The 57,514-nt window shown below is 70.1% G+C and carries 47 protein-coding genes and 1 riboswitch (2 of these 48 running past the window's edge); of the genes, 30 read left to right on the plus strand and 17 right to left on the minus strand.

Going from position 1 to position 57,514, the window contains the following annotated elements; translation table 11 throughout:
• The 3 genes from ACWFRJ_RS27740 to ACWFRJ_RS27750 form a co-directional block, all read left to right on the plus strand.
• Positions 1-974: the 3' portion of an MFS transporter gene (locus ACWFRJ_RS27740; protein WP_453536411.1), read on the plus strand. The gene continues 538 nt to the left of window position 1, outside the view; 974 of the gene's 1,512 nt are visible here — the last part of the coding sequence; its start codon lies beyond the left edge, outside the window; its stop codon occupies positions 972-974.
• 44 nt (positions 975-1,018) lie between these two features.
• Positions 1,019-1,375 (plus strand): YciI family protein, encoded by a 357-nt coding sequence (locus ACWFRJ_RS27745; RefSeq protein WP_453536713.1) that lies wholly within the window; start codon positions 1,019-1,021, stop codon positions 1,373-1,375.
• 122 nt (positions 1,376-1,497) lie between these two features.
• Positions 1,498-2,769, plus strand: coding sequence for an RNA polymerase sigma factor (locus ACWFRJ_RS27750; protein ID WP_453536716.1), 1,272 nt, complete (start codon positions 1,498-1,500; stop codon positions 2,767-2,769).
• Between the two features lie 42 nt (positions 2,770-2,811).
• On the opposite strand, the gene ACWFRJ_RS27755 is transcribed toward ACWFRJ_RS27750, so the two are convergent.
• Positions 2,812-4,020 carry a THUMP-like domain-containing protein gene (locus ACWFRJ_RS27755; RefSeq protein ID WP_453536414.1) on the minus strand — a complete coding sequence of 403 codons (1,209 nt, stop codon included), beginning with the start codon at positions 4,018-4,020 and terminating at the stop codon, positions 2,812-2,814.
• 91 nt (positions 4,021-4,111) lie between these two features.
• Between ACWFRJ_RS27755 and ACWFRJ_RS27760 the strand changes: the two genes are divergently transcribed.
• Positions 4,112-5,038 (plus strand): polysaccharide deacetylase family protein, encoded by a 927-nt coding sequence (locus tag ACWFRJ_RS27760; protein WP_453536417.1) that lies wholly within the window; start codon positions 4,112-4,114, stop codon positions 5,036-5,038.
• A gap of 22 nt (positions 5,039-5,060) precedes the next feature.
• On the opposite strand, the gene ACWFRJ_RS27765 is transcribed toward ACWFRJ_RS27760, so the two are convergent.
• The gene (locus ACWFRJ_RS27765; protein WP_453536420.1) at positions 5,061-5,309 is read right to left on the minus strand and encodes a hypothetical protein; all 249 of its coding nucleotides are present in this window, start codon (positions 5,307-5,309) and stop codon (positions 5,061-5,063) included.
• Between the two features lie 239 nt (positions 5,310-5,548).
• On the opposite strand from ACWFRJ_RS27765, the gene groES reads away from it, so the two are divergent.
• On the plus strand, positions 5,549-5,857 hold the full coding sequence (groES, locus tag ACWFRJ_RS27770; protein ID WP_006347174.1) for a co-chaperone GroES: 309 nt from the start codon (positions 5,549-5,551) through the stop codon (positions 5,855-5,857).
• Positions 5,858-5,992: 135 nt separating this feature from the next.
• Complete coding sequence (gene groL / locus ACWFRJ_RS27775) at positions 5,993-7,618, plus strand: chaperonin GroEL (protein WP_453536423.1); 1,626 nt, start codon at positions 5,993-5,995, stop codon at positions 7,616-7,618.
• Between the two features lie 71 nt (positions 7,619-7,689).
• Here the strand turns inward: groL and ACWFRJ_RS27780 are convergent, their stop codons facing one another.
• Both ACWFRJ_RS27780 and ACWFRJ_RS27785 read right to left on the minus strand, forming a co-directional pair.
• Complete coding sequence (locus ACWFRJ_RS27780; RefSeq protein WP_453536426.1) at positions 7,690-8,463, minus strand: SDR family NAD(P)-dependent oxidoreductase; 774 nt, start codon at positions 8,461-8,463, stop codon at positions 7,690-7,692.
• A gap of 9 nt (positions 8,464-8,472) precedes the next feature.
• Entirely contained in the window at positions 8,473-9,186 is a 714-nt protein-coding gene (locus ACWFRJ_RS27785; protein WP_453536429.1) for an MOSC domain-containing protein, read from the minus strand.
• A gap of 79 nt (positions 9,187-9,265) precedes the next feature.
• Here ACWFRJ_RS27785 and ACWFRJ_RS27790 point away from each other — a divergent pair, with 79 nt between their 5' ends.
• Positions 9,266-10,162 carry a LysR family transcriptional regulator gene (locus ACWFRJ_RS27790; protein WP_453536431.1) on the plus strand — a complete coding sequence of 299 codons (897 nt, stop codon included), beginning with the start codon at positions 9,266-9,268 and terminating at the stop codon, positions 10,160-10,162.
• 48 nt (positions 10,163-10,210) lie between these two features.
• On the opposite strand, the gene ACWFRJ_RS27795 is transcribed toward ACWFRJ_RS27790, so the two are convergent.
• Complete coding sequence (locus tag ACWFRJ_RS27795; protein ID WP_383275763.1) at positions 10,211-10,528, minus strand: WhiB family transcriptional regulator; 318 nt, start codon at positions 10,526-10,528, stop codon at positions 10,211-10,213.
• A gap of 389 nt (positions 10,529-10,917) precedes the next feature.
• Between ACWFRJ_RS27795 and ACWFRJ_RS27800 the strand changes: the two genes are divergently transcribed.
• The 4 genes from ACWFRJ_RS27800 (at position 10,918) to ACWFRJ_RS27815 (ending at position 15,356) form a co-directional block, all read left to right on the plus strand.
• The gene (locus ACWFRJ_RS27800) at positions 10,918-11,529 is read left to right on the plus strand and encodes a response regulator transcription factor (protein WP_003948568.1); all 612 of its coding nucleotides are present in this window, start codon (positions 10,918-10,920) and stop codon (positions 11,527-11,529) included.
• Positions 11,530-11,795: 266 nt separating this feature from the next.
• Positions 11,796-12,371: a sigma-70 family RNA polymerase sigma factor gene (locus ACWFRJ_RS27805; RefSeq protein WP_453536435.1), complete on the plus strand. Its 576-nt coding sequence runs from the start codon at positions 11,796-11,798 to the stop codon at positions 12,369-12,371.
• Between the two features lie 197 nt (positions 12,372-12,568).
• The gene (gene guaB, locus ACWFRJ_RS27810; RefSeq protein WP_453536437.1) at positions 12,569-14,074 is read left to right on the plus strand and encodes an IMP dehydrogenase; all 1,506 of its coding nucleotides are present in this window, start codon (positions 12,569-12,571) and stop codon (positions 14,072-14,074) included.
• A 157-nt stretch (positions 14,075-14,231) separates the two neighbouring features.
• A complete protein-coding gene (locus ACWFRJ_RS27815; RefSeq protein ID WP_383275772.1) occupies positions 14,232-15,356 on the plus strand; it encodes a GuaB3 family IMP dehydrogenase-related protein in 1,125 nt (374 codons plus the stop codon).
• Between the two features lie 76 nt (positions 15,357-15,432).
• On the opposite strand, the gene ACWFRJ_RS27820 is transcribed toward ACWFRJ_RS27815, so the two are convergent.
• Entirely contained in the window at positions 15,433-16,686 is a 1,254-nt protein-coding gene (locus ACWFRJ_RS27820) for a nucleotide sugar dehydrogenase (RefSeq protein WP_383275775.1), read from the minus strand.
• A 239-nt stretch (positions 16,687-16,925) separates the two neighbouring features.
• Between ACWFRJ_RS27820 and ACWFRJ_RS27825 the strand changes: the two genes are divergently transcribed.
• The 8 genes from ACWFRJ_RS27825 to ACWFRJ_RS27860 all read left to right on the plus strand — a co-directional run bounded on the left by ACWFRJ_RS27825 (position 16,926) and on the right by ACWFRJ_RS27860 (position 33,335).
• A complete protein-coding gene (locus tag ACWFRJ_RS27825) occupies positions 16,926-18,632 on the plus strand; it encodes a glycerol-3-phosphate dehydrogenase/oxidase (RefSeq protein ID WP_453536441.1) in 1,707 nt (568 codons plus the stop codon).
• A 314-nt stretch (positions 18,633-18,946) separates the two neighbouring features.
• Complete coding sequence (locus ACWFRJ_RS27830) at positions 18,947-21,043, plus strand: serine/threonine-protein kinase (RefSeq protein ID WP_453536444.1); 2,097 nt, start codon at positions 18,947-18,949, stop codon at positions 21,041-21,043.
• 146 nt (positions 21,044-21,189) lie between these two features.
• Positions 21,190-24,051, plus strand: a complete 2,862-nt coding sequence (locus tag ACWFRJ_RS27835) for a protein kinase (RefSeq protein ID WP_453536447.1) — start codon at positions 21,190-21,192, stop codon at positions 24,049-24,051.
• 289 nt (positions 24,052-24,340) lie between these two features.
• Entirely contained in the window at positions 24,341-26,041 is a 1,701-nt protein-coding gene (locus ACWFRJ_RS27840) for a serine/threonine-protein kinase (protein WP_453536719.1), read from the plus strand.
• Positions 26,042-26,144: 103 nt separating this feature from the next.
• Positions 26,145-27,788: a protein kinase domain-containing protein gene (locus ACWFRJ_RS27845; protein ID WP_453536450.1), complete on the plus strand. Its 1,644-nt coding sequence runs from the start codon at positions 26,145-26,147 to the stop codon at positions 27,786-27,788.
• 133 nt (positions 27,789-27,921) lie between these two features.
• Positions 27,922-29,652 (plus strand): serine/threonine-protein kinase, encoded by a 1,731-nt coding sequence (locus ACWFRJ_RS27850; RefSeq protein ID WP_453536453.1) that lies wholly within the window; start codon positions 27,922-27,924, stop codon positions 29,650-29,652.
• 166 nt (positions 29,653-29,818) lie between these two features.
• Positions 29,819-31,435: a succinic semialdehyde dehydrogenase gene (locus ACWFRJ_RS27855; protein ID WP_453536456.1), complete on the plus strand. Its 1,617-nt coding sequence runs from the start codon at positions 29,819-29,821 to the stop codon at positions 31,433-31,435.
• A 49-nt stretch (positions 31,436-31,484) separates the two neighbouring features.
• The gene (locus ACWFRJ_RS27860) at positions 31,485-33,335 is read left to right on the plus strand and encodes a GMC oxidoreductase (RefSeq protein WP_453536459.1); all 1,851 of its coding nucleotides are present in this window, start codon (positions 31,485-31,487) and stop codon (positions 33,333-33,335) included.
• A gap of 114 nt (positions 33,336-33,449) precedes the next feature.
• Here ACWFRJ_RS27860 and ACWFRJ_RS27865 read toward each other — a convergent pair whose 3' ends face one another.
• A complete protein-coding gene (locus ACWFRJ_RS27865; RefSeq protein ID WP_453536462.1) occupies positions 33,450-34,568 on the minus strand; it encodes an LPXTG cell wall anchor domain-containing protein in 1,119 nt (372 codons plus the stop codon).
• A 156-nt stretch (positions 34,569-34,724) separates the two neighbouring features.
• Between ACWFRJ_RS27865 and ACWFRJ_RS27870 the strand changes: the two genes are divergently transcribed.
• Positions 34,725-35,138, plus strand: coding sequence for a hypothetical protein (locus ACWFRJ_RS27870; RefSeq protein WP_453536464.1), 414 nt, complete (start codon positions 34,725-34,727; stop codon positions 35,136-35,138).
• A 733-nt stretch (positions 35,139-35,871) separates the two neighbouring features.
• On the opposite strand, the gene ACWFRJ_RS27875 is transcribed toward ACWFRJ_RS27870, so the two are convergent.
• Positions 35,872-36,159, minus strand: coding sequence for a chorismate mutase (locus tag ACWFRJ_RS27875; protein WP_361389652.1), 288 nt, complete (start codon positions 36,157-36,159; stop codon positions 35,872-35,874).
• 449 nt (positions 36,160-36,608) lie between these two features.
• On the opposite strand from ACWFRJ_RS27875, the gene guaA reads away from it, so the two are divergent.
• Complete coding sequence (guaA, locus tag ACWFRJ_RS27880) at positions 36,609-38,195, plus strand: glutamine-hydrolyzing GMP synthase (RefSeq protein ID WP_453536467.1); 1,587 nt, start codon at positions 36,609-36,611, stop codon at positions 38,193-38,195.
• 113 nt (positions 38,196-38,308) lie between these two features.
• Here the strand turns inward: guaA and ACWFRJ_RS27885 are convergent, their stop codons facing one another.
• On the minus strand, positions 38,309-38,788 hold the full coding sequence (locus tag ACWFRJ_RS27885) for a pyridoxamine 5'-phosphate oxidase family protein (protein WP_453536470.1): 480 nt from the start codon (positions 38,786-38,788) through the stop codon (positions 38,309-38,311).
• Positions 38,789-38,951: 163 nt separating this feature from the next.
• Here ACWFRJ_RS27885 and ACWFRJ_RS27890 point away from each other — a divergent pair, with 163 nt between their 5' ends.
• From ACWFRJ_RS27890 to ACWFRJ_RS27900, 3 genes are all read left to right on the plus strand, one after another.
• Positions 38,952-39,737: a class II aldolase/adducin family protein gene (locus tag ACWFRJ_RS27890; RefSeq protein ID WP_453536473.1), complete on the plus strand. Its 786-nt coding sequence runs from the start codon at positions 38,952-38,954 to the stop codon at positions 39,735-39,737.
• A 166-nt stretch (positions 39,738-39,903) separates the two neighbouring features.
• Complete coding sequence (locus ACWFRJ_RS27895) at positions 39,904-41,169, plus strand: hypothetical protein (RefSeq protein WP_453536722.1); 1,266 nt, start codon at positions 39,904-39,906, stop codon at positions 41,167-41,169.
• 132 nt (positions 41,170-41,301) lie between these two features.
• Positions 41,302-41,826: a DoxX family protein gene (locus tag ACWFRJ_RS27900; protein WP_453536476.1), complete on the plus strand. Its 525-nt coding sequence runs from the start codon at positions 41,302-41,304 to the stop codon at positions 41,824-41,826.
• A 60-nt stretch (positions 41,827-41,886) separates the two neighbouring features.
• Here the strand turns inward: ACWFRJ_RS27900 and ACWFRJ_RS27905 are convergent, their stop codons facing one another.
• The gene (locus tag ACWFRJ_RS27905) at positions 41,887-42,162 is read right to left on the minus strand and encodes a hypothetical protein (protein WP_453536479.1); all 276 of its coding nucleotides are present in this window, start codon (positions 42,160-42,162) and stop codon (positions 41,887-41,889) included.
• The gene (locus ACWFRJ_RS27910; RefSeq protein ID WP_453536482.1) at positions 42,149-43,483 is read right to left on the minus strand and encodes a PspC domain-containing protein; all 1,335 of its coding nucleotides are present in this window, start codon (positions 43,481-43,483) and stop codon (positions 42,149-42,151) included. The genes ACWFRJ_RS27905 and ACWFRJ_RS27910 overlap by 14 nt, the downstream gene beginning before the upstream one ends.
• Positions 43,484-43,667: 184 nt before the next feature.
• On the opposite strand from ACWFRJ_RS27910, the gene ACWFRJ_RS27915 reads away from it, so the two are divergent.
• Positions 43,668-44,957, plus strand: a complete 1,290-nt coding sequence (locus tag ACWFRJ_RS27915; protein ID WP_453536485.1) for a PspC domain-containing protein — start codon at positions 43,668-43,670, stop codon at positions 44,955-44,957.
• On the plus strand, positions 44,954-45,730 hold the full coding sequence (locus ACWFRJ_RS27920) for a LuxR C-terminal-related transcriptional regulator (RefSeq protein ID WP_453536488.1): 777 nt from the start codon (positions 44,954-44,956) through the stop codon (positions 45,728-45,730). The genes ACWFRJ_RS27915 and ACWFRJ_RS27920 overlap by 4 nt, the downstream gene beginning before the upstream one ends.
• 41 nt (positions 45,731-45,771) lie before the next feature.
• Here ACWFRJ_RS27920 and ACWFRJ_RS27925 read toward each other — a convergent pair whose 3' ends face one another.
• Both ACWFRJ_RS27925 and ACWFRJ_RS27930 read right to left on the minus strand, forming a co-directional pair.
• Positions 45,772-46,410, minus strand: a complete 639-nt coding sequence (locus tag ACWFRJ_RS27925) for a hypothetical protein (RefSeq protein ID WP_453536491.1) — start codon at positions 46,408-46,410, stop codon at positions 45,772-45,774.
• 71 nt (positions 46,411-46,481) lie between these two features.
• The gene (locus ACWFRJ_RS27930) at positions 46,482-47,528 is read right to left on the minus strand and encodes an NlpC/P60 family protein (RefSeq protein WP_453536494.1); all 1,047 of its coding nucleotides are present in this window, start codon (positions 47,526-47,528) and stop codon (positions 46,482-46,484) included.
• Between the two features lie 319 nt (positions 47,529-47,847).
• Here ACWFRJ_RS27930 and ACWFRJ_RS27935 point away from each other — a divergent pair, with 319 nt between their 5' ends.
• Positions 47,848-48,201 (plus strand): hypothetical protein, encoded by a 354-nt coding sequence (locus ACWFRJ_RS27935; RefSeq protein WP_453536497.1) that lies wholly within the window; start codon positions 47,848-47,850, stop codon positions 48,199-48,201.
• Between the two features lie 82 nt (positions 48,202-48,283).
• Here ACWFRJ_RS27935 and ACWFRJ_RS27940 read toward each other — a convergent pair whose 3' ends face one another.
• Entirely contained in the window at positions 48,284-49,477 is a 1,194-nt protein-coding gene (locus ACWFRJ_RS27940; RefSeq protein WP_453536500.1) for an NlpC/P60 family protein, read from the minus strand.
• 8 nt (positions 49,478-49,485) lie between these two features.
• Positions 49,486-49,642, minus strand: a riboswitch (cyclic di-AMP (ydaO/yuaA leader).
• A gap of 257 nt (positions 49,643-49,899) precedes the next feature.
• Here ACWFRJ_RS27940 and ACWFRJ_RS27945 point away from each other — a divergent pair.
• On the plus strand, positions 49,900-52,479 hold the full coding sequence (locus ACWFRJ_RS27945) for an ATP-dependent DNA helicase (RefSeq protein WP_453536503.1): 2,580 nt from the start codon (positions 49,900-49,902) through the stop codon (positions 52,477-52,479).
• 20 nt (positions 52,480-52,499) lie between these two features.
• Here the strand turns inward: ACWFRJ_RS27945 and ACWFRJ_RS27950 are convergent, their stop codons facing one another.
• Positions 52,500-54,179, minus strand: a complete 1,680-nt coding sequence (locus ACWFRJ_RS27950; protein WP_453536506.1) for a peptidoglycan DD-metalloendopeptidase family protein — start codon at positions 54,177-54,179, stop codon at positions 52,500-52,502.
• 216 nt (positions 54,180-54,395) lie between these two features.
• Positions 54,396-55,250, minus strand: a complete 855-nt coding sequence (locus ACWFRJ_RS27955) for a lipase family alpha/beta hydrolase (RefSeq protein WP_453536509.1) — start codon at positions 55,248-55,250, stop codon at positions 54,396-54,398.
• A 65-nt stretch (positions 55,251-55,315) separates the two neighbouring features.
• Here ACWFRJ_RS27955 and ACWFRJ_RS27960 point away from each other — a divergent pair, with 65 nt between their 5' ends.
• The gene (locus tag ACWFRJ_RS27960; protein ID WP_453536511.1) at positions 55,316-55,483 is read left to right on the plus strand and encodes a hypothetical protein; all 168 of its coding nucleotides are present in this window, start codon (positions 55,316-55,318) and stop codon (positions 55,481-55,483) included.
• A gap of 171 nt (positions 55,484-55,654) precedes the next feature.
• Entirely contained in the window at positions 55,655-56,071 is a 417-nt protein-coding gene (locus tag ACWFRJ_RS27965) for a cobalamin B12-binding domain-containing protein (RefSeq protein WP_160506729.1), read from the plus strand.
• A 320-nt stretch (positions 56,072-56,391) separates the two neighbouring features.
• Here the strand turns inward: ACWFRJ_RS27965 and ACWFRJ_RS27970 are convergent, their stop codons facing one another.
• Positions 56,392-57,514 carry the 3' portion of a DUF5691 domain-containing protein gene (locus ACWFRJ_RS27970; RefSeq protein WP_453536514.1) on the minus strand. The gene runs 572 nt beyond the window's last position, so only the last 1,123 of its 1,695 coding nucleotides appear in the window; its start codon lies off the right edge, out of view — the gene reads right to left on this strand; the stop codon is at positions 56,392-56,394.

A 57,514-nucleotide genomic window follows, 5' to 3' on the forward strand; every position in this document is an offset into this window, starting at 1 on the left:
TCGCGGCGCTCCTCCTCTCGCGGCACGGCGTACCCGCCGACCGGCGCACCGGGCCCGCTCCGCGCCTCGACGCGGTGGGGGCGCTCCTCGTCACGGCCGGCATGGCGGTACTCGTCCTCGGGCTCGTGCGCACGGAGACGTACGCATGGGGATCCGGTACGACCCTGGGCACCCTCGGCGCCGCGGCCGTACTGCTCGTCGCGTTCGCCGCCGTCGAGTCCCGGCGACGGGAGCCGCTGCTCCGGCTCGGCCTGCTCAGGAACCGGCCCGTGCTCTCCGCGAACGCGTTCGCGCTGCTGATGTCGTCGGGGCAGTTCGCCGCCTTCTACTTCACCTCGCTCTATCTCCAGGAGGTCATGTCGTACGGATCTACGCGGGCGGGGGCGGCGTTCCTGCCGTTCTGCGCGGGCGTCGTCGCCGGGTCGGTGATCTCGGCGCGGAAGGCCGGGCGCTTCGGGGAGCGCGCGATTCTGGTGACCGGCGGTCTCCTCGGGGCGGCGGGGTTCGTGTGGTTCGCCCTGACGGTCGGTCCTGACGGCACCTTCCTGGGCTCCGTCCTCGGGCCCTCCCTGGTGGCGAGCGTCGGCATCGGCATGTGCTTCGTGCCGCTGGGGACGGCGGCGACGTCCGGTGTCGCCGCCGAGGAGACCGGCATGGCGTCGGGGCTGCTCAACAGCTCGCGCCAGCTGGGCGGGTCGCTGGGGCTCGCGGTGCTCGTGACGGTGGCGTCGGGGGTCACGGGGTCCACGGGGTCCGGCCGGGGGCCGGGCGCGCTCGCGGACGGGTACGCGACGGCGTTCGGCGTGGCCGCCGCGCTGCTCGTGGCGGCGGCGGTGGCGACGGCGGTGCTGCATCCGGCGCGCAGGCCTTCACGGCCTGCGGAATGGCCCTCGGTCCCGCCCGCTCCGGAAGAAAATCCAAAGAATCTCGGAGACGATGTCGATCCGGGCGTCTCCCGTTCGACGCAGGGGTGAGAGGCGGGGAAGTACCCGCCGACAGCCGAAGGGACATGACCACCATGCCGCGCTTTCTGACGATGATCCGAGTCAACGAGAAGAACTCCCCCGAGGGCGGCCCCAGCCCCGAGATGGGCGAGCGCATGGGTGCCCTCCTGGAGGAGATCACCAAGGCCGGGGTGATGCTCGACACCGCGGGTCTCACCCCGAGCGCCCAGACCACCCAGGTGCACTGGGAGGGCGGCAAGGTGTCCGTCACCGACGGCCCGTTCACCGAGGCGAAGGAGGTCGTCGGCGGCTACTCGATCACGCAGTGCAAGGACAAGGCCGAGGCGATCGAGTGGGCGAGCCGCTTCCTGAAGACCCATGACGAGCAGTGGACCATCACGGCGGAGGTCAGGGAGATCATCGAGGGCTGACGCGGCGGGCGCCGGTCCTTTGCGGCGCCGCCGCGGGGGTGCTCTGATGGGTGGCCGTGACGGCCAACTCCCCAGAGCGCCCCCGCCCCGATACTCCCGGCGGCGTTTCGCAGCCCCCCGATATTTCGCAGACCCCCGACCGTGCGGTCGAGACCGTGTTCCGGATCGAGTCCCCGCGCCTCATCGCCGGTGTCGCGCGGATCGTGCGCGACGTGGGCATCGCGGAGGAGCTCGCGCAGGACGCGCTGGTCGCCGCCCTCGAACAGTGGCCGCGCACCGGCGTCCCCGACAACCCGGGCGCCTGGCTGATGACCACCGCCAAGCGCCGCGCCATCGACCTCGTACGCCGCAGAGAGCGCTACGCGAGCAAGCTTCAGGAGATGGGCCGCGACCTGGAGACGGCGCCGCCCCTCGTCGTCGAACCCGTCGAATCCGTCGACCCTGACTACATTGACGACGACCTCCTGCGTCTCGTCTTCACCGCCTGCCACCCCGTGCTCTCCGCCGAGGCCCGCATCGCACTCACGCTGCGGCTGCTCGGTGGTCTCACGACGCCGGAGATCGCCCGCGCGATGCTGGTCCCCGAGGCGACGGTGGCCCAACGCGTCGTGCGCGCGAAGCGCACCCTCGCCGCCAAGGGGGTGCCCTTCGAAGTGCCGTACGGAGCCGAACGCGAGGCCCGGCTCGGTTCGGTGCTCGAAGTCATCTACCTCATCTTCAACGAGGGGTACGCGGCCACGGCGGGCGACGACTGGCTGCGCCCCTCCTTGTGCGAGGACGCCCTGCGCCTCGCCCGTGTGCTGGCCGCGCTGATGCCGAGGGAGGCCGAAGTGCACGGCCTGGCAGCGCTGTTGGAGCTCCAGACGTCCCGCGCGGCGGCGCGGACGGGCCCAAAGGGCGAGCCGGTGCTCCTCGCCGACCAGGACCGCCGCCACTGGAACCGGCCGCTGATCCGGCGGGGCTTCGAGGCGCTCGCCCGCGCGCACTCGGCGGCTGAGGGCGCGGCAGGACCGTACGCACTCCAGGCCGCGATCGCCGCCTGCCACGCGAACGCCCCTTCGTACGAGGAGACGGACTGGCCCCGGATCGTCACCCTGTACGAACTCCTCGCCGCCCGAGCTCCGTCACCGGTGGTCGAACTGAACCGCGCGGTGGCGGTGTCGATGGCCTCGGGCCCGGCACAGGCGCTGCGCCTCGTGGACGCGCTCGCGGACGAACCCGCCCTGAAGGACTACCACTTGCTGCCGAGCGTGCGGGGCGACCTGCTGGTGAGGCTCGGGCGGGCGGCGGAGGCGCGGGGGGAGTTCGAGCGGGCGGCGGGGCTTACGCGCAATGAGCGGGAGCGGGAGCTGCTGCTGGGGCGGGCTGATTCTTGCAGCCTGTCCGGTGCTTGAGGATGAACTAGGCGAAGATGATGGTGCTGCCCAGGGCCCCGCTCAGGTGCCTGCAACAGGCCGCCCGATCAACATCGCCGGCACCCCCGCCACCCGCGTAAGAAACACGGTCGCCGAATTGGCCCCCCGCGGCTTCACCTTCCGCCGCAGCTCCTCCGGCTCCACCGCGGACCCCCGCTTCTTCACCGTCAGGATCCCGACCTCCCGCTCCCGCAGCACCGCCTTCAACTTCTTCACCCCGAACGGCAGTTGATCGGTGATCTCGTACGCCACCGCGTACGGCGTGGCGTGCAGCGCGTCGGAGGTGACGTACGCGATGGTCTCGTCGATGAGACCGCCCTCCACCCGCGCGGCCACCTCCGCGACCAGGTGCGCGCGGATGACGGCGCCGTCCGGCTCGTACAGATAGCGGCCCACCGCGCGCACCGGCGGATCCGGCAGCATCGTGTCGAGCGAGGACCACAGGGACGCGCCCGAGGGCAGCAGCGTCGCGCGGTGCGACGACGGGGTGTTCGTGCCGAACCACAGCACGGCCTCCTTCACGTCACCGCCGTCCGAGATCCACTCCGCCGCGGCCTCGGCGGGAACGGCCTCGTGCGGAATGCCGGGGGCGATCTTCAGCGCCGCGTGCGGGGCCTTGAGGGCGGCCCGGACGGCCCAGGAGAGGGGCGGGGAGTAGGCCTCGGGGTCGAAGATGCGGCCACGCCCGCCACGCCGCGCGGGGTCCACGAAGACGGCGTCGTACGCGGCTGTGTCGACCTCGGTGACATCGGCCTCGCGCACCTCGATGAGGTCCGAGAGCCCCAGCGCGTCCGCGTTCGCCCGCGCCACCGCGCACGTCAGCGGGTCACGGTCGACGGCGAGGACGGCGATCCGGGCCCGGGCGAGGGCGATCGCGTCGCCGCCGATGCCGCAGCAGAGATCGGCCACGCTGCGTACGCCGAGGGACTTGAAGCTCTCGGCGCGGTGCACGGCCACACTCGTGCGCGTCGCCTGTTCGACGCCGTTCGGAGTGAAGAACATCCGCCCCGCGTCATCGGCGCCGAACTTCGCCACCGCCCGCCGCCGCAGCCGCGCCTGCGCGAGCACCGCGGTGACAAGCTCCGCCGGATGCTCGCGGCGCAGGCGGGTGGCGACGGCGAGCTCCCGGGCCGGATCGGCCTCCCGCACCTCGTCGAGATCGAGCAGCGACCGGCCTTCGGCGGTGAGCAGCGCGGAGAAGGAGGCCAGGGCGGAGTCGAGGTCGTTCACCCGGCCCATTGTGGGCCAGTCGGTGGATGGTGCGCGCCCGGTGGCGGTGTCGGCCCGGTGGCAGGGGTGTGAGCTGCAAAGATCCGGCGCCATGCAACTAGTACGACAAAACGACAAATTCAGCGCAAGTCTGAAGAATCGGGTGCGGGCCGGGGTGGTCGTGCTCGTCGTCGCCGCGATCGCCTCCGGCTGTGCATCGGGCGCCGATGACGGGGGAGCCAGCCCCGCACCCGGTCAGCAGCGCCTGGACGCGCCGCCCGCCCGCGCGCTCGACTCCTACGCCCAGAAACTGCGCGTCGCCGAGGTCGCGCGCGCCGCCGCCGCGAAACGCTGGGGCCTGGCGAAGACCCCGCTGACCGCGCCCGCCGCTCCCGCCGCGAAGGCGAGGATCACCACGCGCAAGGGGTTCGAGGTCAAGGGGCAGGCGAGTCTGCCGCCCGTCTTCACGACCGTCCCGACCAAGAAGAAAGTCGTCTTCCTGACCATCGACGACGGCGCCGAGAAGGACCCGGCGCTGCTCAAGATGATGGGCGAACTGAAGATCCCGTACACCGCGTTCCTCAGCGACTATCTGGTCAAGGAGGACTACGGCTACTTCAAGAAGATGCAGTCCCGCGGCGTCACGCTGAACAATCACACCCTCAACCACCGCTATCTGCCGGGGCTTTCGTACGAAGGCCAGCGGCACGAGATCTGCGGCATGCAGAACATCATCCACAAGCGCTACGGCAAACGGCCCGAACTCTTCCGGCCGCCGTACGGCAACTACAACGTGGACACCCTGCGTGCCGCCAAGTCCTGCGGGATCAAGGCCGTGCCGCTGTGGGCGTCCGAGGCCTTCGCCGACCACATGGAGTGGCGCGAGTGGGACCGGGACCTGCACCCCGGCGACATCATCCTCACGCACTTCCGGGGGCGTGAGGACTGGAAGGGCACGATGCCGGACATGATCCGCAAGGTCATGAAGACGGTCACCGACAAGGGGTACGCGGTGGCCAGGCTCGAGGACTACCTGTGACCCGGCGGGCGCGGGCGCACCGCTACTTCGCGGCGGCGCTCGCGGCGGGCGTGCTCGCGCCCGCGCTGCTCACCGGGTGCGCGCAGTCGGTGGACCCGATCGAGCGCCTCGGCAGAAAAGCGGCGGAGAAGGTCCCGCCGCGCAAACCGACGTCGTCGCCCGACTGCGCCCCGCCCGCCGGGCCGACACACACAGGGCGGCACGCGGCGGGGGAGACGGGGCCGGAGCCGGAACCTCCGGAGTACGGAAAGCGTTGCGGGGACGGGCTCACAACGCCCTCCATGCCTCCGCGAGGCACCCCTCTCCCACGAGAAGTCCCATAAGACCCGCGTCAGTGAATTGGCACTCCGCTTGACCGAGTGCTAATCGCCGTCCTAGTCTCGGCCTTGGCACTCACCACTGGAGAGTGCCAACCAGCGACGGGCAGGTCCGGCACCCGCGACGACGGATCCACCTGGTCGCCACCCCAGACTGTTAACCCCGTAGATCTCCGAAGGGGGAGACCGGATCGTGACGACCGCAAGCTCCAAGGTTGCCATCAAGCCGCTTGAGGACCGCATTGTGGTCCAGCCGCTCGACGCCGAGCAGACCACGGCCTCCGGCCTGGTCATTCCGGACACCGCGAAGGAGAAGCCCCAGGAGGGTGCTGTCCTCGCCGTGGGCCCGGGCCGCTTCGAGAACGGCGAGCGCCTGCCGCTCGACGTCAAGGTCGGCGACGTCGTGCTGTACAGCAAGTACGGCGGCACCGAGGTGAAGTACAACGGCGACGAGTACCTCGTCCTCTCGGCTCGCGACGTCCTCGCGATCGTCGAGAAGTAATTCACCGCTTCACGGCTTTACCTGCTTCACCAGCAGATTTGCTTTTGAGCTGCGCCCCTGGTCACCCCGCTGATTGCCGGGCGGCGAGGGGCGCAGTTCGTTAACCCGAGTTTTCGAGAGGGCTGAATCGCTCCCATGGCGAAGATCCTGAAGTTCGACGAGGACGCCCGTCGCGCCCTTGAGCGCGGCGTCAACAAGCTTGCCGACACCGTCAAGGTGACGATCGGCCCCCGCGGCCGCAACGTCGTCATCGACAAGAAGTTCGGCGCTCCCACCATCACCAACGACGGCGTCACCATCGCCCGTGAGGTCGAGGTCGAGGACCCGTACGAGAACCTCGGCGCGCAGCTCGTCAAGGAGGTGGCGACCAAGACCAACGACATCGCGGGTGACGGCACCACCACCGCGACCGTGCTCGCCCAGGCCCTGGTCAAGGAAGGCCTGCGCAACGTAGCCGCCGGTGCCTCCCCGGCCGCCCTGAAGAAGGGCATCGACGCCGCCGTCAAGGCCGTCTCCGACGAGCTCCTCGCGACCGCGCGCCCGATCGACGACAAGGCCGACATCGCGGCCGTCGCCGGTCTGTCCGCCCAGGACCCGCAGGTCGGCGAGCTCATCGCCGAGGCGATGGACAAGGTCGGCAAGGACGGTGTCATCACCGTCGAGGAGTCCAACACCTTCGGGCTCGAGCTGGACTTCACCGAGGGCATGGCCTTCGACAAGGGTTACCTGTCGCCGTACTTCGTGACGGACCAGGAGCGCATGGAGGCGGTGCTCGAGGACCCGTACATCCTCATTCACCAGGGCAAGATCTCCTCCATCCAGGACCTGCTCCCGCTGCTCGAGAAGGTCATCCAGACCAACGCCTCGAAGCCGCTCCTGATCATCGCCGAGGACGTCGAGGGCGAGGCCCTGTCGACCCTGGTCGTGAACAAGATCCGTGGCACCTTCAACGCCGTCGCGGTGAAGGCCCCCGGCTTCGGCGACCGCCGCAAGGCCATGCTCGGTGACCTCGCCACCCTCACCGGCGGCACCGTCATCGCCGAAGAGGTCGGCCTCAAGCTCGACCAGGTCGGCCTCGACGTGCTCGGCACCGCCCGCCGCGTCACCATCACCAAGGACGACACGACCGTCGTCGACGGTGGCGGCGACTCGGCCGAGGTCACGGGCCGCGTCAACCAGATCAAGGCCGAGATCGAGTCCACGGACTCGGACTGGGACCGCGAGAAGCTGCAGGAGCGCCTGGCGAAGCTCGCCGGTGGCGTCTGCGTGATCAAGGTCGGCGCTGCCACCGAGGTCGAGCTCAAGGAGAAGAAGCACCGTCTGGAGGACGCCATCTCCGCGACCCGCGCCGCGGTCGAGGAGGGCATCGTCTCCGGTGGTGGCTCCGCTCTGGTGCACGCCGTCAAGGTGCTCAAGGACTCCCTCGGCAAGGAGGGCGACGAGGCCACCGGTGTCGCCGTCGTCCGCCGCGCCGCCGTCGAGCCGCTGCGCTGGATCGCCGAGAACGCGGGCCTCGAGGGCTACGTCATCACCTCGAAGGTCGCCGAGCTCGACAAGGGCTTCGGCTTCAACGCCGCGACCGGTGAGTACGGCGACCTGGTCAAGGCCGGCGTCATCGACCCGGTCAAGGTCACGCGCTCCGCTCTGGAGAACGCCGCGTCGATCGCCTCCCTGCTCCTCACGACCGAGACCCTGGTCGTCGAGAAGCCGGCCGAGGACGAGGCTGACGCCGGTGGCCACGGCCACGGTCACTCTCACTGACGCTTGCGCGTAGCTGTGACGGAGGCCCGGTACCCCGCGTTGGGGGTGCCGGGCCTCCGTGCGTCGGCGCTCTACTGCGGGCCGTACTTCCTGCCCGTCCGTGAAGTCACTCCGCCGAGCAGCGCCCTCGGGGTCACCTTCACGACCCCCATCAGCGCCTTGTACCGCGGGTCCGGGATGGAGAGGGTCTTGCCGCGTGCCAGGTCGGCAATGGCGGCCGCGACCAGCTTGTCCGCGTCGAGCCACATCCACTTGGGGATGTTGGACGTCCCCATCCCGGCGCGCTCATGGAACTCGGTCCGTACGAATCCGGGGCACAGGGCCATGAGGCGCACCCCGGATCCGGCCAGATCCTTCGCCGCCCCCTGCGTGAACTGCACGACCCAGGCCTTCGACGCGCCGTACGTACCGCGCGGCACGAACGCCGCCACCGACGCGACGTTGACGACGCCTCCGCGGCCCCGCTCGCGCATCGACTCCGTCGCCGCCGACGTGAGCCGGAGCACCGCCTCGCAGTGCACCTTGAGCATCGTCAGCTCGTCCTCGATCGACACTTCCAGGTACTGGCCCTTGTTGCCGAACCCGGCGTTGTTCACAAGCAGGTCGACCGGACTCCTGCGGTCCGCGAGCCGCTTCTCGACGGCGGCGATCCCGTCGTCCGTCGCCAGGTCCGCGGTGAGGACCTCCGCCTCGATGCCGTGCCGGTCGTGCAGTTCGGTCGCCTGCTCCCGCAGCCGCTCGGTGTTCCGTGCCACCAGGACCAGGTTGTGGCCGTCACCGGCGAGCCGCCGGGCGAAGGCCGCGCCGATACCGGCGGTCGATCCCGTAATCAGAGCCGTAGTCATGGACCAAGGCTAGTGAGATCCGCTGGCCGCCGTGTCGCCCGGACTGCCTGACGGCCCGACCCCGTACTTCTCCACGTACTTCCGCGCCGCTTCCCTCGACTCGGAGTGCAGCGCGTCGCCCGCGGCGAGCAGGTCCGGCAGCAGGTTCCGCTCCGTCGTCACGGCCCTGAACTGGAGGGACACGGTGACGTCGTGCTCCGGCCTGCGCACGATCTCGATCGTGTCCCCGCCGCGGATCTCACCCGGTTCGATCACCCGCAGATAGGCGCCGGGAGCACCGTGCCGCGTGAAGCGCTTCACCCATCCCGTCTCGCCGAGATGGCCCTGGAACGTCCGGCAGGGGATGCGGCCCGATGTCACTTCGAGGAGCAGATCGGGGCCGACGCGCCAGCGCTCGCCGATCTTCGCGCCGCTCACGTCGATCCCGGACGTCGTGAGGTTCTCGCCGAAGGAGCCGCCCGCGAGCGGGTGACCGAGCAGGCGCTCCCACGCGTCGAGGTCCTCGCGCGCATAGGCGTACACCGCCTGGTCGTCACCGCCGTGGTGCCGCAGATCGCAGACGTGGTCCCCGGCGACCCCGCTCCCGGCGCTCCCCTTCGGGCCGGGAGCCGCCACCCGTACGGCTCCTTCGGCAGGCCGCTTGTCGATTCCGGTGCCGCCCGAGGGAGCGTCCGTGTACTCCACGGCTTTGAACCGGCCCGTATTCACAGAAAGAAGCTTCATGACGGAATGCTAGGCGCGCCCACTCAAAGCGTCGACGCATTATTGGGCGTCTGATCCAAGCGTCACTTATGCTTGATCCATGATTGAGGCCCGCCATCTCCGTGTCCTGCGTGCGGTCGCCGCCACCGGCTCCTTCTCGGCCGCGGCGCGCGACCTCGGCTGCACCCAGCCCGCCGTGAGCCAGCAGATGAAGGCACTCGAAGCCTCCACGGGCACGCCGCTGCTTATCCGCACAGGCCGCGAGATGCGCCTGACCCAGGCGGGCGAGGCCCTGGTCCGGCACGCCGCCGGGATCCTGGCAGGACTGACCGCCGCCGAGGAGGAGGTCGCCGCCATCGCGGGCCTGCGGGCGGGCCGGGTCCGCCTCGTCTCCTTCCCCAGCGGCAGCTCGACGCTGGTGCCGAGCGCGCTCGCCGCCCTGCGCGCCGCGCACCCCGGAACGCGGGTCTCGCTCGTGGAGGCCGAACCGCCGCGCTCGGTCGAGATGCTGCGCGAGGGCGACTGCGACGTGGCGCTCGCCTTCCGCTACGACGGCGCGTCCGCCGCCGAGGAGTGGGACGACCTGGTCGTCCGTCCGTTGCTCGCCGACCGGCTCGTCGGTCTCGTGCCCGAGGGGTACCGGCTCGCCAAGGCGGATGCGGTCGCCATCGGGGAACTGGCCGACGAGCCGTGGATCGCGGGCTGTCCGCGCTGTCGCAGGCAGCTGGTCGAGGTCTGCGAAGGGGCGGGTTTCGTGCCCCGCATCGATTTCGCGACCGACGACTATCCGGCGGTGATCGGCCTGGTCGGCGCGGGCCTGGGAGTCGCCGTGCTGCCCGAGCTCGCCATCGAGTCCGTACGCCCCAAAGGTGCACGCACAGTGACGGTCGAGCCCGCCGTCCAGCGCGAGATCGTGGCGCTCACCCTGCCGGATCTGGCGCAGGTGCCCGCGGTGGCCGCCACGCTCGACCACCTCGCGAGGGCCGCGGAGCGCTGAGTGCGCCTCTGCCCTGTTCTGTTGGGGGTGCCTTGAAGAAACGTTCCTTCAGGCTGACGCCGACGGTGCGGACGTCGTGACGAGGCGGTTGCGCGCGCGGCCCATGAGCTCCTCGCGCTCGTCCTCGGTGAGCCCGCCCCACACGCCGTACGGCTCCCGTACCGCGAGGGCGTGAGCGGCGCACTCCGCGCGTACCGGGCACCTCATGCAGACCTCCTTGGCGGAGTTCTCACGCGCGCTGCGTGCCGCGCCCCGCTCGCCCTCGGGATGGAAGAAGAGCGAGCTGTCGACCCCGCGGCAGGCCGCGAGGAGCTGCCAGTCCCAGAGATCTGCGTTCGGTCCGGGAAGGCGGGAGAAATCTGCCATTGCTTGTCTCCTGGTAGCCGTTATGCGCGGATACGGTGCCCATGACCGTACATCTACTGTCTAAGGAGATGAAAATATGACTCATTGGAAAATCTAGCCACAGACACCAGCAAAAGGGAAGGAAAGCGGCTAAATGGGGCATGGGTTGTGATGAAAGGTTGAGGGTCTCTTGCGCCGTCTGCTCTGTGTCCGCGCCCTCACGTAGAGTGCCGAACGAGGCCGACCGCCCCGTAACTCTTTCGGGTGACCGTCGTTGAGTGTGCGAGGCGGTTGAAAGAAGAAGCGCTCGGGCACATGTCCGAGAGCGTCAACCGCACAGGTGACGAATATGTACCAGCCTGGAGGCTCAAGGTGACGCGCAGCAGCTGTGAGAGCCGCGGAGGACAGTCATGACATCCGTCCTCGTCTGCGACGACTCCCCGCTCGCCCGAGAGGCGCTCCGCCGCGCGGTCGCGACCGTGCCCGGCGTCGAGCGCGTGACGACAGCGGCCAACGGCGAGGAAGTCCTCCGCCGCTGGGGCGCCGACCGCTCGGACCTGATTCTGATGGACGTACGCATGCCCGGTCTGGGCGGCGTCGAGACGGTCCGGCGGCTGCTGTCCGCCGACCCCGGTGCGCGCATCATCATGCTCACCGTGGCCGAGGATCTGGACGGTGTCGCGCTCGCGGTCGCCGCCGGTGCCCGCGGCTATCTGCACAAGGACGCCTCGCGCGCCGAGCTGCGCGCGACCGTCACGCAGGCGCTCGCCGACCCGACGTGGCGACTTGCTCCGCGCAGACTGCGTTCGGCCGAGATGGGCGCGGCGCCCACACTCACCGCACGCGAGATCCAGGTGCTCGAGGGCATGAGCCACGGCCGGTCCAACGCCGAGATCGGACGTGAGCTTTTTCTCTCCGAGGACACGGTCAAGACCCACGCCAGGCGGCTGTTCAAGAAGCTCGGCGCCTCGGACCGCGCGCACGCCGTGGCGCTCGGTTTCCGCTGGGGCCTGGTCCGATAGGTGTGCCGCCGTGCGGGCACGGCGATCCCCGCCCGCTGTCTGGTGGGCGGGGTGACGGACGCCCGTCGCTCCCTTTCTCGGGAGCGGTTGCCGTTGCTTCGCCGCCGATGCCGCATCCTTGAGGTGTGGAGTTCCTCGGGGACAGGTCGGTCGAGCGGGAGGGGAGGGCGCACGAGATGAGTTCCGGCGCACCTGCTCATAACGCTTCGGTGCACAACTATGGACGTGGTGCCACGGAGCAGTCAGCGCCAAGGCACCATGGACCGATGCGTGATGACAAGACGACGGTGATCGGCGCCCTCGTCCTTCGCGCGGTCGAGGGCGATGACCGGGCGACGCACGATCTCCTGGCCCATGTGCACCCCCTGGCGCTGCGGTACTGCCGCACGCGCCTCTCTCGACTGCCCGGTGACGCACGGCACTTCGTCGAGGACCTGGCGCAGGAAGTGTGCGTCGCGGTCCTTCTCGCCCTGCCGCGGTACAAGGACACGGGGCGCCCCTTCGAAGCGTTCGTCTTCGCGATCGCCGCGCACAAGGTCGCCGATCTGCAGCGCGCGGCGATGCGCCATCCCGGCTCCACGGCGGTTCCGTCGGACGAGATGCCGGAGCGGCCCGACAACTCCCTCGGTCCCGAGGAGCGCGCGCTCCTCAGCAGCGATGCCGAATGGGCCAAGAAGCTCATGGCCAACCTCTCGGAGAACCAGCGTGAGCTGCTGCTCCTGAGGATCGCGGTCGGGCTCACCGCCGAGGAGACCGGCCAGATGCTGGGGATGTCCCCGGGCGCCGTGCGCGTCGCGCAGCACCGGGCGCTGAGCCGCCTGCGGGCTCTTGCCGAGCAGTAGTACGCAGCTAGAACGCAGCCCGGTCGCGTACGTGTGCCGAGAGCCGAGTACGTGTGCCGAGTGCGTGTACCGAGTACCTGTGCCGCGTACGTGTGAACGTACAAAGTAAGCCGATGATCTTGATCGTGGAATGAGACACCCTCGGTTCCCGTTAGCATGGACATCCGCACCGATCAAGGCCATTTGGGGAAGGTGTCATGACTGCAAACGTCGACGGAGTGCCCGAGAAATTCGCGACGCTCGGGCTGACCTACGACGACGTGCTGCTGTTGCCGGGCGCGTCCGAGGTCCTCCCGAACGCGGTCGACACCTCGTCCCGCATCTCCCGCAACGTCCACGTGAACATCCCGCTGCTCTCCGCGGCGATGGACAAGGTCACCGAGGCCCGCATGGCCATCGCCATGGCGCGGCAGGGTGGCGTCGGCGTGCTGCACCGCAACCTGTCGATCGAGGACCAGGTCAACCAGGTCGACCTCGTGAAGCGCTCCGAGTCCGGCATGGTGACCGACCCGATCACCGTGAACCCGGACGCGACGCTGGCCGAGGCCGACGCGCTTTGCGCCAAGTTCCGCATCAGCGGCGTCCCGGTGACCGACCCGGCGGGCAAGCTGCTCGGCATCGTCACCAACCGCGACATGGCCTTCGAGAACGACCGCAGCCGTCAGGTGCGCGAGGTCATGACGCCGATGCCGCTCGTGACCGGCAAGGTCGGCATCAGCGGTGTGGACGCCATGGAGCTCCTGCGCCGCCACAAGATCGAGAAGCTGCCGCTCGTCGACGACGCGGGGATCCTCAAGGGCCTCATCACCGTCAAGGACTTCAAGAAGGCCGAGCAGTACCCGAACGCGGCCAAGGACGCCGAGGGCCGTCTCCTCGTCGGTGCCGCCGTCGGCGCGAGCCCCGAGGCGCTCGAGCGGGCGCAGGCGCTTGCCGCCGCCGGGGTCGACTTCCTGATCGTCGACACCTCGCACGGGCACAACAGCAACGCCCTGAGCTGGATGTCGAAGATCAAGTCGGGCGTGAACGTCGACGTCATCGGCGGCAACGTCGCGACGCGCGACGGCGCGCAGGCGCTCATCGACGCCGGTGTCGACGGCGTCAAGGTCGGTGTCGGACCGGGTTCCATCTGCACCACGCGTGTGGTCGCCGGAATCGGCGTCCCGCAGGTCACCGCCATCTACGAAGCTGCTGTCGCGGCCCGTGCGGCCGGTGTCCCGGTCATCGGCGACGGCGGCCTCCAGTACTCCGGAGACATCGGCAAGGCGCTGGCCGCCGGCGCCGACACCGTCATGCTCGGCTCGCTGCTCGCGGGCTGCGAGGAGTCGCCGGGTGAGCTGATGTTCATCAACGGCAAGCAGTTCAAGTCCTACCGCGGCATGGGTTCGCTCGGCGCGATGCAGGGCCGTGGCCAGGGACGTTCGTACTCGAAGGACCGCTACTTCCAGGCGGAGGTCTCCTCGGACGACAAGCTCGTGCCCGAGGGCATCGAGGGTCAGGTGCCCTACCGCGGCCCGCTGGCCAACGTGCTGCACCAGCTCGTCGGCGGCCTGCGTCAGACGATGGGTTACGTGGGCGCCGCCTCCGTCGACGAGATGGAGTCCAAGGGCCGCTTCGTGCGCATCACGTCCGCGGGCCTCAAGGAGAGCCACCCGCACGACATCCAGATGACGGTCGAGGCGCCGAACTACACGAACAAGCGCTGACAGCGCTGACCCGATTTCGCCGCGCACGCGCGCGTGGGGGCGGTCCGGATTCCCGGGGCCGCCCCCTTTGCGTGCGTCGGGGATACTGGAACGGCAGACCGAGTGCCGAAGTGCCTAAGAAGTGCGAAGTACCGAAGAAAGCTGAAGGGCCACCCACGTGACTGAGATCGAGATCGGGCGCGGCAAGCGCGGCCGCCGCGCGTACGCCTTCGACGACATCGCCGTCGTGCCGAGCCGTCGTACCCGCGACCCGAAGGAGGTCTCGATCGCCTGGCAGATCGACGCCTACCGCTTCGAGCTGCCCTTCCTGGCGGCGCCGATGGACTCGGTCGTCTCGCCGCAGACCGCGATCCGCATCGGTGAGCTGGGTGGTCTGGGCGTACTGAACCTCGAGGGCCTGTGGACGCGGTACGAGGACCCGCAGCCGCTGCTCGACGAGATCGCTGAGCTGGACACCGACAACGCGACGCGGCGCCTCCAGGAGATCTACGCGGCTCCGATCCAGGCCGACCTGATCGGACAGCGCATCAAGGAGGTGCGCGACTCGGGCGTGGTCACCGCCGCCGCGCTCTCCCCGCAGCGCACCGCCGAGTTCTCCAAGGCCGTCGTGGACGCCGGTGTCGACATCTTCGTCATCCGCGGCACCACCGTCTCCGCCGAGCACGTCTCCGGTGCCGCCGAGCCGCTCAACCTCAAGCAGTTCATCTACGAGCTCGACGTGCCGGTGATCGTCGGCGGCTGCGCCACGTACACCGCGGCGCTGCACCTGATGCGCACGGGCGCGGCCGGTGTCCTCGTCGGCTTCGGCGGCGGCGCCGCGCACACCACGCGCAACGTCCTGGGCATCCAGGTGCCGATGGCCACCGCCGTCGCGGACGTCGCGGCCGCCCGCCGTGACTACATGGACGAGTCCGGCGGCCGGTACGTGCACGTCATCGCTGACGGTGGCGTGGGCTGGTCCGGCGACCTGCCCAAGGCCATCGCCTGCGGCGCCGACTCGGTGATGATGGGCTCCCCGCTGGCGCGCGCCACGGACGCGCCCGGCAAGGGCCACCACTGGGGCATGGAGGCCGTCCACGAGGACGTGCCGCGCGGCAAGCGCGTCGACCTCGGCGTGGTCGGCACGACCGAGGAGATCCTCACCGGTCCCTCGCACATCCCGGACGGCTCGATGAACTTCTTCGGGGCGCTGCGCCGGGCGATGGCGACGACGGGCTACAGCGAGCTCAAGGAGTTCCAGCGCGTCGAGGTGACGGTCGGGGACTCGCAGCACAAGCGCTGATCGATTGCTCCTTGGAGCAGATCGATTGCTTCTTTAAGAAGGGCCCCGGTATTCGTACCGGGGCCCTTTGCGTCTGTCAGAGGCGGTGGGCCGCGCCCGCCGGGGTCGCGCCTCGCGTGTCGAGGAGCAGCTGGGCCTTCACGGCGAGACCTTGCAGGTCGTACGTGCGGTGGTGCTGGAGCAGGATCGTGAGGTCGGCGTCGGCCGCGGCTTCGTAGAGGGAGTCCGCGCGGGGGACGGGGTGGCCGAGCACGCTCCAGCTGGGCACGTAGGGGTCGTGGTAGCTGACGGCGGCGCCCATCTCCATCAGGCGGGTCGCGACCTCCTGGGCGGGGGAGCCCTGCTGGTCGGCGAGGTCGGGCTTGTAGGTGACGCCGAGGAGCAGGACGCGGGCGCCGCGGGCGGACTTGCCGTGCTCGTTGAGCAGGGTCGCCGAGCGCTGGATCACGTACCGGGGCATGCGGTCGTTGACCTGCTGGGCCAGCTCGACCATGCGCAGACCGCGTGCGCCGCGGCCGGGTCCTGGGATGTCCAGGGGGACGCCGTGGCCGCCGACGCCGGGGCCGGGGCGGAAGGCCTGGAAGCCGAAGGGCTTGGTCTCGGCGCAGCGGATGACGTCCCACAGGTCGATGCTCAGGTCGTGGCAGAGCACGGCCATCTCATTGACCAGGGCCATGTTCACGTGCCGGTAGTTGGTCTCCAGGAGATGCACGGTCTCTGCCTCACGCGGGCCACGCGCGCGTACGACCTTGTCGGTGAGGCGGCCGTAGAAGGCTGCGGCCGACTCGGTGCAGGCCGGGGTGAGACCGCCGATGACCTTGGGGGTGCCCGCGTAGCCGTGGGTGCGGTTGCCCGGGTCGAGGCGTCCTGGCGAGTGCGCCAGGTGGAAGTCGCGGCCCGCGCGCAGCCCCGAACCCTCTTCGAGGATGGGGCGGAGGAATTCCTCCGTGGTTCCGGGGTACGCGGGTGACTCGAGGATGACCGTGGTGTGCGGGCGCAGGCGCGCGGCCAGGGCGCGGGCGGCGTCGGCCACCTGGCTCAGGTCGAGGGTGCGGTCGGCTGCCGGAGGAGTGGGAGCGCAGATGACCGCGGTGCGGACCCGGCCGAGCTCGACCGGGTCGGTGGTGGGCCGGAAACCCCCCGAGAGCATCCGGCGGACATCGGCGGCGGTGAGGGTTCCCTCGGCGCCGTCGCAGGGCAGGCGGCCGCTTGCCAGGTCGACGGCGCGGGCCGGGTCGTAGCCGATGGTGGCGATGCCGCCGGAGACGGCGGCCTGGGCGAGGGGCAGGCCGAGGCGGCCGAGACCGATGACGGCGAGATCTGCGGGCATGGCGGTGGGCCGTCCTCCCAATAGCCGGAGCGGGACGAGCGCGCAAGCCCTGTGGACAAGGTGGACCAGCGCAATGTCAGACTAGGAGTAAATATGACCGTTATGCGGCATTGTGCTGTGTCGGGCGTCGGAGTGTTGATCGCGAGTTGTCCACAGGCGGCGGCCGAACTCAGCGGACACGGCCAGAATCTGGGCATGATGTGAGCGCGACCACACCCGACAGCTAACGGGAGGCAGCGGTGAGGACAGCGACCTTGGGACCGGTGGAGCGCGCCGAGTCACTTGCGGGAATGGCCGAGCGGGAGCTGGATGTCCTGGTCGTGGGCGCGGGAGTGGTCGGTGCGGGCACCGCACTGGACGCCGTGACCCGCGGTCTTTCCACCGGCCTCGTCGAGGCGCGGGACTGGGCTTCGGGCACTTCGAGCCGGTCGAGCAAGTTGATCCACGGCGGCCTGCGCTATCTGGAGATGCTCGACTTCGCGCTTGTGCGCGAGGCGCTGAAGGAGCGCGGCCTGCTCCTGGAGCGGCTCGCCCCGCACCTAGTGAAGCCGGTGCCGTTCCTCTATCCCTTGCAGCACAAGGGCTGGGAGCGGATCTATGCCGGGTCGGGCGTCGCGTTGTACGACGCCATGTCGATGTCACGTGGACACGGCCGCGGTCTCCCCATGCACCGCCACCTGACCCGGCGTCACGCCCTGCGCGTCGCCCCGTGTCTGAAGAAGGACGCACTGACGGGGGCCATGCAGTACTACGACGCGCAGATGGACGACGCGCGCTATGTGGCCACGCTGGTGCGCACAGCGGCGGCGTACGGCGCCAAGGTCGCCAACCGCGCCCGTGTGACCGGCTTCCTGCGCGAGGGCGAACGCGTCGTCGGCGCCACGGTGCAGGACGTCGAGGGCGGCGGGGAGTACGAGGTCCGGGCCAAGCAGGTGGTCAACGCCACCGGCGTGTGGACGGACGACACGCAGGCGATGGTCGGCGAGCGCGGCCAGTTCCACGTCCGGGCGTCCAAGGGCATCCATCTGGTCGTACCGAAGGACCGGATCAACTCGACGACCGGTCTCATCCTGCGGACGGAGAAGAGCGTCCTCTTCGTCATTCCGTGGGGCCGCCACTGGATCGTGGGGACGACCGACACCGAATGGGACCTGGACAAGGCCCATCCGGCGGCGTCCAGCGCCGACATCGACTATCTCCTCGAGCATGTGAACTCGGTGCTCGGGGTGCCCCTCTCGCGCGACGACGTCCAAGGGGTGTACGCGGGGCTCCGGCCGCTGCTCGCCGGTGAGTCGGACGCCACGAGCAAGCTGTCGCGCGAGCACACGGTGGCGCATCCGGCGCCGGGCCTCGTGGTCATCGCGGGCGGCAAGTACACGACGTACCGCGTGATGGCGAAGGACGCCGTGGACGAGGCGGTGCACGGCCTCGACCAGCGGGTCGCCGACTGTGTCACCGAGGACATTCCGCTGGTGGGCGCCGAGGGGTACAAGGCGCTGTGGAACGCGCGCGCCAGGATCGCGGCCCGCACAGGCCTTCATGTGGTGCGCGTGGAGCACCTGTTGAACCGGTACGGATCGCTGGCGGAGGAGGTCCTGGAGCTGATCACGGCCGATCCCACACTGGGCGAGCCGCTGCCGGCCGCGGACGACTATCTGCGCGCCGAGATCGTCTATGCCGCGTCGCACGAGGGCGCTCGGCATCTGGACGACGTGCTGACCCGGCGCACGCGCATCTCGATCGAGACGTTCGACCGGGGCACGCGCAGTGCGCGGGTGTGCGCGGAGCTGATGGCGTCGGTTCTCGGCTGGGACAAGGACCAAGTGGAGCGGGAGGTACAGCACTACGAGAAGCGGGTGGAGGCGGAGCGGGAGTCGCAGCGGCAGCCGGACGACCTGACGGCGGACGCGGCGCGGCTGGGGGCACCGGACATCGTCCCGCTCTAGCGCGCCGCTGCGGGGGCGCCACCGCGTCGGTGTGGTCCCGGACATATGCCGTGGCCAGGGGGCTCCGCGGGCCAACAGTGCTGCGGCGGGGCCTTGCTTCGGGTGGCGAGCAAAGGAAGAGTGGCGTCCGTGGCCGGTTTCGAGACCGGCGGCGCACTGGCGGAAGCCAGGCCGATGCGGGCGCCCTCTCCTTGTGCGGGGCCCGTCATGAGGGACGTTGGACCCTGGGCGTAGACCAGTCCCGAAGTAAGGGACAATGAAGGCTCTGTCAGGGCGGGTTGCGCGGGTAGCAGCGGTAGCAGCAGAGGGGACGCATGTCGGACGCGGAGAAGACGGGTCAGTCCCGTCAGGACCAGAGCGAACGTCTCCTCTCCGGGCGCTACCGGCTGGGCGAGGTGCTCGGCCGCGGCGGAATGGGAACCGTCTGGCGCGCCAAGGACGAGACGCTCGGCCGTACGGTCGCGGTGAAGGAACTCCGCTTTCCCTCGAGCATCGACGAGGACGAGAAGCGGCGGCTCATCACGCGTACGTTGCGTGAGGCCAAGGCGATCGCACGGATCCGCAACACCAGCGCGGTGACCGTGTACGACGTGGTCGACGAGGACGACCGGCCGTGGATCGTGATGGAGCTCGTCGAGGGCAAGTCGCTCGCCGAGGCCCTTCGCGAGGACGGGCTGCTCACGCCGAGGCGCGCGGCCGAGGTCGGCCTCGCGGTGCTCGACGTGCTGCGTTCCGCGCACCGCGAGGGGATTTTGCACCGCGACGTGAAGCCGTCGAACGTGCTGATCGCCGAGGACGGGCGCGTCGTCCTCACGGACTTCGGTATCGCGCAGGTCGAGGGCGACCCGTCGATCACGTCCACCGGCATGCTCGTCGGCGCCCCCTCGTACATCTCGCCCGAGCGGGCCCGTGGGCACAAGCCGGGTCCGGCGGCCGACCTGTGGTCGCTGGGCGGGCTGCTGTACGCGGCGGTGGAGGGCGTGCCTCCGTACGACAAGGGGTCGGCGATCGCGACCCTGACCGCGGTCATGACCGAGGACGTCGAACAGCCGACGAACGCCGGGCCGTTGGAGAAGGTCATCTACGGCCTGCTCGCCAAGGACCCCGAGCAGCGGCTCGACGACGCGGGGGCGCGGGCGTTCCTGCTCGACGTGATCCACGCGCCCGAGGTCAAGGACGAGCCGGAGCCGGTCGACGCGACGAAGGTCGTGCCGCTGCCTCCGGTGCCGCCGTCCTTGGGCAAGCGCTTCGGCAAGAACAAGAGCAAGGGCAAGGGCAAGTCGGGCGCGGCGGCTGCGACTGCGGCTGCGGCTGCGTCGGTCGGGTCCTCCGAGACCGCGGGGTCCTCCGAGACTGCGGGGGCCTCCGCGAACTCGGGCGCGAACTCGGACGTGAAATCCGGTGCGGACTCTGGTGTCGGCAAGGGCGAAGAGACCGCTGACCGGCTGAAGGGCGCGCTCAGGTCGGTGCGGAAGGCGGCGGCTGCGGCCACCGCGCGGGGTGCGGAGACGGGTACGGGCGCGGGGGCCGGGGCCGGGGCGGCCTCCGGGACTGTCGCTTCCGCTGAGGTCTCTGGTGCTCCCTCGGTACCGTCCGCTCCCGCGACGCCGCCGCGTGCGACGCCTCCCAAGGCCTCGCTCACCGATGTCGTGCCTCGGCGCACGCTCGTGATCTTCTCGGTGGCCCTCGCGATCGCGGTGCTCGGGACCGTCCTTGCCTTCTCGCTGAGCGGCGGGGACGAGAGCGGTGCGGGGGACAGCAAGAACGGCGGCGACAAGACCACGTCCAGCGGGGCGACCGCGGGCGGCGGCGAGAAGGACAAGGAGACGGACAAGGGCGCCGGGCAGGACGGCGGTGCCGACAAGGGCAAGGGCAAGGACGAGGCGGGCGCGAGTCCGGACGAGAGCTCCGGTTCGGACGAGGACAAGGACGAGAGCGGCGACGACGGTGAGGACGACTCCGGCAAGAAGCCGGATGACGGCGCCGAGTCGACGTACAAGCACTCCCAAGGGTTCTCGGTGGGTCTGCCCAAGGGCTGGAAGTACGAGTCCACGGCGGCCGCGGGCGCGCGTTTCTCCGGGCCGAACGGGCAGAAGCTGCTGATCGGCTGGACTTCCACCCCCAAGTCCGACCCCGTGAGCGACTGGAAGAAGCAGGAGTCGTACATGGTCCGGTCGCAGTACAAGCGGATCCGGATAGAGAAGGCCGACTACCGCGGCTGGAACACGGCCGACTGGGAGTTCACGTACGTCGACGGCGGCACGAAGTTCCGCTCGATAGACCGTGGGTTCGTCGTCAACGGCGGTCTGGGCTACGGAATGATGTATACGGCCAAGGCCGACAAGTGGGACAGCGACGAGCGCAAGGACGCGTGGGAGACCTTCACCAAGTCGTTCAAGCCGAAGAAGTAGTTCGCGGAACGGGTCTCGGCGAGATCTGGAATCCCCTCAATGTGGTTTGCCTCTGGCACGTATCGTGAGTGCTTGCGGACCGTACGCAGCCGCAACAAGGCGTAACACGAACGGAATTGACCACCGGGCGGACGCGGGGAGGCGTCGTGGACGAATACGCGGGGCGGGTACTCGCCGACCGTTACCGCCTCCCGCTGCCTCCCGCGGACGAGTACGAACTCGCCGAGACGAGGGCATTCGATACGTACAGCGGGCAGGAAGTCCTGGTCAGACAGGTTCCGTTGCCCGAGGTCGTCGATGCGGAAGTGCTTGAGCTCGATGAGCGTGACCTCCCGGAGGGAGAGCTTCCGGCGGGGTTCGTGAGCGCGGGGGCGGTGCGACGGCCCTCGGCGCGTACGACGCGCAGGCCGTCCGATCCGGCGGTGCGGCGCGCGATAGAGGCTGCGCAGGCCGCCGCGCAGATCCCCGACCACCCTCGGCTCGACCAGGTCTTCGACGTGTTCGCCGAGGGCGGTTCGCTGTGGATAGTCAGCGAGCTGGTGGCGGCGAGGCCGCTGGCCGCGCTGCTCGCGGACCGGCCGTTGAGCCCGTACCGGGCGGCGGAGATCGCGTCGGACGTGGTGACGGCGCTGCGGGTGCTGCACGCGCACGGCTGGGTCCACCGGAACATCACCGCTCGCACGGTCCTGGTCTGCGACGACGGCAGAGTGGTCCTCACGGGCCTCGCGGCGGGCGCGGCGGAAGAGGCGTTGTGCGGGTACGACCCTCGGCCCGAGGAGTACTTCGCGGGCTTCGAGGGCGGGGCTGACGGCCATGCCGGTGGTGCTGGTGGTGCCGGTGATGCTGGTGATGAGCCTGACGCAGACGAGCCTGATGAGTCTGATGAGGCCTACGCGATTGATGAGGCCGACGGTTCGCGTGGGCATGCCGCGATCGAGGCAGCCCAGGCCGTGGAGCCCGAGGGCGACCCACGTGCGGCACGGTCCAGCGCGATAGCCGCGTACCGCGCGGGGGCGCGGGCAGCGGCGCGGGGCGGAGAGTTGCCGGGGCCCAGGGACGGCGGGGCGGGCGACGAGGAAGGGCCGCGCGGGTACGGCGCGGGCGCGGAGGGCGGCAACGGCGGTGCGGCCGAGGCCGAGGTCGCCGGGCGGATCCTGGATCCGTACGGCGTCGGGGGTACGAAGCAGTGGCACGGGGCCGTGCCGAGGAACGGGCGCGCGGGCGCGGGGGTGTCGAGTTCCGGTGCGCCGAGCTCTGGCGCGGGGAACGGCGGCGGCGCTTTTGGCCACAACGGCGGCACTTCCGGCCACAACGGCGGAGGGTCCGGCCCCACGTCACATAACGACGCCCCGGGCTCCGCGCTCAGCAGGGGCGGTCCTGGCTCCATCCCCGCCCCCGCCACTCCCGGCCCTGCCACTCCCGTCCCCAACGCCGCGCCCTCCGCATCCGGCCACAGCTACTGGGACGCCCTCGTCGCCGAGCGGAGCGGCGCCCGGCGTGGCCCCGCCACCGCTCTTGCCGCGGAGCGCGCCCGTCACGCGCGGATGACCGTGGTCGGAGGCGTGACCGAGAGGTGGGCGCCCGAGCAGGCCGGGCCCGTGCACGAGAACTGGCAGCTCGCCCCGCCCATCGGACCCGCGACCGACCTCTGGGCGCTTGGCGCCCTGCTCTTCCGGGCCGTGCAGGGCCACGCGCCCTACCCGGAGGAGAGCACCTTCGAGCTCGTCCAGCTGGTGTGCGCCGAGCCGCCCGCCTACGCGGAGGAGTGCGGCCCGCTGCGGCCGGTCGTCGAGTCGTTGCTGCGGCAGGACCCCACCGAGCGGCTCGACTTCGAGGAGCTGAACGGCTGGCTGCGTTCCCTTGTCCGCTCGGCGCCCGAGCCGGAAGCCGGTGTGAACGTCGTGCCCGCGCCGCCGTTCAACGCCAGGCGGCTGCCCGTCATACGCCGTCGCGGTGATCTCGTACGTCGCAAGAAGTGGCGTACGACCGAGAAGCGGCGCGCACCCGAGAAGCCACGTACACCCGAGAAGCGGCGCGCCGCCGCGCCCGCCGCCACCCCGACGTCGAACCGGCAGAACGGGCGGCACAAGCACAAGCAGCCCAAGCGAGGGCGGGAGCGGGAGCGGGAAGCCAGGATGGCGTCCGTGGCGCCCGAGGCCGCACCCGCGCCCAAGCGCAGCGACGTGCCCAAGTCCAGGACCAGTTCCAGGCCCAGTTCCAGGCCCAGGCCCCAGCGGAGCGAGGCGCCCAAGCGGAGCGGCGTGCCCAAGCAGAGCGGGTCGGGGCGGCCGCGCTCGCTGGGTCGGCTCCTGCTCGTCCTCGTCCTGGTCGGGCTCGTCGCGGCGGTCGCGTACGCCGTGGCCTTCATGCCCAAGTCGGGGAAGAACGAGGGCAGCGACCGTGCGGGCTCCGCGGGGAACCCCGGCAGCAGCCAGGCGTCCGAACCCGGCAGCAGCCCCAGCGCCCGGCCCAGCGAGGACGGCAAGTCCGACCGGCCGAGCGGCAAGCCCGAGAAGAGCCCGGAGAAGGAGAAGACACAGACCGGCGGGCCCGACCTGCCGCGCGGCTTCACGCTCCGCAAGGACGCGGAGGGCTTCCGGGTCGCCGTCGCGAGCGGCTGGGACCGGCAGCCCAAGAACGGGCGGGGGCAGGTCGTCTACACGCACGGGGACTTCGAGCTGATCGTCGTGCCGGGGCGGGACGGCACGGACGAGTACGGCAAGGACCCGATGAAGTATCAGCGCGAGCACGAGCGCGAGCTGCAGCCGTTCCGCGACTCGACCTGGGCCACGTCCAGCGGGATGCGCACGGTGGAGGTCGGCGGGCGGACCATGGCCGAAGGGCAGTTCACCTGGCAGGATGCGGAGGGGCGCGAGACCTTCGTACGGAATCTCGCGATGGCCGTCGGCGGGAAGTACCACATCGTGCAGATCCGGGGGCCGGAAGCCGAGCGTGACGAGGTGTCGCGTCTCTTCGAGCAGGCTTCGGACACGTATCAGGCCGACTGAGACAGTCCGTTAGCAGTCGTTCCCGTACCCTTCGCGGTCATGAACGGCCCTGGAAGTTCACATCCGTTCATGAATTTTCACAGGTGTTCTTAGATGGTCATGGATGTTCGTAAACATTCATGAACGCTGAATTAGCCCTCTGATCAGCGGTAGTTGGTGTCCCGGAACGCCCCGTTTAACTGCGTCACGCGTCACAGTGAGGTCTCTGAGCACCCCCGGAGGTTCCCCGTACGCCTACCGCTCCCTAACCTGGGCCTTGTCAGAACCAATGCGGGGGATCGTGAATCAGATGCAGGGCCTGCTCCTCGCGGGCCGCTACCGGCTCGGTGAGTCCATAGGCCGCGGTGGCATGGGACGAGTGTGGCGGGCGCACGACGAGGTGCTGCACCGCACGGTCGCCGTCAAGGAGCTGACGGCTGCCCAGTTCGTGGCGGAGGCCGACCGCGCGGTCCTTTTTGCGCGCACGCACGCGGAGGCGCGGGCCGCCGCCAGGATCAACCACCCCGCGGTCGTCACCGTCCACGACGTCCTGGAGTACGACGCCAGGCCCTGGATCGTGATGGAGCTCGTCGAGGGCTGTTCGCTCGCGGACGCCGTCAAGGACCGGGGCCGTATCGAGCCCGTCGAGGCCGCCCGTATCGGCCTGTGGACCCTGAAGGCCCTGCGCGCCGCGCACGCCGCCGGAGTCCTGCACCGCGACGTCAAGCCCGGCAACGTCCTCCTGTCGAACGACGGGCGCATCCTGCTCACCGACTTCGGGATCGCCGCGATCGAGGGGGACTCGACGATCACGCGGACCGGCGAGGTCGTCGGCTCCGTCGACTATCTGGCGCCCGAGCGGGTCAGCGGCGCCAACCCCGGTCCCGCGTCGGACCTCTGGGCGCTCGGCGCCACGCTGTACACGGCGGTCGAGGGGAACTCCCCGTTCCGGCGCACGTCGCCGATCGGCACGATGCAGGCCGTGGTCGCGGAGGAGCCCGCGCCGCCCGAGCACGCGGGCGCGCTCGCCACCGTCATCAGCGCGTTCCTGCGCAAGGACCCGGACACCCGGCCGACCGCGGAAGTGGCCGAGCTGATGCTGGCAGAGGCCGCGGAGGGGCGGCAGCCGAGCTCCGGTCCCGCGTACGTGCCGACGCAGGTCCACGCCACGTCCCAACAGCCGCAGTCCCAGCCGCAGTCCCAGTCCCAGCCACAGCCGTACGCGCAGACGCCGCAGCCCGGCACCGTCGCCCAAGGAACTCAGGGAAACGGCTACGACTCCGGTAGCACCGGCACCGGCACCGGCACCGGCACCGGAACGGCCACAGGGACAGGCCCCCACTCCGCACCCCACCACTCCGGCACCGTCGTCCACGGCGCCCACCAGCCCCCGTACAAGACCCCGAAGCGCCGCAAGTGGCCCGCGATCGTCGCCGCGGCCGCGCTGGTCGTGCTGCTCGGTGGCGGAACCGCGGGCTATCTGTACTTCCAGGGCAGCGACAACGGCAGTACGCCGCAGTCCAGTGGCGACGGAGAGCCGGGCAAGGCCGTCGGCGGCATACCCGACGGCTGGCACCGGGTGAAGGACGCCGCGGGCTTCAGCCTCATGCTGCCCAAGGGCTGGGAGCGCGAGGCCAACGGCAGCCAGATCGACTACACCCCGGACCACGGACGGCACTTCGTACGCATCAGCATCGACCGCAACACGACGTTCGAGAGCCCCTACAGGCATCAGCTGGAGCTGGAGAAGAACCTGCGGCCCAAGCTGCCCGACTACAAGCGGCTGCAGCTGGACCAGAACACCTACCGCGACCTGCAGGGCGCGCTCTGGGAGTTCAGCTGGACGGCGGGGGCGAACGACACGACCGCGGGCCCGCGCCGCGCCATCTCACAGAGCTATATCAGCCGTGAGGGCGTCGAATACGTGATTTACATGTCGTCCCCCGCCGCCGACTGGGACAAGGCGCGGCAGCAGTTCGACTCGATACTCCTGGGCTGGCGGGAAGGCTGAACACGGCCGTCAGCACCCGGGGCGGCCGGGACAAGCGGCCGGAACCAGTCCGCCGTGCAGGCCAACAGGGTCCGACCGCACACGTGTGGGGCATGATGGCCGCATGGGGAGCGTGGGGGACAACGCCCGGGTCATAGCTGGCCGTTACCGCCTGGATGTGCGGCTCGGCAGGGGTGGCATGGGCGTGGTCTGGCAGGCCACGGATCTGTTCCTCGGCCGCCGGGTCGCCGTCAAGGAACTCGCGCTCGACGACACGCTCTCCGAATCCGACGCGATGCAGCAGGTCGAACGCACCCTGCGCGAGGCGCGGGCGGCGGCGCAGCTCCAGCATCCGCACATCATCGTCGTCCACGATGTCGTCGTACAGAGCGACCACCCGTACATCGTGATGGAGTTGATCGAGGGCGGTTCGCTGGCCGGGCGGATCTCGCGCTCGGGTCCGATGCACGCGCGGACGGTGGCCCGGATGGGCATCGATCTGCTGGGGGCGCTGCGGGTCGCGCACGCCGCGGGGGTGCTGCACCGCGACATCAAGCCGGCCAACGTCCTCATGGAGGAGGCGACCGGGCGTGTCGTGCTCACCGACTTCGGGATCGCTCAGGTCAGCGGGGCGACGACGCTCACGGAGATCGGGTCCTTCGTGGGCTCTCCCGAGTACACCGCGCCCGAGCGTATGTCGGGCGAGCGGACAGGACCCGAGTCCGACCTCTGGTCGCTCGGCGCGCTCCTCGTCGCCGCCGTGACCGGCGAGTCGCCTTTCCGCCGGGACTCGATCAGCCAGGTGCTGCACGCCGTCGTCTTCGACGAGATCCGCCCGCCGCCCGCCGCCGCACCGCTGCTGCCCGTCATCCTCGGGCTCCTCGAACGTGACCCGGACCGGCGGCTCGGCGTGGACGATGCCGAGCGGTTGCTTCGGACGTACGTCGAGACGGGACGGATGCCCTCGACACCCGCGGGCCGGGCCGGCGGGCAGCCTTCGGCGCTGCCTGGCGGGCGGCTCGGCGGCTACACGCCCACCTACCGTGACCTGCCCACCCGTCCGCCGGGCCAAGCCGCGGGCCCGTCGCGCCGCCGTCGCCGCGCCATGCTGATCGCCGCCGCGCTCGTGGCCGCGGTGGCAGGGGCAGCGGTGTCCGCCGTGCTCCTGTTGAGCAGGGACGGCGGGAGGGGCGGCGGTACGCCGTCGACGCCGGCCTCGCACAGTTCGCAGACCGGGCCGACGCGGACGGGGAGTTCCTCGCCCTCGCCGACCCCGACGGTGACGGTGACGCGCGGCTCCCACACCCCGAAGCCCTCGATGCCAGAGGCCCCCGACGGCTACCGCGTCACGCCGGACCGCAGGGGCTTCACGCTCGCCGTGCCGGACGGCTTCACACGCGAGGAGGACGGGCCCCGCGTCTTCTACAAGTCGCCGGGCGGCACCTTCCGCATAGGCATCAAGAGTTCGGCCACGGAGCCGGGCGGCCCGCTCGCCGTGCAGCGCCGCTCCGACGCGAAGGGGCCGGAGAACAACCCCGGCTACCGGGAGGGCGAGGTCACCGAGACCTCGCACAACGGACGGCCCGCGGCTCTCTGGCAGTTCAGCTGGGACGGCTTCACGGCGGCGGAGGGCGACCGGCACACGTTCGACCTGTGCTGGGAGGAGGGCGGCCGGATGTACGACGTGTGGGTCTCGGCGCCGGTCGGCAGAGCCAAAGAGGCCAGGCGGTATTTCGACACGGCGGTCGACTCGTTCGTGCGCCGCTGAGGCTCGTTCGTACGCCGCTGATGTCCGGAACGCACCCCGCTGAGGCCCGGCCCGGCGGCCCGGCGCATCACCCCTGTCACAACTCGGTGACCTGGGTGGAACCTGGTGCCTTCGGCAAGGTACTCATGTGGGCATGAGCAATGACGGGGGACCCTCCAACGGCGCGTACGAACCCACCAGTTTCGGCCTGCAGCCACCACAGCCGGCATCGCAGCAGCCGACTGCGCAGCACCCCGCGGGGCCGCAGCGCCCGAACGGCCCGCAGCACCCCGCCACGCAGGCGCCGCCCCCTTCCCCGTACGCCCAGCCCACCCAGGTGGTCCCGAATCAGCCGTCCGAGCCGGATCCCGGCGCGGGGCGTCTGATCGCGGGCCGTTACCGCCTGCTCTCCAAGCTCGGCCACGGCGGCATGGGCACGGTCTGGCGTGCGAAGGACGAGACGGTGGACCGCGAGGTCGCCGTCAAGGAACCCCGGATCCCCGACCACCTGCCCGAGCGCGAGCGCGCCAACGTCTTCGAGCGGATGCGCCGCGAGGCGCGCGCCGCGGCCCGCCTCGACCACCCTGCCGTGGTCAACGTCCACGACGTGGCGGTGGAGGACGGCCAGCCGTGGATCGTCATGGAGCTGGTCAAGGGCCGCTCACTCGGCGCCGCGCTCCACGAGGGCACGCTGGGCGCCCGTGACGCCGCCCGGATCGGTCTCGAGGTGCTCGGCGCCCTGGACGCCGCCCACCAGGCGGGCATCCTGCACCGTGACGTCAAGCCGGACAACGTGATGCTGGGGCAGCACGACCGGGTCATCCTCACCGACTTCGGCATCGCCCAGATCGAGGGCGAGACGAATCTGACGGACACGGGCGGCTTCGTCGGTTCGCCCGAGTTCATCGCCCCGGAGCGGGTGTTGGGCCAGCGGCCTGGACCCGCGTCGGACCTCTGGTCGCTCGGCGTGGTCCTCTACGCCGCGACGGAAGGCGTGTCGCCGTTCCGTCGCAACAACACCCCGGCGACGCTGCAGTCCGTCCTGAACGCGACACCGGCGGCGCCCGCGTCGGCCTCGGGCCCGCTCGCGCAGGCGATCAACGGACTCCTGGCCAAGGATCCCTCCCAGCGTCCGCGCGCCGGGCAGGTCCGCGCCCTCCTGGAGGAAGCGGCACAGCCGCCGCAGGCGGCGCCCACGCAGTTCGTCACGGCCGACGGTGTCGGACGCGGCGGCGGTGAGGGAAGTGGCAGGGGCAGTGGCAAGGGCGTCTTCCTCAGCCGCAAGGCGCTCGTCGTCATCGCCGGTGTGGCCGTCGCGGCCGTGGCGGCGGGCGTCCTTGTCGCCCTGAACCCCTTCGGGGGCTCGGACGCGGAGGGCTGGAAGGACCATAGATCGACGGTGGTCGCCGCCACCGTCTCCGCGCCGGAGCACTACGTGGAGAGCAAGCCCGAGAACACCGACACGAACAAGACCTGGGTCAGCTACACCGACCCCAGCGGCGCCATCTTCATCACGCTCGACCTCGCCGAGAAGAAGGACACCTCAGAGGAGGTCCTCGGGTCCGCAGCGTCCCAGGCGTACGCCGACATGGAGGACTTCAAGGCGAGCGGCGAGACCTCGTTCAGCCACATGTCCAGCGATCCCGCTCCGGACGGAACGACGGCCGACACCAAGTACAAGGAGCGCAAGGCCGCCGAGAACACGGTCAGGTACACCGACTCGGAGACCGAGCAGCCGCACGAGGCCAAGATCTTCTACTACCGGACCGACTCCGGGAACATGTACCGGCTGTGGATCGACTACCCGGGCAAGGGCGACTTCACGGAGCGGGGCCGCGAGGTGGCCAAGACCGCCATCGAGAATCTGGGGATCGACAGGCTCTGAAATCTGGGGATCGACAAGATCTGAAGCCCGCCAAGCGTTGCGGGAGTCTGCTAAGCCCCTGATCAGGGGCTTTACCGCCAGCGATCGCTGGCATGGTGTGTGTGCTCGGTGAAAGCTGATTACCGACGGGTACCCAAATCTCTGACCTGGGCCTACGCTCACCACCATGACGGACTCGCAGGCCACCGCAGCGCCCCTCGGAACGAACCCGACAGCCACCGCTCCCGAAGGCGCGCGCACCACCGCCGACGTGGTGACTCCCGAGCTGATCGCGCAGCTCACCCGGGACGTGATCGGCACGGGGCGGACCGCCAACCACACCCCGTTCACCGGCGAGAAGCTGGCCGACCTACCCGAGTCCACCCCCGAGGACGTGGCAGACGCCTTCGAGCGCGCCCGCGTGGCCCAGGTCGCCTGGGCGCGCACCCCGGTCCGCCGCCGCGCCGCGGTCCTGCTCCGCTTCCACGACCTGGTCCTGCAGCGCCAGGCCGAGGTCCTCGACCTCATCCAGCTGGAGACCGGCAAGGCCCGGCTGCACGCGCACGAGGAGCTGCAGGCCGTCGTCGTCGCCGCGCGGCACTACGGCCGCAAGGCCCCCGCGTATCTGAACCCCAAGCGGCACACCGGCGTCGTACCGACCCTCACGAAGGTTACCGAGAACCGTCAGCCGCGCGGTGTGGTCGGCCAGATCGCGCCCTGGAACTACCCCCTCGAGCTCTCCATCGGTGACGCCCTCCCCGCGCTCGTCGCGGGCAACGCCCTTGTGATGAAGCCCGACACGGAGACCTGCCTGACCGCCCTGTGGGCCCGCGACCTCATCATCGAGGCCGGTCTGCCCGCCGAGGTCTTCCAGGTGGTCCTGGGCGACGGTCCTGTCATAGGCCCCGAGATCGTCAAGCACGCCGACTACGTCTCCTTCACCGGCTCCACCCGCGTCGGCCGCGAGGTCGCCCAGGGCGCGGCGGCCCGTCTCGTCGGCGTCTCGCTCGAACTCGGCGGCAAGAACGCCATGCTGGTCCTGCACGACGCCGACATCGACAAGGCGGCGGCGGGCGCGGTGCGCGCCTGCTTCTCGTCGGCGGGCCAGCTGTGCATCTCCATCGAGCGGCTGTACGTCCACGAGTCGATCGCCGACGAGTTCGTGGAGCGCTTCGCGACGCGGACGAAGGCGATGCGGCTCGGCCGTTCCCTCGCGTACGGCGCCGAGATGGGCTCGCTGGTCGGCGAGCGGCAGCTGGAGACCACCAAGCGGCACGTCGACGAGGCGGTCGCCAAGGGCGCCACGCTGATCGCGGGCGGTGTCGCCCGGCCCGACATCGGCCCGTACTTCTTCGAGCCGACCATCCTGGACGGCGTCGAGTCCCCGATGGCGGTGTGCGGCGAGGAGACCTTCGGTCCCGTCGTCTCCGTCTACCGCTTCACCGACGAGAACGAGGCGGTCGACCTCGCCAACTCCACGTCGTACGGCCTGAACTCCTCGGTCTGGACGAAGGACGGCAGCCGTGGACGCAAGATCGCGACCCGTCTGCGCACCGGCACGGTCAACGTGAACGAGGGCTTCGCGCCCGCCTACGGCAGCGTGCAGTCGCCGATGGGCGGCATGAAGGACTCGGGCCTGGGCCGCCGGCACGGTTCCGAGGGCATCCTGAAGTACACCGAGGCGCAGACCGTCGCGCACCAGCGCCTGATGCCGCTCGCGCCGTCCTTCGGCATGGACGACGAGAAGTACGCGGCGTTCATGAGTCTGAGCCTGAAGGTCATGAAGTCGCTGCGCCTTCGGTAGGCGTCTCAAGAGCCTTTCTCTAGGGGTCAGTTTTCAACGAGGAGAGTCAATGTCACAGGAGAGCTCTGTCCAGAAACAGCCGGACAGTGAGGCGGGTGGGTATGCGGGTGGGTACGACGACGCGTCGTACGACTACGACGTCATCGTCGTCGGTTCGGGCTTCGGCGGCTCCGTCTCCGCCCTGCGTCTGACGGAGAAGGGCTACCGCGTCGGCGTACTCGAAGCGGGGCGACGCTTCACCCGCCAGACGCTCCCGAAGAACTCCTGGGACCTCAAGAACTACCTCTGGGCCCCGGCCCTCGGCCTCTACGGCATCCAGCGCATCCACCTGCTCGGCAATGTGATGGTGCTCGCGGGGGCGGGAGTCGGCGGAGGTTCGCTGAACTACGCGAACACGCTCTACGTACCCCCCGCGCCGTTCTTCGAGGACGCGCAGTGGAAGGACATCACGGACTGGCAGGACGAGCTGAGCCCCTACTACGAGCAGGCCAAGCGCATGCTCGGGGTGCGGCTCAACCCGACCACGACTCCGTCCGACGTCCACCTGAAGGCGACCGCCCAGGCCATGGGGGTGGGCGACAGCTTCCACATGGCGCCGGTCGGCGTCTTCTTCGGCGACGAGCAGGACGCCTCAGGTACTTCAACGGCCAAGCCCGGCGAGGAAGTTCCCGATCCCTACTTCGGAGGCGCGGGTCCCTCGCGCAAGGCCTGCAGCGAATGCGGCGAGTGCATGACGGGCTGTCGGCACGGCGCGAAGAACACCCTCAACGAGAACTACCTCTACCTGGCGGAGAAGGCGGGCGCCGTCATCCACCCGATGACGTCCGTCGTCACCGTCACCGAGGACTCGCGGGGCGGCTTCGCCGTCGCCACGCTGCCCACCGACAGCAAGCGCAAGGGCAAGGGACGTACGTTCACGGCGCGCCGGATCGTCGTCGCCGCGGGCACCTACGGCACGCAGACGCTCCTGCACCGCATGAAGGACACCGGCCTGCTCCCGCGGATCTCGGGGCGGCTCGGCGCGCTGACCCGCACCAACTCCGAGGCGCTTGTCGGCTCGCAGACCACCGACCGCCGCTACCGCAAGCAGCACGGCATCGAGAAGGCGGACTTCACCAAGGGCGTCGCGATCACCTCGTCGATCCACCCGAATGCCACCACGCACATCGAGCCGGTCCGCTACGGCAAGAAGTCCAACGCGATGGGCGGCCTGACGATCCTGCAAGTGCCGTACACCATCAAGGGCGGCGGCAGGGCGCGCGTCACGGGATGGCTCGGCAACGTGGCCAAGCACCCCTGGCTGATGGTCCGTTCGCTCTCCAACCGGCGCTGGTCGGAGCGGACCATCATCGGCCTCGTCATGCAGACGCTCGACAACTCCCTGACCACGTACCGCAAGGAGAAGGGCATCGGCAAGGGCCTGCTGACCGCACGGCAGGGCCACGGCGCGCCCAATCCGACGCAGATCCCCGAGGCCACCGAGGCGGCGACGCTGCTCGCCGACGAGATCAACGGCTTCGCGGGGTCGAACATCGGCGAGCTGATGGGCACCCCGCTGACCGCGCACTTCCTGGGCGGCTGCCCGATCGGCGACTCCGCGGAGACCGGGGTCATCGACCCCTACCACCGCCTCTACGGCCACCCCGGCATCTCGGTCGTCGACGGCGCCGCGGTCTCCGCGAACCTGGGCGTGAACCCCTCCCTGACGATCACCGCGCAGGCCGAGCGCGCGATGTCGTTCTGGCCCAACAAGGGCGGCGAGGACATGCGTCCCGCGCAGGGCGCGCAGTACGTACGTCTCGCCGCCGTCGAACCGAAGACCCCGGCGGTACCGGCGGACGCGTTCGGCGCGCTGAAGCTTCCCTTCCTGGGGATGCCCGCGGTACCGGCCAAGAAGTAACCCGGACCCGGACCCGGACCGCGATCTGATCCGCGTACGCGAAAGGACCTGCACCCCCCTCCGAGCGCAGGTCCTTTCGTGCGCCGTTACCTACCGGCGTGCTGACGCGCGTGCTTACGCGGTGGCGTCGGCCTTCTTGCGGCGGACGACGAAGACCGCGCCCGCACCGGCGATGACGGCGATGCCGCCGACGAGGCCGATGGTCGGCAGCGCGGAGCTCGAGCCGGTCTCGGCGAGGCTGCCGGTGGTCGGGATCACCTTGGCGCCGCCCTGGGGCTTCTTGCCGGCGACGGGCGTCTTGTCGCCCTCGTTCCCCTCGGCCTTGCCCGGGTTCTCGTTGGCGCTGCCGGCCTTCAGGACCGTGAACTCGTAGTACGAGAACGACTCGTGCACGCAGTTCTGCTCGGAGTCGAGGTAGCCGCCGAGGCCGAGCGCGTAGCCGTCACCGGCCGGGGCCTTGGCGCTGATGTTGAGGCGCAGCTTGATGTCGACCTTGTCCTTGGCGCCCAGCTCGGTGGAGCCGAAGTAGAAGCCGCCCGAGACCTCGTCCGCGATGGACTCCCAGGCCTTGGACTCGGGGTTGAAGTACTGGATCTGCGCGTAGTCGGCGAGCCAGTCCTTCTTCTTCTGGCTCGCTGTCCAGCTGTCCACGACGGCGAGCCACTGGACCTCGCCGAGGTCCTCGTCGGTCGGGTTGGCGGCGGTCAGCTTGAACTGGTGCCAGCCACTGCCTGCGACGATCTTGCCGGGCAGACCCGAGAGGCCGATCTCCAGCTTCGAGTCGACGTCGGTGCCGTCCTCGTCGACCGGGCACTGCGAGGGCTCCTCGGTGGGCTCCTCGGTCGGCTCGTCGGTCTCGGTGGGCTCCTCCGTGGGCTTGCCCGTCACGGTGGGCTTGCCGGTCTCGGAGGGCGGCGGGGTGGTCGTCTTGGTGTCCGTCGGGGCCGGCGTCCCCGTCTCGGCCGGCGGCGTCTCGGACTCCGTGTCCGTCGGAGTGGGCGTGCCCGTCTCGGTGGAGGTCGCGCTCGAGGACGGAGTGGTGGTGTCCTCGGTCGCGAAGGCGGCAGGGGCCGACAGCAGCGCGAGCGGGGCTATGGCAGCGGTCGCGGCCGCGGCGGCCATGACACGGCGGAGCTTCATGAAGACCTCAGTCAGTCCGGCGTACCACCTGGTGGGCGATACGGAGGTGGAGGCCTCCGCGGTGGGGACGCGGGTGTGGCCGTTGTTACGCATGCATGACCTGCGTCGCCTGTGAATGGTTGTCCTTTACTTCACATAATTCTTATGTGGCGTGGATCACACTGCTTGTGCGTCCAATGCCGGGTGCCGTAGAAATTCCTCCGCTCTACGGTGATTCGCCGGGAGCAAGTGCGGCAGCGAGGGGGCGGCGTGGCGGAGCCGGATGAGATACCGGACCGGATACCCGATCGGATATCGGACGACGTGTGGGAGCGGTTCGAGCGCGACAGCCTGCGTGACATCCGTTCGTCGGCGCCGAAGGAGCCGTCCGCGCGGGCGCGCATGGTGGCCGAGCGGCTGCGGCGCCTCGACGAGGAGGCGGCGCGCCAACAGGCGGCGGACTCCCGGGCCCTGGGCCGCAGGCGCAGGAAGCGCAGGGCGGCGAAGGGGGAGGGTGCCGCCGGGGCGTGGCGCCCTGACGAGTGGCGGGCGGGGCCGACCGGACCGCGGCGCAGCGAGCGTTCGGAGCGCAGCCGCCGGGCGTGGAGCGTGGTGATCGTGGTGGGCGGAATGGTGTTGGCGATCGTGCTCCTGAGCCCGTTCCGGTTCTGGATCTGGCGGTAGCTGGAGCGAGGGAAGAGCGAGGGAAGACCGAAGGGCCCCGCGGGACGGATCCGCGGGGCCCTTGGCTGTCAGCACCGACGTCAGGGCAGCGTCGGTGCCGCGGAGCGGCGCCGGGGGAGTGCGCCGCGGGTCGGGAGTACTCCGGTGGCCGCCCCGGCGCACGGGGGGCGCACAAGTGGTCTCGACCAATGGCAATTGAGTTGTGCAGTACCGCGCGTGCGGCTTGTCCTGCTAGGCATCGTGCTGGATGCGCCGTGACCCGCGCAACCGGTTCGACGTGATCCTGACGAACAGGGACAGGTGGGGACAGCTGGGGCCAGTTGGGGTTTTCTGCGGGGACGGAGGAGCTGCAGAGCTGAGGGACCGGGGGAACTGAAGACGGTGTGGGGCCGGGGAACTGGAGACGGTGGGGGGACGGAGGCCGGTCGGCTTCGGGCGTCCCCGAAGCCGACCGTTCCCTGGGTGACCGGGCTGCTGTCCCCTGCCGTCCGGTCACGTCTCTGGAGCGAGGTCCCACGGCGCACACCAGGTGTACGCCTCATCGCTCCAGCGGAGCCACGCGTGGTTTTTCCGTGCCCGCCCCTGGCTGGCACGGACATCGGGACCAACGAAGGGCCTGAGGGCCCGGTCACGCGCCGTACGGGTGAGACGGGGACCGAACTCAGGTCCGGTGGCGCGGGGGCGGATTCCGATGCGCTTCCAGAGGTGCGTCGGGAGGCGGGTCGGGAGGTGCTCAGACCCGGCCCCTGCACAGCTCGAGGAGCGTCATCGCGAGCGACGTACCGGGCTTGCCGAGCGCGTCCCTGTAGTGGCCGAGCACCTCCATCTCGCGCGAGAGGTTGACGCGGCGGCCGCCCGAGCCGATCCGGGCCTCCTGGATGACGGCCGACACGGCCATCCGTTCCTGTACGAGGCCGATGATGCGGTCGTCGAGCGCGTCGATGCGGTCGCGTGCGCCCTCGATCACATCGGCGGCCTCGGGGGTGCGGGCGCCGGTCTTGTCGGTCGTGGCGATGGTCATGTGGGGCTCCTCATCGGACGTGGATCACGTGGATCACGTGGATCATGCGGATCACGTGGATCTCGGTGGAGTGCCCCGGAACGACAAGGCCCGGAAATGACAGAACGCCCCGGGCCTTGTCGGCCCGGGGCGCCTGGGAAGTCGCTTGTCAGTGGATCAAGCAGCTCGACCATGGCAGCCGGCGGGCCGGTTGCCATAGGTAAAGAGGAAGCTCAGGTGCTTGGTCACGAGGCCAGTATGCCCCCACGCGCGCGCTCTCGGTCAACACGGGTTCCGCCACGGCCCGGATGCTGAGACGCCCCGCAACGCCACCCGCGCGGGGATCGCCTCCGTCGGATGCGACGAAGGGGGTGTCCGCGGGCCCGTTAGAATCGACAAAACAGACCCCTGCTCACGCACGAGCCCCGGCTCACGCGCAAGCTCACGCTCAACGCCGGAAGGCCGCCGCCGTGCCATCAGCGTCCCCCGCTGCCGCCGCCCCCGACACCGTTCTGGTCGTCGACTTCGGAGCGCAGTACGCCCAGCTCATCGCCCGCCGCGTCCGTGAGGCCCGGATCTACAGCGAGATCGTGCCGAGCAGCATGCCGGTCTCCGAGATGCTCGCCAAGAAGCCCGCCGCGATCATCCTCTCCGGCGGCCCCTCGTCGGTGTACGCGGACGAAGCGCCCTCTGTGGACCGCGCGCTGTTCGAGGCGGGCGTCCCCGTCTTCGGCATGTGCTACGGCTTCCAGCTGATGGCGATCACCCTCGGCGGCACCGTCGACAACACGGGCGCCCGTGAGTACGGCCGTACGCCCCTGCACGTCTCCAAGTCCGGATCGACCCTCTTCGAGGGCACCCCGGACGAGCAGCCCGTGTGGATGTCGCACGGCGACGCGTGCAGCGCGGCGCCCGAGGGCTTCACCGTCACCGCGTCCACGGACGTCGTGCCGGTCGCGGCCTTCGAGGACGACGAGAAGAAGCTGTACGGCGTGCAGTACCACCCCGAGGTCATGCACTCCACCCACGGCCAGCAGGTGCTCGAGCACTTCCTCTACCGGGGCGCGGGCCTGAAGCCCGACTGGACCACCGGCAACATCGTCGAGGAGCAGGTCGCCGCGATCCGCGAGCAGGTCGGCACCAAGCGTGCGATCTGCGGCCTGTCCGGCGGCGTCGACTCCGCCGTGGCCGCCGCCCTCGTACAGAAGGCCATCGGCTCGCAGCTGACCTGCGTGTATGTCGACCACGGCCTGATGCGCAAGGGCGAGACGGAGCAGGTCGAGAAGGACTTCGTCGCGGCCACGGGCGTGAAGCTCAAGGTCGTCGACGCGCAGGAGCGCTTCCTGAGCGCCCTGGCCGGTGTCTCCGACCCCGAGCAGAAGCGGAAGATCATCGGCCGCGAGTTCATCCGCGTCTTCGAGCAGGCCCAGGCGGAGATCGTCGCCGAGGCGCCGGGTGACCAGCCCGTCGAGTTCCTCGTCCAGGGCACGCTCTACCCCGACGTCGTCGAGTCCGGCGGCGGCACCGGCACCGCGAACATCAAGTCCCACCACAACGTGGGCGGCCTCCCCGAGGACCTCGAGTTCCAGCTGATCGAGCCGCTGCGCCAGCTCTTCAAGGACGAGGTGCGGATGGTCGGGCAGGAGCTCGGCCTGCCGGACGAGATCGTCCAGCGCCAGCCGTTCCCGGGCCCCGGCCTCGGTATCCGCATCGTCGGCGATGTCACCAAGGAGCGTCTGGACCTGCTCCGCGAAGCCGACGCGATCGCCCGTGAGGAACTGACCGCAGCCGGTCTCGACCGTGAGATCTGGCAGTGCCCCGTGGTGCTGCTCGCGGACGTGCGCAGCGTGGGCGTGCAGGGCGACGGCCGGACGTACGGCCACCCGATCGTGCTGCGGCCCGTCTCGTCCGAGGACGCCATGACCGCCGACTGGTCGCGCCTTCCGTACGACGTCCTCGCGAAGATCTCCACGCGCATCACGAACGAGGTCGCCGACGTGAACCGCGTCGTCCTCGACGTCACGAGCAAGCCGCCGGGCACCATCGAGTGGGAGTAGTCCCCAGGGCCTGACCTGCCTGGCCTGCCTGACCCAGGTCGCAACGCCGGTGCCGCCGTCCCCCGAAGCCGGGCGGCGGCACCGGCGTTTTCTCACGTCCGCCGGGTCGTTCCTCAGGTCCGCCTGGTGATGCGCGCCGGTGTACCCGGCTTCCACAGCTGCACCACCAGATACTTCCCGTCCTCGATGTACGTCCGCACCACCTCCGTGAGCTCCGTGCGGAAGAGATGGAACGCGGCTGGGTCCGGCGGGTTCACCTCGCCCACGTACCGCGCGATGACCTCGGGGTCCTCGACCTCGATCGCCCGCCCGGAGATCCGGATGTCGCCGTCTGCCATCTCCGCGCCCGCTCCCGGGTTCGCCTGGACCGAGAAGCGCGGATCGCGGCGCAGATCGAGCGCCTTCATCGAGTCCGGCATCATGCCGAGCCACAACTCCCCGTACAGGAAGCGGACTTCGAGGCCGGTCGTGCGCGGTGATCCGTCCTTGCGGAGGGTGGCGAGGACGTGGTGCGTGAACAGGCCGAACCGCTCCTCGGTGGTCCGGGCGAAGGTGGGTTCCGCTGCGCTGAAGACTGCCCAGTTCGTCGTCATGCGACGAGTGTCCCGCCGATACCCGACACCTGCTGTCCGGTTTTGCCCACCGACTTCTGTCCGGCATCGCGCCCCGCATGCGCACTCTCTTCACAGGGCACCCCTGTCTTCCTGCGCTGACCGGCGGTAACTTCCGCTCCGTACAGTCAGGGATGGAGGACACATGCAGGCGCCCACACCGATACCCGTCGAGCGGTTGCAGTTCGCGATGCCGCCGGTGCACGAATCGTTGGCGGACGAACGGCGGTACCGCAAGGAACGGCTCGCCGGGGCGCTGCGGATCTTCGGGCGGCTCGGATACGAGGACGGAGTGTCCGGGCACATCACGGCGCGGGACCCGGAGCTCGAGGACTGCTTCTGGGTGAACCCCTTCGGGATGCCCTTCAAGCACGTCACCGTGGGCGACCTGGTCCTCGTCAACGCGCAGGGGCAGGTCGTCGAGGGCCGCCACCACGTCAATCAGGCCGCCTTCACCGTCCACGCGCAGGCGCACCTGGCGCGGCCCGACGTCGTCGCCGTCGCGCACTGCCACTCGCTGCACGGCCGCGCCCTGTCCACGCTCGGCGAACTCCTCGACCCGATCACCCAGGAGTCCTGCGCCTTCTACGAGAGCCACGCGCTGTACGACGGCTACACGGGCGTCGTCGTGGACTCGGACGAGGGCCGCCGGATCGCCACCGCGCTCGGCGACCACAAGGCCGTCATCCTGCGCAACCACGGGCTGCTCACCGTCGGCGACTCCGTCGACTCCGCCGCCTGGTGGTTCCTCACGATGGAGCGCTCCTGCCAGGTCCAACTGAGCGCGCGGGCCGCGGGCCGACCGATTCTCATCGGCCACAAGCAGGCGGTGGCGACGCGCGAGCAGCTCGGCAGCGATCTCGTCGCGTGGATCAACTACCAGTCCCTGTGGCAGGACATCAGCCGCAGCGAACCGGATCTGCTGGCCTGAGCCCGGGCCGGTGACGCCCGCCGTCAACACGAACGTGCGGGAATCACCCTCGCTGACCTGACCCGAGGAACCTGATCGCCTTCCAGTACGGCACAATCCCCTTTCATCGCAAGGAAGTTCACGTTTCGGTGCTCGAACGAGGGCGGGGAAGGCGGCGTACGAGGTGGTGGCGGTGCAGGAGGCGCGGCAGGGCGCACACGGGGGCGGCTGCACATGTGGCGACTGCCCGCACGGTGCGCGTGAGGGGCATCGGCGTGCCGTGGCCGCATTCCTCGCCAAGCGCGACGAGCTGGCGGCGGGGCAGGGGCTGCCCGCGGCGGTCGCCCACTCGGCGGGTGCTTCCCGGCAGTGGGTGTCGGACGAGCTGACCCAGTCCGCACGGGCCGTCGCCGAACGCGGCCGGGCCGAGGGCGAGGCCTGGCTCGGCCGACTGTGGCTGCGCACCGTCGGCGTCGTCTGGGTGGCCGTGGGCGTCCTGCTCCTGGTCCAGGCGCTCACCGCGATCGGCACCGGGTGGACCCTTGCCCGGACCGCCGGGGTACTCGCGGCCGCGGTCGTCGGTGGCCTGCTGACCGGCGCCGGATATGTGCACCGGGCGCGCGGCGGCATCTTCGCGCCGTTGATCGGCGAGGACAACCGCCTCTCCACCTCCCGTGCGGTGGCCGCCTGTTGGGTCCTCCTCGTCGTCTTCTCCGTGCTCGTCCTCGTGGGTGAGCTCGCCGGGGCCTCGGGCCACCGTGAGCGGGACGAACTGATCGCCGGGCTGGACCTCGCCCGCGCCGCCGGCGTCGTGACCGTCCTCGCCGTGGTCTGCGGGGTCGCCATGCTCGTACGCCGTGTGGTGGGCCTGCGCGTCCTTGGCCAGCGGCTGCAGAAGGTGCCCGCCGACCGACCCCGGGCCGCCGACCTGCTCACCGACGACGCGGGCCGCGGCAGCTTCGCGGACGTGCAGTACGTCCTGGTCGGCGCCGTCGCCATGCTCTTCGCCGCCGTACGCCTCGCTCGCCGCCCCGAGCAGCTGCCCGACCTGCCGTGGGGCCTCGCGCTCCTCGTCCTGGTGTCGGCGGCGACATACCTCGCGGGCAAGTACGCGGAGGGCGGCAGGCCCGTGATCCTCTCCGTGGTGCGCGCCCGCGAGGCCGGTGATCTCGACGCCCCCATCCGCACGGGCGACGACATCGAGATCCGTGGCGCCGGATTCGTGCCCCCGGGCGCGCAGACCGCCGATCGTCTCGCCCGGATGGTCGTTCGCATCGGGACCGTGCACGTCCATGTGCCGCTCGTCCCCGTGCCGGGCGGTTTCACCAACCCGAGCGACGCGGCCCTGACCGTCCCCGTCCCGGTCGACGTGGAGCCGGGGCGCGTCGATGTCCAGGTGATCACGGCCGCCGGCGTGGAGACGAACCGCTGCACGATCGACGTCACGGACTGAAGCCACCGTCTGGCCGTCGAGCAGGTCTTCGCGAATTCGGTGCAAGCCACTGAGCAGGCCCCCCTGTTCGTACGTATCGTCAGATGACGGGTCCATGGGCGAAGCGGGTCAACGGGAGAGGCGGCGAGAGCGATGGCTCACGGCATGCGTACCGACAGCCACACCAGCTACGTCAGAAGCAGCGGCTGGCGGGAGAGCGCTTCCCGGTATGCCCTGCTACCGCTCCGGATCTTCCTCGGTGTCACCTTCATCTACGCGGGTCTGGACAAGCTCACGGACAGCGCCTTCATGTCGGCCAGTGGCGCGGGGTCCATCGGCGAGATGATGCAAGGCGTCCGCAACATCTCCGCCTTTCCGGCCCTCGTCGACCTCTCCCTCAAAAACCCCGTCGGCTTCGGCTACGCCATCGCCTTCGGCGAACTGGCCGTCGGCATCGGCACCCTCGTCGGTCTGTTCGCCCGGATCGCCGCGCTCGGCGGTGCACTGATCTCGCTCAGCCTCTGGCTGACCGTGAGCTGGTCCACCGAGCCCTACTACTACGGCAACGACCTGGCCTACCTGATGGCCTGGCTGCCGCTGATCCTCGCCGGGGCGTCCGTCTTCTCGGTCGACGCGATGATCACGGACCGGCGCAGATACGCGTCGGGGCTCGACTGAGGCTTGGGTCGGACTTGGCTCGGGTCGGTCTCGGCTCGGGCTGGGGCGGGCCGCAGTGGGCTAGGCGTCCGTGGAGTCGTCGGCCGAGCGGTCCGTCGTGCGGTCCTTCGTGCGATCCGGTATGCGGTCCGCCGTGCGGGCCGTGGACCGGCCGCGTATGCCGTAGGACACGGCTGCCGCCGCGCCTCCGAGCAGCAGGCCCGCAAGGAGGAGCGGGAATGCCATGAACCACGGTGTGTCCCAGATGCCGCCCGCGTCGCCCGCGTAGGCGATGGCCGCCATCAGCAGGAAAAGGCCAAGGACCAGCTTGCCGGGATGGAACTCATGACGTAGCACGGGTCACCTCCACCTGTCCGATGCCAACCTCGACGTGCATCTCGAGCGTGCCGCCGTTCTTGCTGCCCGCGGTCGGGGTCAGCGTCACCGACTTCCCCTTGCCCGGAGCGATGTCCACGTCTCCCTCGCGGTCGCCCGGCAACTGGATGTCACCGATGTCCACTTCGATGTCCAGCTTCACCGTGCTGTCCTTCGGCAGGATCACCTTGAGCTGCCCCGCTCCCATCTCGGCACTGGTACTCAAGCTCCGGCCCTTGCCGGGGCCTGCGCGGGTCAGGTCGAGTGTGCCGAGGCCCGTCCCCAGTTCGTACCGGGGTTTGACCTGTTCCACCGAGGTCGGTCGCCACTCCGTCTCCCCCCAGCTGGTGGTGATGTCCTTGGGCAGTGCGGCGGCGCCCGCGAGCAGCCCGGCCGTGATCACCGCGAGCACGATCGAGCCCACGCCGGTACGCCCGAGGAAGGCGCTCAGCGCGATGCCGATGCCGAACACGGCGAGGGCGAGGGCCAGGCCGGTCTGCAGGCTGGTGCTGAGCGACTGCTCCTCCCAGGTGAGGGCGGTACCGAGGCCGCCGGCAAGCAGCGCTCCCAGGAAGACGAGGCCGCCGATCCAGCGCGGGCCGCGCGGCTTGGGCGAGGGGGCCGTCTCGGGCTCCCGCTGCCGTATCCGTCCGTGCGGGGGGTCGGGCTGATACTGGACGGCCACTCCCTCGGGCCCCCAGAAATAGCCCGAGATCCCGTCGTGCGTGCCGTCCTTGATGATCGGGTCCCGCCACCACGAAGGGGCACCGGCCACCGGCGGTGCCTTCGCCTCCGGCGGAGCATCCGCCACGGCCTGGGCCGCCACCGGGTCGGGATCGGTCGTACCGCGCTGCTGCGACCAGTACCCCGCGCCGGCGAGGAGCAGCGCGAGGACGGCGGCGAAGGCGAGCGCCCCGCCGTTGTTCAGCAAAGAGAGGAAGACGCCGCAGCCGACGAGCGCGAAGAGCACGGCCGTCAGGGCCTGGCCGTCCACCCGGCCGGAGAGGAGCCTGCGCGCCTCGTTCTCCTCCTCGTCCTCGAAGGGGACGAACAGCCACGCGAAGCCGTAGAAGACAAGGCCGAGCCCGCTGGTGACGGAGATGAGCGCGAACCCGATCCGGAAGATCACCGGATCCATGTCGCAGTGCTGACCGAGCCCCGCGCACACACCGCCCAGCCTTTTGTGCCGCCGATCGCGGCGGAAGGCCCGCACGATCAGCGGCCCGCCCGGCTCCTGCGCCGTGGCGGTCAGGGGATCGGGCGCGGTCTGCGGGCCCGTCCCGGCGGGCTGCTCGTCTGTCATGTGTCCATGGTGACGGGCAGGAGGCCGCCGCGGCAGCCGGGACAACCCTGGACGAACCCTGAGATCGCCCCTGACACGTCCCTGCCCCGACCGCCACGTCACCGCCGTCCGGGGCGGAGATCAGGGACGTCTCGGGGGTCGACCCTGATGCCCGCGTACGCGTACGCGTGTGAATATCGGAGGCATGCCGGAAGCCGCAGCAGTATCCATCGAAGACGAGCGGCCGCTGCGAAAGCTCTATCGCAGCGGTGACGGCCGTTGGCTCGGCGGTGTCGCGCGCGGCCTCGCCGGTCATCTCGGGCTGCCCGTCGTCTGGGTGCGGCTGATCTTCGCGGGTCTGTTCATGGCTGACGGGCTCGGCGCGCTGCTGTACGCGGCGTTCTGGTTCTTCGTGCCGCTGGGCGTCGGCGGGGTCGACGCCCAGCGGCCGCCTTCCGCCGTCACCAGCGAGACGGCGCCCGACGGGCGCCGCAGACTCGTGGCCCGCAAGCCGGACAGGGGCCAGCTCGTCGCGCTGCTCGCGATGGTCATCGTCGCCATGGTCTTCGTCGGCAATGTGGACCTGGGCAGCTCGACCAAGGCCTACCTCTGGCCGACCCTGCTCGTCGGCGCCGGTGTCGCGCTGGTCTGGCGGCAGGCCGACAACGCCCGCCGGGCCCGCTGGATGGCCGTCGGCCGCCGCAGGCGCACCCTGACCATCGCCCGCGCGGGGGCCGGAGTGCTGCTCGTGGGTGCCGGTGTCACCGGCATCGTCGTGCTGCAGGGCTCCACCTCGCACCTCAGCTCCGTGCTGCAGGCCGCGCTCGCCGTGCTCGTCGGCGTCGCGCTGCTCGCCGGCCCCTATCTCGTGCGCATGATGCAGGACCTCTCCGAGGAGCGGTTGATGCGTATCCGCGCCCAGGAGCGGGCGGAGGTCGCCGCCCATGTGCACGACTCGGTCCTGCACACCCTGACCCTGATCCAGCGCAACGCCGAGAATGCCTCAGAGGTGCGCCGCCTGGCCCGCGCCCAGGAGCGCGATCTGCGCCAATGGCTCTACAAACCCGAGGGCACGGGCAAGGACGAGGCGGACGAGCCCGACACTCTCGCTGAAGCGGTCCGGCGTGACGCCGCGGAGGTGGAGGACAAGCACGGCGTCCCCATCGAGGTCGTCATAGTCGGCGACTGCCCGCTCGACGACCGCCTGACGGCGCAGACGCAGGCCGCACGGGAAGCAATGGTGAACGCCGCCAAGTACGGTGGCGACGGCGGTGCGGTGCAGGTCTTCGCCGAAGTCGACGGGCAGACGGTGTTCGTGTCCGTCCGGGACCGTGGCCCCGGCTTCGATCTGGATTCCGTGCCGGACGACCGCATGGGCGTACGAGAATCGATCATCGGCCGTATGCAGCGCAACGGCGGCACGGCGCGGCTGCGCGCGGTGCCGGGGGGCGGCACGGAAGTCGAGCTGGAGATGGAGAGGACGGCGACGACATGAGCGACGCGAGCGAGCCCGTGGGGCCCAGGGGCGGATCAGAGGGTGCGGCCGAGCCGTCGGCCGATGCGGCCGGTGCCGGTGCCGGTGCCGGTGTCGGCGGTGACCAGGAGGGTCGCCATGCGCGCGTCGTCCTCGTCGACGACCACCGGATGTTCCGTACAGGCGTCCAGGCGGAGATCGGCAGGACCGCGATCACCGGGGTCGAGGTCGTCGGCGAGGCCGCGGACGTCGACCAGGCGGTCACGGTCATCACGACGACACGCCCCGAGGTCGTGCTCCTGGACGTGCACCTTCCGGGCGGCGGCGGGGTGGAAGTGCTGCGCCGCTGCGCTCCGTTGATGTCCGATGCCGAGAGCCCTGTGCGGTTCCTCGCGCTCTCCGTCTCGGACGCCGCGGAGGACGTCATCGGGGTCATCCGTGGCGGTGCCCGCGGCTATGTCACCAAGACGATCACCGGCACCGACCTGGTCGACTCCATCTTCCGTGTGCAGGACGGCGACGCGGTTTTCTCGCCGCGCCTCGCCGGTTTCGTCCTCGACGCCTTCGCGTCGACCGACGCGCCGCCGGTCGACGAGGACCTGGACCGTCTCACCCAGCGCGAGCGCGAGGTGCTGCGGCTCATCGCGCGCGGGTACGCGTACAAGGAGATCGCCAAGCAGCTCTTCATCTCCGTGAAGACGGTGGAGTCGCATGTGTCGGCGGTACTGAGGAAGCTCCAGCTGTCCAACCGGCACGAGCTGACGCGGTGGGCGACGGCGCGTCGGCTGGTCTGATGGTCGGGCCGGCCCCGCTTTCGGCGACGGTCCGGCCTGGCTCAGCGGTGCGCGTCGTTCGCGGCTGAGGCGGGGCCCAGCTTCCGTATCGCCCAGCGGTAGTGGCCCACCGCCTTGGTGATGCCGATGAGGCCCGTCAGCCACAGGATGAGGCCCGTGCCCATGCCGAGCACGACGTCGCTGTACGAGTCGCGTCCCGGTTCGGCGTAGGCGGCGGCCGCGAAGGACGCCCACAGGCCGACCGCGCACACGAGGAGGGACGAGAGGAGCCAGCAGAGGCTGAGGGCGGGGGAGCGGAGAGCGGAGTCGGATGCCGGGTGGCTGTCCAGTGCCAGCCAGCTTTCGGTGAGTTCGCGGGCCTTGCGGTCGCTGCGGATACCGACGACGACGCCGATCACCGAGGGAACGACGGCCCCGAGGCCCAGGACCGCGCAGAGCGGGCCCAGGACGAAGGCCATCGGATCATGATCCTCGATCATCTCGATCGGTACCGTCAGAAGCGCCCAGCCGATGACGCAGCCGAGCGCGAGCAGCCAGAGCAGCAGGATCCGGTGCACACCCAGGCTCCGCCTGCGCAGCTCTTCGAGCGCCGTGCCGCGGTCGTGCAGCAGCGCGTCCCGGTCCGGCCAGGTGCGCAGATAGGCGGGCGGCGGAGGCGGCGGCAGCGTACGGCGGGGCATGGCCCTGACAGTACCCGCGGCCCGCGCGGCCCTTCGGGCCACCCGTGCGGCCCCGCCCCCATCCGGAACCCTCACGCCACCCGCGCGGCCCCCGCGAACGGCATCTGGTTGATCGGGGCGAGGCGTACCGGTGCGCTCGGGTTCGGGGCGTGGATCATCTGGCCGTTGCCCACGTAGATCCCGACGTGGCTGATGCCCTGGTAGAAGAAGACCAGGTCTCCGGGCCGGAGTTGAGAGCGCGGGACCCGTTGGCCCTCATTGATCTGCGCGTACGTCGTGCGCGGCAGGGCGACCCCCGCGGACCGGTAGGCGGCCTGGGTAAGGCCCGAGCAGTCGAAGGCGTTGGGGCCGGTGGCGCCCCATACGTACGGGCTGCCGAGCGCCTTGTAGGCGTACGAGACAGCCGCTGAGGCACGGGAGTTGGGGGCCTTGGCCGGGACGCCCAGGGAGCCGTCACGACCCGCGGCGCGGGAGGCCCTGTCGCCGTCGCCCGTGAGCTTCGCGCGCTGCGCGGCGGTGAGCTGCGACAGGAGCCGCTTGGCCGCGTCGAGCTTTCCGGTGACGGTCTTCTTGTTCTTCTTCAGCTCCGCCTGACGGGACTTGAGGTCCACGAGTTTGGCGTCGGCCTCGCTGCGCAGCTGGTCCATCTCCCGGAGCTGCTTCCGCACACCTGTGACGGCCGCGGCCTGGCGGCTGTCCGCCCGGTCGGCGAGCGCGGCACGCTCGAGGTACTGGTCGGGGTCGGAGGAGAGCGCGAGCTGGAAGGCCGGGTCGATGCCACCGGTGCGGTACTGCGCGGCGGCGATCGCACCGAGGCCCTCGCGCGCCGAGTTGAGCTTCTCCGTCTTGCGGGCCGCTTCGTCGCGCAGCTCGCCCAGGGACTTCTCGGCGCTCTCGGCCTTCTCCTTGGCGCCGTTGTACTTCTCGGTGGCGACCTCCGCCTCGCGGTAGAGCGCGTCGACCTTGGACTTCACCGCGGCCGGGGTGGGCCGGGGGTCCGCGTGTCCTGTGCCGTCGAAGGCGATGGCCGTAACAGCCCCGGCGAGGGCGATGGTGGCGGCTGTGCGGGCCGTATGGCCACTGAGCGAGCGCTGCTTGGGCTTGCGGTGCGCTGCCACGTAGGGGCTCCTTTTAAGGTTCCGGCGGCGGCCCACACAGGGGGAGCGGGCCGCCGCCGGATTCTCGGCGGTGGTGTCCGACTGCCGCCCTTGATCCGAGCGGCGGTGGGGAGCCGGTCACCTGACGAAGGACGCTAAACCTGACCGTCACGGGTTGGTGACGGATTGTGCGCAACTGGCTGAAGTGTGCCGCCGGTGACCGATTGTGGCTGTGCGATCCGCCGGGCCGAGCGCTCTTCCCGTAGGCGTGTGACCGATGCGGCGCTTGGGGCCCACCTGGCTACGGAGTGGTGATAAGGCCCCGGCTAGGCTCCGGCTCATGGACGTTCTCACCCACCTCTTCGTCGGCCTGCACATCATCGGCATCGCCTCCCTCTTGGGTGGCTTCCTCACCCAGATGAAGCAGATGGGCGAGGGCACGGCCCGTTTCAACCCGGCGATGCTGCACGGTGCGCTGACGATGCTGGTCACGGGCGTCGTCCTGGTGGGTCTCAATCAGGCGGACGACAACCCGGTCAACAACCTCAAGATCGGCATCAAGATGGCCGTGCTGATCGTGATCCTCGCGCTGGTCTACGTGAAGCGGGACGAGGAGAAGGTGGACAAGAGGATGTTCGGCGCCGTCGGTCTGCTGACCGTCGTGAACATCTTCATCGCGGTGCTGTGGACCTGATCCCGCCCCCACTCACAGAGAAACGGCCCTCCACGCGCGCGTGGAGGGCCGTTTCTCTTGTGCGAAGTGATTCGTGGGGCGGTTACGCGGGCCGCACCACGCTGTGGATCGGCATGTAGTAGATCGACTCGGTGCGGACGTTCGCGCCCGGCTTCGGGGCGTGGATCATCTTGCCGTTGCCGATGTAGATACCTACGTGACTGATGTCGTCGTAGAAGAAGACAAGGTCACCGGGCTTGGCGTCGGCGGTCTTCACGGTCGTGCCGACCTTGACCTGGTCCCAGGTCGTGCGCGGCAGGGAGATCCCCGCGGCCTTCCACGCGTCCTGGGTGAGCCCGGAGCAGTCGTAGGAGTCGGGTCCCGTGGCGCCCCACACGTACGGCTTGCCGATCTGTGCCTCGGCGAAGTTGATGACCTTCGCGGCCTTCGCCGCGTACCCGCTGCCTGTGTCGCCGGAGCCGGAGCCCGAACCCGCGTCCGAACCGGAACCGGAGCCGGTGTCCGGGGTCTCCTTGTTCTTCTCGCGCTCCTTCGCCGCGGCCTCTTCCGCCTTGCGCTTGGCCTCCGCCTCGGCCTCCTGCTTGCGGGCGAGCTCGGCGGCCTTGCGCTTGGCCGCTTCTTCCTTCTTCTTCTCGATCGCCGCGAGCCGCGCCTTCTCCTCGGCCGTCAGCTGCGAGAGCATCGTGCGCGCCTGGCCCAGCTTCTTCTGGACGGTCCGCTTGCTCGTCTTGAGGTCGTCCCGCGAGTCGCTCAGCGTCTGAAGGCTCTTGGCGGCCTTCGTGCGCTGCTTCGTCGCTGCGGCCTGCTTCGTCTGGTAGTCGTCGACCGCCTTCTTCTGGCGTGCGGTCAGCCGGTCCGACAGATGGTTCTGGTCGAAGTACCCCTGCGGGTCGTCGGCGAGCATCATCGTGGCGGTCTCGGAGACGGCGCCGGTGCGGTACTGCGCCGCGGCGAACGCGCCCAGCTCCTGGCGGGCATCGTTCAGCTTGTCGGTGCGCTGAGCCACGTCGTCGAGAAGGGTGTCGACCTTCTTGCGCTGCTTGTCGGTGCGCTCCTTGGCCGAGTTGTACTTCTGTGTGGCCACGCCCGCCTGGTGGTAGAGGTCGTCGACCTTCTTCTGGACCTCTTCGAGGCTGGGCTTCTGCGGTGCGGACGGTGCCGCCTGCGCGCTCTGTGACAGCAGGGCCACGGAGGTGAGGGCCGCCGTCGTGATGCCGATGGCAGGGGTGACGCGTAGGCCGGCAATGCGGGTCCGCGGCTTGCGGTGCGACGCCAAGGGAGGCGACTCCTTCCGTAGACCGCCTACCGGGTTAGCTGTCGGGTTCGGGCGGGTGGTTCCGGAAGGTTGCCCTACAGTCCCGTACTTCGTACGGGACCGATTCACCCCAAGTTCATCGTGGGTCCCCGGCTCCGAGGAGATCGAACTCGGCGGAGGCCACCCGTTCCCGGCGGGGTTCGCCGGTGGGAGTACGAGCAGCCCACGCAGCACGCTAGCCAACTCGTGTGGCTCATGTGAAGGTTGATGTGCGATATGCCCGATACATTTTCGTGACTTTACGAAGCTCTTGACGCGGACACGCTGCGCCATGGCGGAGGGTGACCGGGCGTGGGCGGGGCGTAGGCGGGTGGACGTGGGCGGGTGGACGTGGCCGGAACCCGGAGCGGGTTGTCAGTGGGGCCGCCTAGACTCGGGAGGCGATGAGCAGCCTCTTTGATGACAGCTTCCTGGCGGACCTCAAGCCCTCGCGGGCTTCGGAGGAAGAACCCCCGCCGCCGCCCGAGGACAGTGCTCCGGAGTCCGTTCCGGATGATCTGTTCGACGGGAAGTTCGACGCGCCCGTACCCCGGGACGCGCACTACCGCGACGGCGCCCCGCGCCCGGTGCTCGACCCGGCGGCCCTGCTCGACGGTCTCAACGAGAACCAGCGCGCGGCCGTCGTGCACGCGGACTCCCCGCTGCTCATCGTCGCGGGCGCGGGCTCCGGCAAGACCCGGGTCCTCACGCACCGCATCGCGTATCTCCTGGCCGAGCGGCACGTGCACCCGGGGCAGATCCTGGCGATCACGTTCACGAACAAGGCCGCCGGCGAGATGAAGGAGCGCGTCGAGGCGCTCGTCGGGCCGCGGGCCAACGCGATGTGGGTGTCGACCTTCCACAGCGCGTGCGTGCGCATACTGCGCCGCGAATCGAAGACCATCGGCTTCACCTCCTCCTTCTCGATCTACGACGCCGCCGACTCCAAGCGCCTGATGGCGCTGGTCTGCCGTGACCTGGACATCGACCCGAAGAAGTTCCCGCCGAAGTCCTTCAGCGCCAAGATCTCGAACCTGAAGAACGAACTGATCGACGAGGAGACCTTCGCAGGCCAGGCCGCCGACGGCTTCGAGAAGACCCTCGCCCAGGCCTACGCGATGTACCAGTCGCGGCTGCGCGAGGCGAACGCCCTCGACTTCGACGACCTGATCATGACGACGGTCAACATGTTCCGCGCGTTCCCGGACGTCGCCGAGCACTACCGCCGCCGCTTCCGGCACGTGATGGTCGACGAGTACCAGGACACCAACCACGCTCAGTACGCCCTCGTGCGCGAGCTGGTCGGCCCCTCCGGAGGCGAGGGTGACGACCCCGCCGAACTGTGTGTCGTGGGTGACGCGGACCAGTCGATCTACGCCTTCCGCGGCGCCACGATCCGCAACATCCTCCAGTTCGAGGAGGACTACCCGAACGCGACGACGATCCTCCTGGAGCAGAACTACCGCTCCACGCAGACGATCCTGACCGCGGCCAACGCCGTCATCGAGCGCAACGAAAGCCGCCGCCCCAAGAACCTGTGGACCAACGCGGGCGCGGGCGCGGGCATCATCGGCTATGTCGCCGACACCGAGCACGACGAGGCGCAGTTCATCGCCGACGAGATCGACCGGCTCACCGACGCGGGCGACGCGAAGGCGGGCGACGTCGCGATCTTCTACCGGACGAACGCGCAGTCCCGTGTCTTCGAAGAGATCTTCATCCGCGTCGGCCTGCCCTACAAGGTCGTCGGAGGCGTCCGCTTCTACGAGCGCAAGGAGGTCCGGGACGTCCTCGCGTATCTGCGGGTGCTCGCCAACCCGGAGGACTCCGTACCGCTGCGGCGCATTCTCAACGTACCCAAGCGGGGCATCGGCGACCGCGCGGAGGCGATGATCGACGCGCTCTCGCAGCGCGAGAAGATCTCCTTCCCGAAGGCGCTGAAGCGCGTCGACGAGGCGTACGGAATGGCGGCCCGCTCGGCGAACGCCGTCAAGCGTTTCAACGTGCTGATGGAGGAGCTGCGGACCATCGTCGAGTCCGGCGCGGGTCCTGCCGTCGTCCTGGAGGCCGTGCTCGAGCGGACCGGGTATCTCGCCGAGTTGCAGGCCTCGACCGACCCGCAGGACGAGACGCGCATCGAGAACCTCCAGGAACTCGCCGCCGTGGCACTCGAGTTCGAACACGACAGCGCTGGCGGCAGCCAAGGCAGCCAAGGCAGCGAGGACGGCGAAGAGGAGACCGAAGGGGAGACCGGCGGGGCGGCCGAGAACGAGGCTGAGGGCGGAACCGGCGGCGGAGAAGAAGACGCGGGCGCGGGCACAAGTGTGTCGGGCACGCTCTCCGAGTTCCTCGAACGCGTCGCGCTCGTCGCCGACGCGGACCAGATTCCCGACGAGGAGGACGACGGCTCCGGCGTCATCACGCTGATGACGCTGCACACCGCCAAGGGCCTCGAATTCCCGGTCGTCTTCCTGACCGGCATGGAGGACGGCGTCTTCCCGCACATGCGCTCCCTCGGCCAGGTCAAGGAGCTGGAGGAGGAGCGCCGCCTCGCGTACGTGGGCATCACGCGCGCGCGGGAACGGCTCTATCTGACGCGGGCCTCGATGCGCAGCGCCTGGGGACAGCCCTCGTACAACCCGCCTTCGCGCTTCCTGGAGGAGATCCCGGAGGCCCACCTGGACTGGAAGCGGAAGGGTTCCGTCGGCGCGCCCGCCTCCTCAGGTCCCGCGGCCGGAATCGCCTCCTCCTTGTCGTCGTCGCGCTCGCGCACCGGGGGAGCGCAGGGCTTCGCCACGCGCCGCGCCTCGGAGAAGCCGGTGGTCGCGCTGGCGATCGGGGACCGGGTCACGCACGACCAGTTCGGCCTCGGGACCGTGGTCGGGGTGAAGGGCACGGGCGCGAACGCCGAGGCGACGGTGGACTTCGGAGAGCCCAAGCCGAAGCGGCTCCTGCTGCGGTACGCGCCGGTGCAGAAGCTGTAGAGCGGGGGCGGCGGCCGGAGTTACGTCGGGTCGAGGTTGTGGCTGCGAAGCCACGGCAGCGGGTCGATCGCCGAGCCGCCGCCGGGGCGCACCTCGAAGTGCAGGTGCGGTCCCGTGGAGTTGCCGGAGTTTCCGGAGAAGGCGATGGGGTCGCCCGCCTTGACGGGGCCGCTGGAGACCTTGTGCGTGGAGAGGTGGCAGTACCACGTCTCCGTGCCGTCCTTGGCGGTCACGATCGCCATGTTGCCGTAGGCGCTGTTCCACTTCGTGGAGACGATGCCGTCGGTGGCGGCGAGCACCTCGGTGCCGTACGACACCGGGAAGTCGATCCCGGAGTGCGCGGACATCCAGTTGACGCCCGCCTGTCCGTAGTACGCGCTCAGGCCGTGCTGCTTGACCGGCAGCGCGAACTTGGGGCGCAGACGCTCCTTGCGCGCGGCTTCCTCGGCGGCCTTCTTCTCGGCGGCGACCTTGTCCGCCTTGAGGTCGATGCGCTCCTGGGTGCGGCTCGCGCGGTCGGCGAAGTCACCGGCGTCCGCCGAGAGGTTCGCCAGCTGCGTGTCGAGCTTGTTGTTGGCGGCGGAAGGCTGCACCGACGTGGGGTCCGGGGCCGATGCCGCCTGCGTCTCCTTGCCCTCGTCGCTCCCGAAGTCGCCCACGGAGGCGGCGGCGATACCGGCCACGCCCATCACGCAGGCGGACGGCACGGCGACGGTGAAGAGGGCGGAGCGCTTGGAGGGGGTGCGGCGGCGGGCCCGTGAGCGGGAGCCGCCGTGCGAGCGGTCCATGACCGGCGGCTCGTCGGCACCGGCGGAGCCGTGATGGCTCGGCTCGACCGGACCGAGTGAATCGGCGGGAGCCTCGTCGGGCGTGAACTCGTGCTCGGCGGGAGTCGGTTGGGCGTAGGCCTCGGGAGTCTGTACCTCGGGGGCCTGCGCCGGAGAGGCGTAGGAATCGGAGGCGTAGGACCCGGTGTCGTAAGGCGAATGCTCGTACGTTTCGGGCGCCTCGTACGTGTCGGGCGCTCCGGGCGTGTCCTGAGCCTCGTACGTTCCGTGGGCCTCTTGCGCTCCGAGGGTGCCGAGTGCGTCGAGCGTCCCGTGCGCTTCGGGGATGCCGTACGCCTCGTACGCCTCGTGCGTCCCGGTGGCCCCGTACGTCATGTCCTGGCCGCCGGAGTTCCACGCGGTCGCGTCGTACGCGCCGGTGTCGAAGGCCTGGGTTTCCCACTGGCCGGTCTGCTGCGGCTGATTCCAGGCGCTCGCGTCCCACTGGCCCGTCGTGTCGGGCCCGGCCTGCGCCGGGATGTCGGCGGAGACGTGCTGATAACCGCCGGTCGACCACATGCCGGTGGTGTCGTAACCGCCGGTCTCGTACCCGCTGGTGTCGTACGCGGCCTGGTGCTGCGCGGCGTACGGGTCGTAGTTCAGCGTCTGCTGCGTCCCCGTCGTCGCCCACTGGCCGGTGTCGTACGAACTGCCGGGCATGTCGCCGAAGAGCGGGTCGGACGCGAAGGTTCCGGTGTCGGGACCCGCTGTCGCATAGCTGCCTGTGGTGTCGAAGCTTCCGGTGGAGTAGCTGTCGTAACCCGTATAGGCGCCGTGCTGAATGCCCTGCTGGTCATACGCCGCGTAGGGCGCGTAGTCGGCGGGTGCCGAGGCCGGGGGTGTTGAGCTCCCCGACGGGTGACGGTCGTTCACCAACTTCTCTTTCGCCTCGGCAGCAGGGGCAGAGCAGTGCGGTGACTGTACCCGGCGGTATGCGGGCGCGACAATCTTCGGCTGGTTTCGGGCTCTCAGGAAACGGGCATTCGGCCGTCTTTCGGGGGACTGCGGGCACAGCTTTGGCCCTGCGTTCGAGCTGCGTTCGACAAATTCCCCGTATCGCGGGGTGCGTGAGCTGCTCGGAGCTGTCCCTCAGGCCACGGTCAGTCCGTTCTCGACGCGCGTCGCAGAGGTACCCGGATCAGGCCGATCGAGGGCCTGGCGGATTCCGGCGGCGACCGCGGGGTGCACGGGCAGAGCGAGATGACCGATACCGGAGACACGTACGTTCTGTGCGTTCAGGTCGGGATGGTTGACGCAGGCCGTTTCGAGGGGGGCCATCAGCTGATCCAGGTCGCTCCAGAAGCTCACGAAACGGGTCCGGCAGTCCGGCGCGGGCTCGCGCAGCTCCTCGATCACGTCCGAACCGGGTCGCATCTGGCGCACGATCGGGTGCGCGTCGGCCAGGGGCACGACGCGCGTGCCCTCGTGTGGAGTACCGAGGGTGACCAGGGTGCGGACGCGGGCGTCGCCGCCGAGGCGCTGTGCGTAATAGCGGGCTATCAGGCCGCCGAGGCTGTGCCCGACGATGTCCACCTGGTGGTGGCCCGTGCGCTCGCAGATCTCCTCTATATGGCGGCCGAGCAACTCCGCGGCGGTGCGGATGTCGCACGTGAGGGGGGAGTAGTTGAGGGACTCCACGTGCTGGCCGCCGTGCTGGGCCAGGGAGCGGCGCAGCAGGACGAAGACCGAGCGGTTGTCGATGAAGCCGTGCAGCAGGACGACCGGCGGTCGGCTCTCCGCGGGGAGCCGAGGGGCGTCGGGTGGCGGCAGTTCGGCGGCGATCCTGCGTTCCTGGACGATGCCCGAGGGGTAGAGAAGGAGGTGGCCGGCGAGGATCGCCACCTCGAGCGCGGTCGCTTTCAGCAGAGCCATGGAGAGCCCCGCCAGTCTGGCGGGCAGCAGAAGGCAGGGCGGGCGAAAGGGCAGGACCCTCGTAATGGTCATGGTCGACCTCCCGGTCGGCACGCGAGGGGACGGCTCAGTCCCCCGTGTGCCCGTAGTGGGGAGGCGTGGCAGAGGTCGTACGGCAGTGCGTGGTCAGCGCCGGTGGCGCCCTGCATGCCGGCGCGATCGCCGATGTGCCGCGTCACCACGGCGCGCAGCTGGTGGCGCGGTGGCGCGGCGACCTCGTTGCGGCTCCCCTTGCGCCGTCCCGGAAACGGTCCGTGGACCGCTGAATACGGGGGTGGCGCGCAGCGAACGTGTCCCATCGTGTGATTTCCCCCTCGCTCTCCACCGTGAAACTGCCGGGTGCGAGATGCTGGAGATAACGTTCGTTCACTTCCCCTGCCGATGCGGCACGGGGTACCAGTGCTTGGACAGATGGATATCGGTACATGGAGGCAGTGATGGGTGTGGCAGCCGGTCCGATCCGCGTGGTGGTGGCCAAACCGGGCCTCGACGGTCATGATCGCGGCGCGAAGGTGATCGCGAGGGCACTGCGTGACGCGGGGATGGAGGTCATCTACACCGGCCTGCATCAGACGCCCGAGCAGGTGGTGGACACCGCGATCCAGGAGGACGCCGACGCGATCGGTCTCTCCATCCTCTCCGGCGCCCACAACACGCTTTTCGCCCGCGTGATCGAGCTCCTCAAGGAGCGCGACGCGGAGGACATCAAGGTCTTTGGCGGCGGCATCATCCCCGAGGCGGACATCGCGCCGCTCAAGGAGAAGGGTGTCGCGGAGATCTTCACTCCCGGGGCGACGACGGCGTCGATCGTGGACTGGGTCCGGGCGAACGTCCGTCAGCCGGCGGGCGCTTGACGGACACCGCGTTGCGGTGAGGGCGTCCGGCCTCCTTGGCTCCGGGGCGGTAGCGGTAGCAGTGGCGGTGGCGTCAGGCTGCCTTGTTCGCTTCGGGGCGCCGGCGTCCGGCCTTTCCCGCTCCGAGGTGATGACGTCCGGCCTGGCCGCCCGCTCCAGGGCTGTGGCGGCTCGTCGGCTTCGTGCTGCGGCGGGGGCTGTCGGCTGCCTTCGCCTCATGGCGGGGGCGACGGTGTGGCCGTCGGTGGGGTCGCCGGTGGGACTGCCGGTGCGACTGCCGGTGGGGGCAGCCAGGCGCCTCAACTCCTCAGTGCGGTTGCCTAAGATGACGGCACCCCCGGATCTTCCGGCGCCACGTCCGGTTCCCACGGCCCCGCGCCCAACTCCGCCCGCATCGCCGCGCGTAGACGCAACGTACTGACCAGGCGCTGGAAGGCCTCCGACCAGTAGCCGCCAGCGCCGGGGGACGCGTCCTCCGGTTCGTCCGGTATCGCGGTCAGCAGGTCGAGACGGACCGCCTCCGCAGGGTCGAGGCAGCGCTCTGCCAGGCCCATCACTCCACTGAAGCTCCAGGGGTAACTCCCTGCGTCCCGAGCGATGTTCAGCGCGTCCACCACCGCCCGGCCCAGCGGTTCCGACCAGGGCAGCGCGCACACGCCGAGCAACTGGAACGCCTCCGAGAGGCCGTGCGTCGCGATGAACCCCGCCACCCAGTCGGCCCGCTCCCCGGCGGGCAGCGCGGCCAGGAGCTTCGCGCGCTCGGCGAGCGACGCCGCGCCGGGCCCCGCAGCATCGGGGGACGAGGGGGATCCGAGCAGAGCCCGGGACCAGACCGCGTCGCGCTGCCGCACCGCAGCGCGGCACCACGCGGCGTGCAGCTCGCTCTGCCAGTCGTCGGCCACGGGCAGCGCCACGATCTCGACGGGGGTCCGGCCGCCGAGCCGCTGCGGCCAGGTGCCGAGCGGGGCGGCCTCCACCAACTGACCCAGCCACCAGGAACGCGCGCCGCGACCCGCGGGCGGCTTCGGGGTGACGCCGTCGCGCTCCATACCGGCGTCGCACTCGTGCGGCGCCTCGACCGTGAGCGTCGGCATGCTCTTCGTGCCCTGCGCGTGGTCGATGGCCACGCAGGAGGCCGCGCGGTCCGCCATCCGAGCGGCGAGGGCGGAGGAAGGGAGCGCGGAGAGAAGCTCGGCCGCCGTGGCGCGGACGTTGCGGCTGCGGTCGGTGAGGGCCTGTTCCAGGAACGGCTCGTCGGCTTCGGACAGTTGGGTACGCAGGGAATCGAGGAACATCAGGCGGTCCTCGGCCCGCTCCGTGCTCCAGGTGGCGGCGAGCAGGTCCCGCGCGGCGGCTGGGTCGTGGGCCCGCACCGCGCTGAGCAGGGCGACGCGCTCGGCGAATAGGCCCTCCTCCCAGAGCTGTTGGACCTGGGCCGTCTCC

This window comes from Streptomyces sp. NPDC055239 (genome assembly GCF_053606205.1).

Bases quoted from the DNA above. Each gene is read 5' to 3' on its own strand.
- ACWFRJ_RS27745 (WP_453536713.1), top strand. From the start codon at position 1,019: ATGCCGCGCTTTCTGACGATGATCCGAGTCAACGAGAAGAACTCCCCC.
- ACWFRJ_RS27760 (WP_453536417.1), top strand. From the start codon at position 4,112: ATGCAACTAGTACGACAAAACGACAAATTCAGCGCAAGTCTGAAGAAT.
- groL (WP_453536423.1), top strand. From the start codon at position 5,993: ATGGCGAAGATCCTGAAGTTCGACGAGGACGCCCGTCGCGCCCTTGAG.
- ACWFRJ_RS27780 (WP_453536426.1), bottom strand. From the start codon at position 8,463: ATGACTACGGCTCTGATTACGGGATCGACCGCCGGTATCGGCGCGGCC.
- ACWFRJ_RS27785 (WP_453536429.1), bottom strand. From the start codon at position 9,186: ATGAAGCTTCTTTCTGTGAATACGGGCCGGTTCAAAGCCGTGGAGTAC.
- ACWFRJ_RS27790 (WP_453536431.1), top strand. From the start codon at position 9,266: ATGATTGAGGCCCGCCATCTCCGTGTCCTGCGTGCGGTCGCCGCCACC.
- ACWFRJ_RS27795 (WP_383275763.1), bottom strand. From the start codon at position 10,528: ATGGCAGATTTCTCCCGCCTTCCCGGACCGAACGCAGATCTCTGGGAC.
- ACWFRJ_RS27800 (WP_003948568.1), top strand. From the start codon at position 10,918: ATGACATCCGTCCTCGTCTGCGACGACTCCCCGCTCGCCCGAGAGGCG.
- ACWFRJ_RS27805 (WP_453536435.1), top strand. From the start codon at position 11,796: ATGCGTGATGACAAGACGACGGTGATCGGCGCCCTCGTCCTTCGCGCG.
- guaB (WP_453536437.1), top strand. From the start codon at position 12,569: ATGACTGCAAACGTCGACGGAGTGCCCGAGAAATTCGCGACGCTCGGG.
- ACWFRJ_RS27820 (WP_383275775.1), bottom strand. From the start codon at position 16,686: ATGCCCGCAGATCTCGCCGTCATCGGTCTCGGCCGCCTCGGCCTGCCC.
- ACWFRJ_RS27830 (WP_453536444.1), top strand. From the start codon at position 18,947: ATGTCGGACGCGGAGAAGACGGGTCAGTCCCGTCAGGACCAGAGCGAA.
- ACWFRJ_RS27840 (WP_453536719.1), top strand. From the start codon at position 24,341: ATGCAGGGCCTGCTCCTCGCGGGCCGCTACCGGCTCGGTGAGTCCATA.
- ACWFRJ_RS27845 (WP_453536450.1), top strand. From the start codon at position 26,145: ATGGGGAGCGTGGGGGACAACGCCCGGGTCATAGCTGGCCGTTACCGC.
- ACWFRJ_RS27850 (WP_453536453.1), top strand. From the start codon at position 27,922: ATGAGCAATGACGGGGGACCCTCCAACGGCGCGTACGAACCCACCAGT.
- ACWFRJ_RS27855 (WP_453536456.1), top strand. From the start codon at position 29,819: ATGACGGACTCGCAGGCCACCGCAGCGCCCCTCGGAACGAACCCGACA.
- ACWFRJ_RS27860 (WP_453536459.1), top strand. From the start codon at position 31,485: ATGTCACAGGAGAGCTCTGTCCAGAAACAGCCGGACAGTGAGGCGGGT.
- ACWFRJ_RS27865 (WP_453536462.1), bottom strand. From the start codon at position 34,568: ATGCGTAACAACGGCCACACCCGCGTCCCCACCGCGGAGGCCTCCACC.
- ACWFRJ_RS27875 (WP_361389652.1), bottom strand. From the start codon at position 36,159: ATGACCATCGCCACGACCGACAAGACCGGCGCCCGCACCCCCGAGGCC.
- ACWFRJ_RS27885 (WP_453536470.1), bottom strand. From the start codon at position 38,788: ATGACGACGAACTGGGCAGTCTTCAGCGCAGCGGAACCCACCTTCGCC.
- ACWFRJ_RS27890 (WP_453536473.1), top strand. From the start codon at position 38,952: ATGCAGGCGCCCACACCGATACCCGTCGAGCGGTTGCAGTTCGCGATG.
- ACWFRJ_RS27900 (WP_453536476.1), top strand. From the start codon at position 41,302: ATGGCTCACGGCATGCGTACCGACAGCCACACCAGCTACGTCAGAAGC.
- ACWFRJ_RS27910 (WP_453536482.1), bottom strand. From the start codon at position 43,483: ATGACAGACGAGCAGCCCGCCGGGACGGGCCCGCAGACCGCGCCCGAT.
- ACWFRJ_RS27915 (WP_453536485.1), top strand. From the start codon at position 43,668: ATGCCGGAAGCCGCAGCAGTATCCATCGAAGACGAGCGGCCGCTGCGA.
- ACWFRJ_RS27920 (WP_453536488.1), top strand. From the start codon at position 44,954: ATGAGCGACGCGAGCGAGCCCGTGGGGCCCAGGGGCGGATCAGAGGGT.
- ACWFRJ_RS27925 (WP_453536491.1), bottom strand. From the start codon at position 46,410: ATGCCCCGCCGTACGCTGCCGCCGCCTCCGCCGCCCGCCTATCTGCGC.
- ACWFRJ_RS27935 (WP_453536497.1), top strand. From the start codon at position 47,848: ATGGACGTTCTCACCCACCTCTTCGTCGGCCTGCACATCATCGGCATC.
- ACWFRJ_RS27945 (WP_453536503.1), top strand. From the start codon at position 49,900: ATGAGCAGCCTCTTTGATGACAGCTTCCTGGCGGACCTCAAGCCCTCG.
- ACWFRJ_RS27955 (WP_453536509.1), bottom strand. From the start codon at position 55,250: ATGACCATTACGAGGGTCCTGCCCTTTCGCCCGCCCTGCCTTCTGCTG.
- ACWFRJ_RS27965 (WP_160506729.1), top strand. From the start codon at position 55,655: ATGGGTGTGGCAGCCGGTCCGATCCGCGTGGTGGTGGCCAAACCGGGC.